The sequence below is a fragment of the Hafnia sp. HMSC23F03 genome (genome assembly GCF_001816025.1).
GTDB classification, from domain to species: domain Bacteria; phylum Pseudomonadota; class Gammaproteobacteria; order Enterobacterales; family Enterobacteriaceae; genus Hafnia; species Hafnia paralvei.
Window position 1 is genome coordinate 372733 of sequence record NZ_KV824214.1, and the last position, 57671, is coordinate 430403.

Below are 57671 nucleotides of genomic sequence, written 5' to 3' on the forward strand. Positions count from 1 at the left end.
TAAAAATTTTGCCTGTGGTGCTACATAATACCCAGACTGTGGACGTGAAACGATCCACCCCTGACTTTCAAGAATCTGATAGGCATGCATAACAGTCATCAGGCTGAGTCCGGAATGCACCACCTGCTCGCGCAAAGAAGGTAACTTATCACCGACCTGCCAGATTTCAGCGGTGATCTGTCCACGAATTCGTTTCACCAAATCTTCGTATTTTGCCACTTAGCCCCCTGATTAAGCCTCGTCATCCCACGATCTCCGCCCTTCAACGCTCATTTAAACTGCCTATGAAAGGTAAAACGCATGTTGGCTACGCCATGATCCAAATCAAACTGTTATACATTAAAACAACATTTCTGTTTCTGTCATATCTATTTTACAGCCCGTAAGATCCTCTCCATCGTTCCGGCCTTGATCGTCCGGCGCACCGTTTCTCTCACCTGCAATTTTCAGACAGAACTTTATGTCAGTACGAGGCTGTCCATGTTCGGATTAGATGCATTTCATCTTGCCAGGATCCAATTTGCCTTTACGGTATCCTTTCACATTATTTTTCCCGCCATCACTATCGGGTTAGCCAGCTTTTTGGCCGTGCTCGAGGGGCTATGGCTTAAAACACGTCATCCTGATTACCGCACGCTTTATCATTTTTGGGCGAAAGTTTTCGCTGTCAATTTTGGTATGGGCGTCGTATCCGGTTTGGTGATGGCCTATCAGTTTGGCACTAATTGGAGCGGTTTTTCACAGTTTGCCGGCAGTATTACCGGCCCACTGTTAACCTATGAAGTGCTCACCGCATTCTTCTTGGAAGCCGGTTTTCTGGGCGTAATGCTGTTCGGATGGAACAAGGTTGGTAAAGAACTCCACTTTTTTGCCACCTGCATGGTGGCACTTGGCACACTGATGTCGACGTTCTGGATCCTTGCCTCCAACAGTTGGATGCATACTCCTCAGGGCTACGAAATCGTTAATAACCAAGTGGTTCCGGTTGACTGGCTGGCGGTAATTTTCAATCCTTCATTCCCATATCGCCTGCTGCACATGACGACCGCGGCGTTCCTCAGCAGCGCCTTCTTTGTGGGAGCTTCTGCTGCTTGGCATTTGCTACGCGGCAACGACACGCCGGCAACCCGAAAAATGCTCTCGATGGCATTATGGATGGCGTTGATTGTCGCTCCGCTTCAGGCTTTTATCGGTGATATGCACGGTCTTAATACGCTGAAATACCAGCCCGCCAAGATAGCGGCTATCGAAGGCCATTGGGATAACAAACCGGGAGAGGCAACGCCGCTCATTCTATTTGGTTTACCCGATATGGAGCGTGAAGAAACCCGCTTTAAGCTGGAGGTTCCTTACCTTGGCAGCCTCATCCTGACTCATAGTTTAGATAAACAGGTTCCGGCGTTAACCGAATTCGCCAAAGAAGATCGCCCTAACTCTCCGTTGGTGTTCTGGTCGTTCCGCATTATGGCGGGTTTGGGGATGCTGATGATTTTGCTCGGTGCGATCGGTCTGTGGCTGCGCTACAAACAGCGGCTGTATACCTCGCGTCCGTTCCTACACTTCGTTTTTTGGATGGGGCCTTCTGGGCTAATCGCCATTCTAGCGGGCTGGATAACCACTGAAGTCGGGCGCCAGCCATGGATTGTGCATGGTTTGATGCGAACGAAAGATGCCGTTTCCGCCCATGGCGATCTGCATATGAGTATCAGTTTACTGACCTTCTTTGTGGTCTATGGCGCGGTATTTGGCGTGGGCTACGCCTACATGATGCGTCTGATCCGCAAAGGACCAGAGCCGAGTCATTCGTCATCGGATGGCAATGGGGTATTACCCACCGCCGCCGGACGTATTTCCGCTACGCCATCTCATCAGCAGGAGACACACTAATGGGCATCGATCTGCCACTGATTTGGTTCGCCATCATTATCTTTGCCACTCTTATGTATATCGTGATGGACGGCTTTGATTTAGGTATCGGAATGCTGTTGCCAGTGACGCGAGATATGCAAGAGCGCGACATGATGGTGAACACGGTCGCTCCAGTTTGGGACGGCAATGAAACTTGGCTAGTGCTCGGTGGCGCAGCGCTGTTTGGAGCATTTCCACTGGCCTATGCGGTGATTGTTGATGCACTATCGATACCGCTGACGCTAATGCTAATCGCGCTGATTTTCCGCGGCGTCGCCTTTGAGTTCCGTTTCAAGGCGCTGCCAGCCCACCGTAATTTCTGGGATAAAGCATTCATCGTCGGCTCCGGCTGTGCCACCTTTATGCAAGGTCTCGTCGTGGGTGCAGTCATCAATGGTTTCCCCGTGATGGAACGCACCTTTGTCGGCGGCGCGTTTGACTGGTTCACACCGTTTAATCTGTTCTGCGGCGTTGGGCTTATGTTGGCCTATGCACTTCTAGGCAGCACTTGGCTCATTATGAAAACCAGCCATCAGCTACAACATAAGATGTATCGCATCACACGCCCACTACTGCTGGCTCTGCTTACCGTCATTGGCATCATCAGTCTCTGGACACCGCTGGCGCACAGCGCCATCGCTGAACGCTGGTTTAGCATGCCAAATATTTTATTCCTGCTACCGGTTCCTGTTTTGACACTGGTTTGCGCGGGGATTATCTGGCGTGGCACTCACAATGACAGCCACTACCTTCCTTTTATCATGACGTTGTTGCTGGTTTTTCTCGGTTTTAGCGGATTAGGGATCAGCATTTGGCCCAATATTATTCCACCGTCAATCAACATTTGGCAGGCCGCAGCACCACCGCAAAGCCTCGGTTTTATGCTAGTAGGTGCCCTGTTTATCATCCCGATTATTTTGGTTTATACCTTCTGGAGCTACTACGTATTCCGCGGAAAAATCAGCGCAGATGAGGGGTATCACTGATGGCTATAGTCCAAAATCAGGAGAAAATTATGTCGATTTCTGAGGCAAAAACCGTGACTAATCCATTGTGGAAACGTTTGTTATGGCTGGTCGCAATTTGGGGAGGAAGCGTGTTAGCGCTGGGCTGCGTGTCGATGCTGTTTCGTCTGCTCATGACAGCCGCGGGGCTCAAATCACATTGAGCGCCCAAAACCACACAAAAATGATAGAATTATGTTATCAAGCTGTAACATCACTACAGGTGACTTACCATGAGCGAAATTGAACGCATCCTCAAAGAGGAAATCGAGAAGGTAAATAAAGCCGAGCGTCGCGATAATCGTCCCCGCTTCAGCATCAGCTTCATTAAAAAGCATCCTGGTTTATTCGTAGGCATGTATCTGGCCTACGCGGCTACGCTGGCGGTGATGTTGCAATCGGAAACACTAGCGGATGTTACTTGGGTAATGACGCTACTGTTTTTTGGGCTGAATCTGTTCTTCTTCTTTGACGTTAACCCGCGCTACCACTACGAAGATATCGACGTGCTGGATCTACGCGTTTGTTTCAACGGCGAATGGTATAACACCCGCATGGTGCCAGATGCTCTGGTCGACAGCATTTTGCAGTCGCCTCAGGTCGATGACTCCCGAAAACAAAAGCTACGTGCCATTATGCAGAAAAAATCAGAACTCTCGTTCTATGATATTTTTGCCGTGGGACAAAATCGTTCACCGGTTTGATCTAACGTTAAGTCAGCGAACTCCCCATCAAGGGGAGTTCATCTAGCGCAAGCAAGACTAAAACTTAGCTCAGCAAACAATGATGATCCGGTTTCATCGGCGTTGGCTTCTCATCATCCTCAATCATTTCCCGCAGATTAATTTCAATCGTTGCTGAAATGGCATTAAGCGGCAGATCGTTTGGCGCTAAGCCGAACGGGTCTTCCAACTCCTCAGCCAATGAATCCAGAGAAATAAAGGTGTAAGAGATAAATACCGATACCAACGGTGTGAGGTAATGAAGATCCGACACCAAAGCAAACGGCAGCAGAGCGCAAAACAGATAAACCGTGCGGTGCACAATCAGGCTGTACGCAAAAGGGATCGGGGTGTTTGAAATACGCTCACAGCCACCCAAAATAGAGGAAAGGTGGTTCAGATTATTATCTATCGAATGAAAGTTAATATCGCTAATGCGCCCCAGCCTTCTCTGCTCCCCCAGCCACATCCCCATTTTCAACAATAGCGTATTGCACGGCGAATGGCTGTTGAGCACGGAATTGCGTTCAGACGCAGGCAGCAGGCGATCGAGATCCCCATGCATATCCGTTTTACGCAGTTGATGCTTCAGACAATAAGTAAAGGCAATCAGCAGAGCCGTAAAATAGCGCGCCTGTTCAGCGGGATCCGGCATCAGGCTTTTGACTTCTCTCAGTAACGATCGCTCGGTGATTAACAAATTTCCCCATAGCAGCCGCGCTTCCGTAAAGCGCGCATAGCTGGCGTTATTGCGAAACCCCAAGAAGATCGCAATCGCCACGCCCAGCAAGCTGAACGGAGCCAGTGTCAGATTAATATCCAACAATTCGTGCCATAGGTAACAAACGACAGCTATGCAGGCAAAAGCAAAATTTAAACTTAGGCGAAAGAGTATTTTAGGTAGCACAGAGCCATGCCACACAAATAGGCGGCGAAACCAATGTTGCTGAGGTCTAACAATCATAATTAAGGTGTTTTGTGACGGACGGAGAAAAACCTGCGGCAGAACTTTTAGAAACAGTACGCGTTAAAAACAATATTTGTTAAACATATACGTTAAGAACGGTTTTCGTCAAAAGCTGACAGGGGCTGACGATCTCAAAATCAATCGACGCGCTAGTGTATGCCTGCATTTTAGGGGCTTCAAGTGGTGAACAGCCCTGCGAGAATTATCTGATTAAAATCGAAACAAATTAATCTTATTCCGACGAAATCCCCCTCGTTTGATGCTTGTTCGCAGCCAGAGTGGTAGTCTGTGCCCTGCTTTTTTAGCAACTCACATAGAAACAAAAAACCGCAACAATAAGGATAGGTTTCATGGAGACATTCAAAGCACAAACTCCGATCGAAGAGTTTGCTGTAGGTGTTACCCGCCGCAACGGAATTCTCGGCAACGGCAAGCCTGCCACAGAGATGACGTTTGAATCTGGTGCTTTCAGCCAGTTACGCAAGCAGCCACAGGCCATCACCACTCGCATTGTCACTGGAGAGTTTGAATTCACCGTTGGCGCAGACACGCATCTGCTGGTTTCTGGTGAATCATTGAATATTCCCATTGGCACAATCAGCGGATGCTTCTGCCTTTCCAGCGGAGTTTTAGTCGAAACGCCGCTCTAAAACGCCCTCACCAGTGAATTAATATCAGATAAATGTGATCCACATCAATTGTGGATCACCGTAAAATCCCCCTTTTTACCCCGTTTTTCGTTCATTCATTCCCGCTTTAATGCATTTCATTCCTGCACTCAGGCTATTCATTCCCTGAATGGATCGCTGCCCTATAGATAGCCTTAACATACTCACAGTTAATAAATATTTATCTGGAGCAGCATCATGAATATGACTGGCATGCAAAATTACAATCGCACCCGCTGGCTAACTCTGGTTGGCACCATCATTACTCAGTTCGCTCTGGGTTCCGTTTATACGTGGAGCCTGTTTAACGGCCCTCTGTCTGAAAAATTAGATGAGCCGATCAGTCGCGTCGCCTTTTCCTTTGGTCTACTGAGCCTCGCATTAGCGCTGGCCTCTTCCGTAGCGGGTAAATTGCAGGATCGCTTCGGCGTACGCAAAGTCACCATCGCCGCTGGCGCAGTATTAGCACTTGGCTTTGTATTGACCTCTCACGCGAACAATTTAGTTATGCTTTATTTGAGCGCGGGTGTTTTAGTGGGTCTGGCCGACGGCGCAGGCTATCTAATGACGCTTTCCAACTGCGTAAAATGGTTCCCTGAGCGCAAAGGTATGATTTCAGCCTGTGCTATTGGTGCTTACGGTTTGGGTAGCCTGGGGTTCAAATATATCGATACTCATCTGCTAGCCACCTACGGCTTAGAACAAACCTTTATCATCTGGGGGGGTTTGGCGATGGTGATGGTCATGGCTGGTGCTATGCTAATGAAAGATGCGCCAAAACAAGAAACCAGTACACAAAACACCCAAGGCATCAGCACCGCTCAGGACTACACGCTAGCTGAAGCCGTGCGCCAACCACAGTATTGGATGCTGGCGCTGATGTTCCTGACGGCCTGCATGAGCGGTTTGTACGTTATCGGTGTAGCTAAAGACATTGGTGAAGGCATGGTACATCTGCCAGCTATCACCGCCGCCAGCGCCGTCACTGTAATTGCTATCGCTAACCTAACGGGTCGTTTAGTTCTGGGCATTCTGTCTGACAAAATGGCGCGCATCCGAGTTATCTCTTTAGCTCAGGTGATCTCGCTTATCGGTATGGGTACCCTGTTGTTTATTCCTCTGAATGAGTCACTGTTCTTTGCGTCAGTAGCCTGCATCGCGTTCAGCTTCGGTGGCACCATTACCGTATATCCATCGCTGGTCAGTGACTTCTTTGGCCTAAACAATTTGACCAAAAACTACGGCCTGCTCTATCTGGGCTTCGGTATCGGCAGCATCATCGGTTCAATTATTGCGTCTATGTTTGGTGGTTTCATCGTGACCTTCTCCGTCATTATGACACTGCTCGTCATCTCACTGGTGCTGTCTGCGACCATTCGCATGCCAGGCCAACGTGAAGAGCACAACCGCTTAGCACACATCTAACGTTTTCTCATATTGCTGTTTTTAGCCACCGTTTACGGTGGCTTTTTTTATCCCTGATTATCCCCGCCCTGCTGCAACCGCCCCCATGACTGGCAGCTTTGCTTTCCATTTATCAATAGGATCGATTAACGACATTCTTTGCGCCCATTTCATTCATAACGTATGACTATAATAAGCCAGTGATTTAACTACCGAACGCAACCGAAGAAAATGGAGTCTCATCATGTTAAATATTGATCGTAAAAGTTTGCTCGGTCTGGACGGAAACTTTCTAAAAAAACAGCGTACTCTGCTGCTGGTTATTTCATTCCTATTGTTACTAGGCGGTATTTTCTGCCTGATCAATCCCTTTGCCTCCGGCGCGGCCTTGAGCGCAATTGTGGGCACACTATTCGTCCTTAGCGGTATTGGTTTGATTATCGGGATGATCGCCAACCGTACTCGTAACTTCTGGCCGATGGTGGCAGGAATTCTGATGGGTGCAGCCTATATCATTATGGGCTACGTATTTATTACTAATCCGGCCGTTGGGATTTTCACTATGTCGGTGATTCTGGCGACGCTGTTTGCAGTGGGTGGGATTATTCGTCTAACCGCTGGATTTAAACTGCGCGGTGTCAACGGTGCTTGGCTGCAAATCGTGATTGGTATTCTCGATTTGATCATCGCAGCCATGTTCATTACCGCAGGCCCAGTGATGTCCGTAACATTGGTCACCACGATTGTGGGTATTGAAATGCTGTTCAGCTCTTTCAGCTGCTTCCAAATCGCAGGATTATTCAAACGTCAGGCTTAATGCGATATGCATTTGGAAGAACCGGTGAGTATTTCGTCCGCTGATTAACTGTATTACTTCTATAGAATATCTGGTGTAAGCGTACGATAAGAGCTCGCCACAAACGCCACGCAGACACCCTGTCTGCGTGGCTCGTCTTACTAACACTTAGCCAAGTTTGAGCTAAAAGATAGATGCCTCACATGGCCTGCCGATACAGCGCTTTGATCTCTTCTAGTTTTGCCTCACGCGGATTCCCACCGGTGCAAACATCGTCAAAAGCGGCCTGTGCCAGATCAGAGATATCCTCTTCTCGTGCTCCCACCTCTTTCAACGAAGCAGGAATACCCACGTCGCGGTTCAGTGCTTCAACCGCTTGAATCGCCGCTTCTCGCGCTTGTTCCAAAGTAGCATGAGCCACATCAGCGCCCATAGCCTGCGCAATCTGGCGATACTTTTCACCAGTATAGGCTGCGTTATAACGCATCACATGTGGCAACAAAATCGCGTTAGCAACGCCGTGCGGCGTGTTGTAAAACGCGCCCAACGGATGAGCCATCCCATGGACTAGGCCCAAACCTACGTTAGAAAATCCCATCCCCGCAACATACTGTCCCAGCGCCATATCCTCTACGGCCTCTGGCTGACCAGCTACCGAGTTACGCAGCGAACGGGCAATGATCTCAATCGCCTTGAGATGCAGCGTATCGGTGAGTTCCCATGCACCGCGTGTAATGTACCCTTCAATCGCATGAGTGAGCGCATCTACTCCGGTCGCCGCTTTTAAACTGGCTGGCATACCGTCCATCATATCGGCATCAATAAAAGCCACCAGCGGGATATCATGAGGATCAACGCAGACAAATTTACGGCGATTTTCTTCGTCAGTGATCACATAGTTAATAGTCACCTCTGCCGCTGTTCCTGCCGTGGTCGGAATGGCAAGAATAGGTACGCTTGGGCTATGAGTTGGGGAGACGCCCTCTAAGCTACGCACATCTTCAAACTCTGGATTGGCGCTGATAATACCAATAGCCTTACAGGTATCCTGCGGCGAACCACCGCCAATGGCGATGAGATAGTCAGCTCCGCTCGCATCAAAAGCCGCCAGCCCGCGCTGAACGACGGCAATAGTCGGATTTGGCATGACTTCATCAAAGATTTGATATTCCAACTCTGCCGCGTCCAATTTAGACGTCACCTTCTCCACGATACCGCAGGCAACCAACTGCGCATCTGTCACGATCAATGCTTTGCCATAGCCACGGCGCAGCACCTCAGGCACGAGCTCATTCACCGCGCCACGCCCAAACCACGATGTTTCATTCAAAATCATTCGATTTGCCATAATGAATACTCCTTAGTGAGAAATGTTTTACGGCAGCCCTACTCTTCAACGCGCAGGCCGTAGGTTTTAAATTTCTCCAACACTATGGCGATTTCTTCATCAGACAATACCGGTACCGGATCAACGATTGGCAATGTTGAGAGATAAAGTTCAGCTAAAACTTCAACTTCGTGAGCTAGCCACAATGCTTTTTGCAAATTCACTTCACAAGCGATCATTCCATGATGTTGTAGCAGCGTGGCCTTACGATTTTTCAGCGCCACGGCAACATGCTCAGACAGCTTTTTCGTGCCAAAAGTGGCGTAAGGGGCGCAAGGTATAGTGCTGCCACCAGCGGCAGCAATCATATAATGGATGGCCGGGATCGGACGGTTCAAAATAGAAACGGCGGTGCAGTGAACGGCATGATTATGCACGACTGCATTAGCCTCTGGTCGCGTCTGATAGGCGATTTGATGGAAGCGCCATTCGCTGGAAGGCACTTTCCCCTCTTCATGCTTACCGTCTGCATCAATGTAGACAATATGAGATTCAGTCAGATTCTCATACGGGATCCCCGTAGGAGTAATCAGCATGCCGTCGTGATAACGCACACTGACATTACCGGCTGTGCCCTGATTCAACCCCAGACGAGTCATTTCTAAACAAGTATGAATAATTTCACGAGCCAATGAATCTCTTTCCATTTGTTGCCTCTTTGATCATTGATGGAACCACTAATATGGCCAAGTACGTAGCATCTATACCCTAATAATTCGAGTTGCATTGAAGTGGCAAGTAAACGCTGCCAACAAAAAGGCAACTTGAAGTATGATGGGGATATATTCCCCCTCCCCGTAACAACAATAAACGCTCAAATAAAAATATGTGACACAGTTCAATACAATAAGTGAATCAATACTCAACAAGTGGATAAAATCAGAAATAAAAATGTCCGTTTAAACATAACAATATAAAAACGGTCAATTATTCACTCTATAAACAAAGAACTGACCGTTTAAATGAAAAATTAAATAATCGGTCACGCGAACTGTGTTTTTTTTATGGTCATTGATTAAAACGGGCATGTTTTTTGTTTTGTTAAAGTGACCACGTTCACACTTCCCCTGCCAATAATATCGAATGTGACTGAACTCATACTTTTAGTGATTTTTTATTTTAAGAATAGCTTCACTTACCGCATAAACGGCATGATTGCACCCCGCCTCCCATTGAACGGAGAGTGCCTGTGAACGTGACTGCGGAATAAGAACGGATTTACTCAATATCTCTGTATGACCTAACGAGGGCGCTATGGGAAACGTTTCGATCCAGTCAGAAAACTACCGCGTTGCTAGCCATGAACGCAAAGGGAACTATTTAATCCCTTTCGCATTATTATGTTCGTTATTCTTTTTATGGGCAGTGGCTAACAACCTCAACGATATTTTACTGCCACAGTTTCAACAGGCGTTCACCTTAACTAATTTTCAGGCTGGATTGATTCAGTCGGCATTTTACTTTGGTTACTTCCTAATCCCGATCCCTGCTGGGATATTAATGAAAAAGCTAAGTTATAAAGCAGGGATTATTACCGGTCTTTTATTTTACGCCATAGGCGCAGCACTTTTCTGGCCTGCCGCCGAGGGGATGAACTATACCTTATTTCTTATCGGATTATTTATTATTGCCGCGGGACTTGGTTGTTTAGAAACTGCCGCAAATCCTTTCGTTACCGTATTAGGGCCAGAAGAAACCGGGCACTTCAGAATTAATCTGGCTCAAACCTTTAATTCCTTTGGCGCTATTATCGCTGTGGTCTTTGGTCAGGGGCTTATTTTATCCCATGTTCCTCATCAGTCAGCCGATGTACTGGCTCAGATGTCGCCAGAGCAGCTAACCGCATACAACCACAGTTTAGTATTAGCCGTGCAGTCACCCTACATGATGATTGTCGCCATTGTGCTATTTGTCGCGCTGCTGATTGCCTTTACCAAGTTCCCTGTTATCCAGAGTGATGCACATAGTGGTGATAAAGGCGGCTCTCTGCTGAAATCAGTGGCTCGTCTATTACGGATTCGTCACTGGCGCTGGGCGGTATTAGCACAGTTCTGCTATGTCGGTGCTCAGACCGCCTGCTGGAGCTATTTGATTCGTTACGCCATCGAAGAACTACCAGGCACAACACCAGGTTTTGCAGCAAACTACCTAACTGCAACCATGGTTTGTTTCTTCATTGGTCGTTTCAGCGGCACATGGCTTATCCGCCACTACGCCCCACATAAAGTACTTGCCGTATATGCCTTCATCTCTATGGTGCTGTGCGTTATCTCCGCAGCCGCCGGTGGCCACGTCGGCCTCATTGCGCTAACGCTGTGCAGCATGTTTATGTCAATCCAGTACCCGACTATTTTCTCCCTAGGCATCAAAGGGTTAGATCAAGATACCAAATACGGTTCATCCATCATCGTGATGACCATCATCGGCGGCGGCATTGTGACTCCGATTATGGGATTCGTCAGCGACGCTGCCGGCAATATTCCAACGGCTGAACTGATCCCTGCACTGTGCTTCGCCATTATTTTCATCTTTGCCAAATTCAGATCAAACGTCCTGCCGCGCGTAACGGCTTAAGCAATTCAACCTTAACGACAATAAATTACTGATTAATGTGAGGAATAAGAATGAATAGCCAACACTTACCTATTAAAAACCTGCCCAAAATTGGTATCCGCCCCGTCATTGATGGCCGCCGCATGGGGGTTCGTGAGTCGCTTGAAGAACAAACCATGAATATGGCGAAAGCCACCGCACAACTCCTGAGTGAAAATCTGCGCCATGCCTGTGGCGCTACGGTGGAGTGCGTGATTGCCGACGGTTGCATTGCCGGAATGGCTGAGTCCGCTGCCTGTGAAGATAAATTCAGCAGCCAAAACGTTGGACTCACCATTACTGTAACGCCTTGCTGGTGCTATGGCAGTGAAACCATTGATATGGACCCAATGCGTCCGAAGGCCATCTGGGGTTTTAACGGTACCGAACGTCCTGGCGCCGTTTACCTAGCCGCCGCACTAGCGGCACATAGTCAAAAAGGTATTCCTGCCTTCTCTATTTATGGTCACGATGTGCAAGACGGCGGCGACGACAGTATTCCTGCCGACGTCAAAGAGAAGCTGCTGCGTTTCGCTCGCGCAGGTCTTGCCGTTGCAGGTATTAAAGGCAAAAGCTATATGTCTTTGGGTGGCGTATCGATGGGCATCGCCGGTTCTATCGTCGACCACAACTTCTTCGAATCCTGGCTGGGAATGAAAGTGCAGTCGGTCGATATGACTGAGCTACGTCGTCGCATCGACCAGAAAATTTATGATGAGGAAGAGCTTGAGCTAGCGCTGGCATGGGCTGATGAAAACTTCCGTTTCGGCCCAGACCTGAACGCCGAACAGTATCGCCGCTCTCCTGAAAGCAGCCGTGCGGTACTGCGTGAAAGTTTACTCATGGCGATGTGCATTCGCGACATGATGCAGGGCAACGCCAAACTGGCAGAGCAAGGCTTTGTGGAGGAGTCGCTTGGATATAACGCGATCGCCGCTGGTTTCCAAGGGCAGCGTCACTGGACAGATCAATATCCAAACGGAGATACCGCCGAAGCACTGCTAAACAGTTCATTTGACTGGAACGGTGTACGCAAACCTTTCGTGGTTGCCACAGAAAACGATAGCCTCAACGGCGTCGCCATGTTGCTAGGCCATATGCTGACGGGCACCGCTCAAGTATTTGCTGACGTGCGTACCTATTGGTCACCTGAAGCGGTCAAACGCGTTACGGGCAGCGAACTTACTGGTCACGCTCAGCACGGGATCATTCACCTGATTAACTCTGGCTCTGCGGCACTGGACGGTTCTTGCCGTCAGCTTGACGCGCAGGGTAAACCAACGATGAAACCCCATTGGGAAATCAGCCAGAAAGAAGCTGATGCTTGCTTGCAAGCAACGGAATGGTGCCCTGCGATCCACGAATATTTCCGTGGCGGTGGCTACTCATCTCGATTCCTCACCCGCGGCGGCGTCGCGTTCACCATGTCGCGCGTCAACATCATTAAGGGCATTGGTCCGGTACTGCAAATTGCCGAGGGGTGGAGCGTTGAGCTTCCGCAAGATGTGCATGACATTCTCGACAAGCGTACCAACGAAACCTGGCCAACCACATGGTTCGCTCCGCGTTTGACCGGCAAAGGGCCGTTTACCGATGTTTATTCGGTCATGGCGAACTGGGGCGCAAACCACGGCGTGCTCACCATCGGTCACGTAGGTGCAGACCTCATTACGCTAGCCTCTATGCTGCGTATTCCTGTCTGTATGCATAACGTGGCTGACGGTGATATCTACCGTCCATCCTCATGGGGCGCACACGGCATGGATATTGAAGGCCAAGACTACCGTGCCTGCCAAAACTATGGACCTTTGTATAAAAAATAAAGGCTGATGGCTTACCCCACCCAACCGCGCCTTCTATGGGTGATGGTCGGGTGGGGATCTGCGCATTTATACCTTCAATAATTCGAGCTTCATTGAGGCTGCAAGTCAGCACATTGTGATGAGCTTACTCTAGTCAGAACGAGTACTCGGGTAAGTGAATGCAGACAACAAAATGCAAGCTTGAAGTATGACGGATCAATACTAACGAGGAGCCACCATGAACAATGATGTGGTGATCATTTTGGACTGCGGAGCCACTAATGTCCGCGCCATTGCGGTTGATGCTCAAGGCATCGTTGTTGCCAAAGCGACCACACCAAACGCCAGCCAGCCCGCCACAGAAAATGACCAATGGCACGTTTGGTCACTCGATGACATCCTGCAACGCTTTGCCGATTGCTGCCAGAGAATCATGCCTAAACTTGGTGGCGCTAAAATTCATGCCATCAGCGTAACAACGTTTGGCGTTGATGGTGCTCTGGTTGATGCCAATGGTGAACTACTTTACCCCGTCATTAGCTGGAAATGTCCACGTACGGCGGCGATTATGGAAAAGATTGACCGCTACATTACTCCCGGCGAACTACAAACTATTTCGGGGATCGGTCAATTCAGTTTCAACACGTTATATAAACTCATATGGCTGAAAGAAAACCGCCCAGAACTGCTAGAAAAAGCCCATGCATGGCTGTTTATCTCATCGCTGATTAACCAACGTCTCACCGGTGAGTTCACCACCGATCGCACAATGGCTGGCACAAGCCAACTGCTCGATGTACGTCAGGAAACGTTTAGCGACACGATTTTACAGCGAACTGGGCTCCCTATCGGACTCTTTCCCCGTATCGTTGCGGCAGGGGAACATATTGGGCATTTATTACCGCACATGGCGGAACGCCTTGGTATTCCTGCGGGTACACCGGTCATTGCTACCGGACACGATACCCAATTTGCCCTATTTGGTTCAGGAGCGGGGCTCGATCAACCGGTGCTGTCATCCGGCACATGGGAAATATTGATGGTGCGAACTCCGCAGGTCAATACATCACTGTTGCCACGTTTTATTGGCTCTACCTGCGAGTTGGACAGCTGTGAAGGTTTGTTCAATCCTGGTCTACAGTGGCTTGCTTCAGGTGTGCTGGAAAAAGTGCGTCAGCTTTACTGGCCTAACGGCGAGCTACCGGACGTCTATTCCCAGATGATTGCAGAAGCGGCCAATATTAGCCCCGGTAGCGAAGGATTGCGGATGAACTGCCAACTGCTTGATAACCGTTCATCGGCTGGCTGGAGTGGAATGCGTTTGCATACTGAGCGCGGCCACTTCTATCGCTCTGCATTGGAAGGACTTTCTTGGCAGCTACAGCAAAATCTCGCGTTACTGGAAAATATCGGCGGATTCACCTCAAAAGAACTTTTATTGGTCGGCGGTGGCAGTCGCAATGCGCTGTGGAATCAAATTAAAGCAGACGTATTAAATCTGCCGATCAAAGTTCTGCACGATGCTGAGACTACCGTACTCGGTGCCGCTATGTTTGCATGGAGCGGCGTTGGCTATTACGACTCTCCCGAGCAGGCTCGCCAACAGGTTAACTATCGCTATCAGTCTTATTATCCCAGCGAGCAAAGTGCTGAATACCGTGAGCTGACGACCAGTCATAACCCCATTTTAGAAGGAGTTTGAAATGCTAAAAAATATCTCCCCGCTCATTTCACCGCAGCTACTCAAGACCTTGGCTGAAATGGGGCACGGCGACGAAATCATTTTCTCCGACGCGCATTTCCCCGCGCATAGCATGGGACCAAAAGTCATTAGAGCCGATGGCTTAAAGGTCAGCGATCTGCTGGCAGCCATTATCCCGCTATTCGAGCTCGATAGTTATGCCCCACCGCTGGTTATGATGGCCGCTGTCGCTGGGGACACACTCGATCCCAGCGTCGAACAGCGCTATTTACAGGCTCTTACGCACCATGAGCAGAACGAGCTTACAATTGAACGTATCGATCGTTTCGCATTTTATGAACGCGCTCAAAAGGCCTTTGCGATCGTTATCACAGGCGAGACGGCTAAATACGGGAATATACTGTTAAAAAAAGGAGTGACGCCTTAATCTCTTGCTCTGCTGCATTCAGCCATGCGTCGGCCATTAAGCGAGAGCCGCACGCATGGTTTTTCGTGAGAGGAGAGCCACCGTGAAAACAGATCGCCATCAGGCAATCGTACAACTCATCCGACAGCATGAAACGCTAACCACAGAAGATCTTGCCGATCTACTGCATGTCAGTAAAGAAACGATCCGACGCGATCTCAATGCGCTTCAGGCTCAGGGAAAGATCATCCGTCAGCATGGCCGTGCCAAAAGTATCAAGCGCGATACTCAAGACAGCGGTGATCCTTTCAGCGCCCGCCTAAAAAGCCACTTCACCAGTAAAGCCGATATTGCCCGCCAAACGCTGCCGTGGATCGATGAGGGTATGACTATCGCGCTTGATGCCAGCTCAACCTGCTGGTATCTAGCCAAACAGCTACCAGATATTGATATCACCGTATTTACTAACAGCGTACGGATCTGTCAGGAGCTATCCAAACGAGAACATATTCAACTGATAAGTTCCGGTGGCCTATTGCAGCGAAAATATGCCTGCTATGTGAATCCTGCGATTATTTCTCAGCTAAAAGAGCTTGAAATCGACCTGTTTATCTTCTCCTGTGAAGGTATTGATAAAGAAGGCATTCTCTGGGACTCCAACAGCTATAACGCCGAATTCAAGTCCCTGCTGCTCAAACGTGCGCTGCAATCCCTCCTGCTGATCGATAAAAGCAAAATGAACCGCACCAGTGAAATAAAAATTGGCAGCGTTAACGATGTCGAACAGGTGATATCAAATTTGGAGGTTGGGGAAGGTGAATAACGCCCTCCCTACGGGGAGAGCGTTATGTCATTGATCAGAATGAATACCGTAAACCTAAACGAATGCGGTATTGTTCGCGATTATAATAGTCCCACCGGTCTAGCCATTGCAGCTCTAAATAAGGCATCCAGTTATCATCTATTTTATAGCTAAACTTGTTAGTAATTTCCCAGTGATGGCTTTCATCATTTTTACTTTTGAAGTCATTAACGCGGATGAAATAGTGTGGTTCAAAGGTATATAAAAACTGATCGCTAACCTTGAAATTCCAGTACATTGCCATTTCATGCGTATCATTTTTATCATATTCGCCATTGGTATCGATTGTGTCATAGTTATTATGATTGTAGCGATATCGAGTTGTTAAATTAAACCATGATAGAAATTTATAATTTACATCTAAATAAGCAGCGCCGCCAGAACCCGCACTACTTGAATTAATTAACCCGCCAGGTGAAATCGTCCAATTTTCTGTGGGATGGAACAATGGATACCATCCCTCCAGTTCGTTATAGCTATGCTTTAACTGATCCATTTTCCCAACATTATAAGCATTGGTATACATTAACCCCGAACCATTATCAAAGTTATAGCCACCACGCAGGATAATCTCACTTTCTTCTGAAGCCGTATTATAAGCCTCTCGAGTCTCAAGATAAGCCCCGGCATAAGCAGTTCCAGATATAAAAGAGGCTAATATTATTGCTGCACTTATTTTATTCATGACAAATCCCTATTGAAATATTAAATCACTGACATCATGAAAATTGACAAATATCACCCTCAGGAAAAAGTCCTGAAGGTAATAACAGCATGTCGGTTTAAATACTAGAACTAATTTATTTAGCGAGTTTCCTTGCATTTAACTCATTAATAATTTGCACAAACCTTTTTTCGCTCAGCTTATAGAATAACCCCATAGTAATAGCCGCAATAATCGCTAATACACAAGGATAAATAAATATGAGCCTTCGTAACCCTTCCAATACCGACTCAGTTTGGATGACATTGGGAATATAGCCAATCTGAGTTAACATTATTCCAGGCAAGAAACCAGCGAGTGCCGCCGATATCTTTCGCGAAAACGTATATCCTGTATAGACAGATCCTTCAGCACGAATACCTGTTTTCCATTCTCCGTAGTCAACGGTGTCCGGTACCAGCGCCCAGTTCAGGCTATTGACGAATGCCGTGCCAAAGAATGCCATACAGGAAAATACGACAAAAACAACGGAGCTATTTCCCCACGAACTACCATAGAAATAGTTGAGCACATCGCCTAAGGCCCACAGCATTAGCCCACCCAAATAGACCTGTTTTTTCCCAAAACGTTTTACCGCTGTTGGCACTAACAAAACACCAATTAAGATACAGCCCATACTAAAGAATCCCATATAGGCTAATAGATTAATATCCTGTAAAACGTACTGGGTATAATAAACCTGAATCGCCAGTTTTATATTAAATGCAGCTAAAGTACATAAATTAGCAATGCACAGCACCAGCAGTGGCGGGTTTTAAAAATGGCACAAAACGATTTGAAAATGCTTGGTTTATGGTGGAGTGGAACAAGCTCAACATAGCGCTCTTTCACACCAGAATGGCACCACCACATGCAGAGTAAACCACAAGTAGCAAATACAGATGCGCCCACTAAATACCCTAATTCGGGTTGGGATAAAAATAAAGTCTGAATTGGCATGAAACCGACAGTACATAGCAATAGGCCTAAAGTAGACCCACCTTGACGCCATGCGGCAAGGGATGCTCGTTCATGAGGGTTTTTAGTTATCGCGGGTACCATCGCACCATAAGAGCAGTTCATCAGGCTGTAAAATAATCCAAACAGCATGAACAAGACCGTCGCTAGCACCGTTTTTAAATTAATAGAAACGTCAACGTGAATAAAATTAGCGACTTCCAGTAAAGCGACAGGCAAAGAAGCATAAAAAATAAACGGCTTAAACTTACCCTTTACACCTATATTCCGACGAGAATCGACTAGAACGCCAGTAAGAATATCGGTGAAAGCCGTAAAGAACTTAGCAATAAGGAAGATCACTCCTCCGTAAATTGCTGGAATACCTAAAATATCAGTATAGAACTTCAACAAATACAACGTGCCAATACACAGTAAAAGATTCGAACCAAAATCACCCATGCCATAAGCGATTTTTTCCCGTAGTGATAACTTTAGGGTAACGGGATCCTGATGTTCTAAATTTTCCATCTGACAGGTCCTTTCATTATTATATTGCCCACACTTATCCGCCACAAAACTTAATTAACTTCATGGCGGCCTGCCATAAGTGAGATTTTTTATTAGATAACTGGGCTTGTATCACGCTTGCGCGCTTCAATTTCACCCACAATTTTCACATACATCGTCTCGTTCAAATTGTAGAAACAGCCCATTGCCACAATCGTCGTCAGAGCCAACGCAGCCGGATAGATAAAGATCAGCTCACGAAGTCCCTCAATGGTATGTGCAGCCTGTGCAATATTAGGAACATAGCCAATCTGAGTTAGCATCCAACCTGGGAAAAAGCCGGCCAAGGCCTGTGATACTTTGCGGAAAAAGGTGAATCCGGTATAGACAGTGCCTTCAGATCGTATACCAGTACGCCATTCGCCATATTCTACCGTGTCAGACACCAGCGCCCAGTTTAGGCTATTGACGAATGCTGAACCAAAGAAGGCCAAACATGAATAAAGAACAAAAGTTACCGAGGTATCACCGTACATATAGTTGAGCACATCGCCAATAATCCAGATGGCGAGCCCCCCTAAATACACCGTTTTTTTACCGAATTTACGTACCGCCATCGGCATTAAGAATACGCCAATGAAAATACACCCCATGCTGAAGAATCCCATATATGACAATAAAATAGGATCATTAAGCACATATTGGGTGTAATAAACCTGAATGGCTAATTTGACGTTAAATGCCCCTAACGTACAGAGGTTGGCAATACATAAGATAAACAGTGGACGGTTACCCGCAATTGCTCGGAAGGATTGCAAAATACCCGGTTTTTTCTGCGCGCTTCCCTGCGCATTATGGGTTGCTGGTGCCTCTACATAACGCTCTTTTACTCCGGCATAGCAGCACCACATAAAGAACAGCCCGACCAGAGAAAAGAGTGTGGCCGCTACGATGTAGCCAAGCTGAGAGTTTCCTTCAACTAAATCCATGACGGGTACAAAACCCACGGTACATAACAGTAGCCCCAACGTCGCTCCGCCCTGACGCCATGCGGCAAGAGATGCTCTCTCATTAGGGTTTTTAGTGATAGCTGGTACCATCGCGCCATATGAGCAATTCATCATGCTGAAGAACAGGCCATAAAGCATGAATAGCGCCGTAGCGACTACGGTTTTTCCAGTAATTTCAAAGCCGGTACCAATAAAGTTGGCAATAGCTAACAAGGTAACCGGAAACGCTGCATAGAGTACGAATGGACGAAACTTACCTTTGGGCCCGATTTTGGTTCGGGAATCCAGCATAATGCCGGTGCCCATATCGGTAAATGCGGTAAAGAATTTAGCAATAAGAAAAATAATACCGCCATAGGTGCCGGGTATGCCTAATACATCGGTATAAAACTTTAATAAATAAAGCGTACCAATATCTAATAATATATTTGAGCCCAAATCGCCCATGCCATAAGCAATTTTTTCCCGCAGTGGCAATAATAATTTTGCCGGTTCATTATTGTTATTTAAAACCTGAGTCATGGTGGTTCTCCATGTATAAACCACGATAGCCTCCCTTCAGCCTCTCTCGAACGAGGGAGGCTAAGGGACTAGAGACTTTACTTATAGCGTCTTCAATGAGGCGAAGAGTTCTGCCCACTCACTGTCTGCGCGGTAGAACACCGGAGGTTGCCCCATTGGCGCAGCGACAGTCACTTCACAACCGCCTGCATGTGGTTCGCCTGTCCACAGGTTTATCCAGTTATCCTGTGGCAGATACAGTGACCAATCCGTGCGCCCTTCTTCATAAACCGGTGCCACCAGCAGATCGCGGCCAAACAAGTACTGATATTTCAGGCTATAGGTGTGAGCATCATCTTCGTAGTGCAAAAACAGTGGACGCATTACCGGTAAACCGGACTGCGAATTAAATTTAACCGCCTGTTTGATGTAGGGTTTTAGAGCGACAAAAATATGGCTCATTCGTGCAAACTGGCTAATGGTTTCTATATCATGATCGAACTGCCAATTATCGTCTGGACGATTCCCTTCATGGGTACGCATTAACGGAGTGAAAGCGCAGAATTCACACCAACGCATTAGCAATTCTTTATTACGTTTCATATCGAAAAGCGTGGTGTAACCACCGATATCGCTGTGATGCAGACCATGCCCAGTCATTGCCAGCGATAAAGCAGCCGGAATAACCGATGCAAGACCGTCGTCTAAGCTCCAATCAACGTTTTGGTCACCGGCCCACATCATCACGGAATATTTCTGGCTATCGGTATATCCTGCGCGCATAAAGAACAGGATTTCACCTAATTTGCCCGTTTCTACCAATGCGTCGTAGTTGCATTTTGCCCATAGCGCAGGCCACGCGTTATGCATAATTTCGGCATCAACGCCGTTATGTAATACGGTATCGGTAGGTAGATATTCACCAAAATCTGCCATCCAGCCATCAAGGCCAAATTCGATCAGATTCTTTTTAATCACATTCTTGTACCAGTCATAGGCTTCAGGCTTGGTGAGATCGACCACCCCCGCATAAAACTCACCGAACTCCACCTGATAATCTTCACCGCTGTAGTCTTTGGTGAGATAACCTTTTTCAGCCGCTTCCGCATAGAGCTCTTTCTCGATGGCAACATACGGATTGATGTACCCCAAGAAACGCACGCCCTCTTTTTTCCACTGTGGAATACGCTTATCAAGCTCGGGATAAAGTTCGCTGTCCCAACGCCAGTTCCACATCAAACGTTTACCGAAGGAAGTCACGCGGCGACCTTCCCAGTCTTGCGCCCAAATACCGCTGACTTTCACGCCATGTTCACGCATGACATCCAGCTTTTTCTGACAAACCTCGGTGCCGCCCTGAATGCCCAAAATTACGCCGTCATAAACCCAGTCTGGCAATTCTGGCTGGCGTCCAAGCAGCGCGGTGAGTTTCTCCAGCAGAGTGATGTAGCTATCCGCACAGTCAAAATGCAGCACAGCTTCATCCTGCCAAATAGCCAGTTCATGATATTCAGGTGCGGAAAAATCAAAGTTCATGTAGCAGCTGTTATCGAAATGGCAGAAGTACTTCTGGCTGCTCACAAAGGTTGGCTGCGGGAAAAAGGTCCAGTAATAATCCCCACCGGCATTTTCTTTGCAATCGGCTTGCCAAGTTACATAGCTTTGCTTGTTACGCCCAACGCCCTGCTCACTAGTCCATAAAGGGAATGGTTTACCACGTAAATCAAAATAGGAGAATTGCTCACCGCAACCGTAAATATGATCCTGCGGTTCTGCGGCTAAACGCAGCCACATGCGATTATTTTCACTGTCGGCATTACTGAGCTTCATTTCAAGACGATCGTGAGCATCAATAGCAACGTTTAACGTTGCCTGAGCAACATCACCACGGCTAAAACGAATGTTAAAACCCGATGCCGTAGATGAAATCTCAGCATCAATCAGAGCCAGTTTTTCACCTAACCGATCTTTGATACTGAAATTACCACGGAACATATCGATATCAGCTTTGCCATGCCCAATCCATAAGCAAGGGCTCTCTGACGAGTGTTTAAGTAATACGCGATTCTGAAAAATAAGAGTAAAACCGTCATGTTGCTGCTGTAACTCAAGACCACTTTGCTGCGAAACCATGGTAGATCTCCATAAAGGATTGAGAATTCTAGACAAGCTGACCTACCCTTCTCTTCTCAGAGAAGGGGCTTATGCCAATTGAGAAAGAGAGCGCTTACTCGCTCAGTTCAACAACCTCAAGATTGAGCAACTGCGCCACTTTACGTAGCAGAGGGCGGTGCTCGCCGTAGACCAGCGACGTGTGATGCTCCATTCCAGCGTCGATCAAACGCTTACGATAAACATCGGCATCAACATCCAAACGTGCGGTGCCAGCGGTACCAGAGAAGGCCAACGGTGCTTTGATCATTTCGCCACCGGCTAACATCAGGCGTAATTTCCCCTCGCCCTGCGTGATACGGCATAAGGTGATACGTCCAGGTTTGAGCGCAAACTCAGACAGCAGCGGTAACTTACGGTTGGAATGAATGGTGGCTTGAACGGGTCCATCACGGTCGGCCATTTCGATAGGTGCTTGTCCACAGTGCCAGAACACAACGCTGTTATTTTGCGGGTCGATGTCTACCAAATCCGTGTTAAACGCAGCATTCCCAGATGCCCACTGAGCCATCAGAGAGGACAGGACGCCGAACATATCAGCTTCACAGCCACACGGCACTTTGTCTTCATTCATCAGCGCTAGCGCACCACAGGCCGCACAGCCGTAATCGGTGAAAAAGTCTGGCCAGCAGCGCACTGCAATGCCGGAATAACCTTCACGCAAGGCTTTAGCCTGCAGTGCGGAATAGACTTTAAGGGTTTTACGCGTCGCATCCTGATCCATTTCCCCAAGATTAGGGAAATCTTTTGCACGGCGTGCATAAGGGGCATCCGCCACGCTATCAGGTAGCGCTTTAACTTCATCAATAAATGACAACACCGGCTGACGGGCAACCTGTACACCGAAGTGCTGTTCAAGCTGTTGCTGGTTGTAGTTACAAGCGTCAAAACCCAATGGGTGCTCGCCAATAACCATCACCTTGGTCTGCTTGAAGCGACGCACGATTGCCGCCGCCAGTGCTAGTTGTTGCAATTCATTTATCGCGCTCGCATCATCTGGCGCGCCGTGAATCGTTTGAACCTTGATTCCTTCACGGCTGAGGGCATGACAAGCCAGATTCACACCACAAAATGAATTCAGACGCAGACGCCCACCTGTACGCGCTTCCGGAAACGACCACATCGCAGTTGGAACCGGAAAGTCGCGGATCACTTCGGTGGTTAACGAAGCATCGGTGAACGTCACCTGTAAAATCAGCAGCAGATCAAGATCGGCCTGCTTCAGCGCGGGCAGTGCCTTCAGCGCTGACTCAGCATCGAACTGCAGCTCCGGCTCACCCACCAGCTCGAGATCCATCAATGAAAGTGAATGCCACGCCTGCTGTAACATTTCCTGGGCATAGGGCACATCAAAGGTATTACGTCCTAACGCTAAAACGCCGACTTTTGCTTTATTTGACATGATGTTGCTTCCAGTAATTAATTTATTTAAGCAATAACGCGAAAACGATGCTCGGTGCGGCTGGCATATGTTTGCCCTGGGCGCAAAACAACGTTGCTAAAATGAGGAAAATGAATGCTGTCTGGGAATGCTTGTGTCTCAAGGCAAATCCCGGAGAATGCCTGATAACGGTGCCCTTCTTTCCCATTCCAAACCTTGTTAGAAAGCTTGAATGCATTGTAGAACTGCACACCTGGTAGCGTGGTATGCACCTCCATGACACGCCCACTGTGTGGGCAAATCATCGTGGCTGCCGGATGTAAGTCAGTGTCGGTTGGCTTCAAGACATAATTCATATCGAAGTCCTGTGCCGCACGCTGTTGCATAGCATCCCCTAAGCGACGAGCGTTGCGAAAATCAAACGCCGTACCGGCAACTCGAACAATCTCGCCTGTCGGCAACATGGTGGATTCATCGACCGGCGTCATGAAATCGGCATCGATTTTGAGCTGTTGATCGTGGATAAGGTGAGTATGGCCGCGTAGGTTGTAGTGGCTATGGTTCACCAGATTCACCAGCGTCGGTTTATCCGTTTGCGCTTCAAACTCGAATGTCACCACGTTGTCATCAGTAAGACCGATGCGATGACACACCGTGAGATTTCCCGGATAGCCTTCTTCTCCATCCACGGAGGTACGGCTAAAAATCACACCGTCGCCATCTTCCTGCGCTTGCCAGACATACTTATCAAAACCACGGATACCACCGTGCAAATGCTGTCCAGTCGGCGCTTCATTGGTAGCAAGCAGATACTCTTGCCCGTCAATTTTGAAACGTCCCCCAGCAATGCGGTTGGCGCATCGTCCGGCAATAGCACCAAAAAATGGATGACCCGCCTGATAAGAAGCCAAATCATCAAACCCCATCACCACATCTTCTGATTTTCCATCTCGGTTGGGAGCCCAGAGCTGGGTCACAATACATCCGTAATCCGTGACACACAGGCGCATACCTTGGCTATTGCTTAATGTGAAAAGAGAAACGGTTTGCCCTAGGTGTTCGCCAAAATGCTGGCGTTGAATGGTCGTCATGTTCTTAATCCTTTAATGAATATTCAGAATTGCAACGCTTTGCCATTGCTGCCAAATAAGCGGATTTTTTCGATTACTTTTTCTTTCATCACGTCACGTCCATGACCCAGAGAGACAGCCAGCGCATACTCTTCAGGATCGTTGGTTAATACTTCGCAAAGCCCTTGGGTAAAGGCCTGACGCAGCTCAGTATCGACGTTTACTTTGGCAACACCTAATGCAATAGCTTGGCGAATTTGATCGTCAGGAACGCCTGAGCCGCCATGTAACACAATCGGTTTTTTCACGATTTCACGGATTTCTTGCAGGCGTCCAAATGCGAGTTTAGGTTCCTGTTTGTAGACGCCATGCGCGGTGCCGATAGAGACCGCCAAATAATCCACATCAGTTCCTTCGGAGAAACGTAGTGCCTCATCGCAGCTCGTGATTAGCGCATCTTTTTCATCCACGGAAATATCATCTTCGGTGCCACCAATTTTGCCAATTTCACCTTCCATGCCGATATTTAGCGCATGGGCAACCTCGGATGCCGCACGGGTAATACGGACGTTCTCCTCAAAGGACAAATGAGAACCATCGAACATGACCGACTGGAAACCACACTGGATTGCCTGCATGGTCTGCTCAAAACTGCGGCTATGATCCAAATGGATACAAACGGGCACCGTGATATCGTGCATAAAAGCATCGATGATCTCTTTCATCGGCTTTAGCCCCATCACGCTAATCACTTTTTGTCCGACCTGAATCATGACCGGTGATTGTTCTTCCTGTGCCGCCAGTAAAATGGCACGCACCGTTTCTGCGTTGTGAGCGCTAAATGCGCCAATGGCATAGCCGTGTCTCCACGCCTGTTGGATCATGGTATTACCGGATATATAAGGCATTTTATTCTCCCTTTTGAGCTGAGCATCAGCCCCTTAATTATTTGAAAATAAACAAACTACGATTATTTTTTCAGGCCTGATGCTGCTCGCACCTGTTCCAAAATAGCGGTCCAATCCTGACGCCCTCTACCGCTGGCTCGCGCTTGGCTATAAACCTCGCGTGAAGCTGCTCCCATTGGCATCGAGACATGCAGTTGATTCGCGACATCAAGCGCAATCCCCAAATCTTTGTGAGCCAAATCGATCATGAAAGCAGGTGTGAGATCTCCCTTAAGTACCTTATTTGGCCATGACGTGGTGAAGTGGCCTTTGCCTGCCGGAGTGCCATTCATTACCTTCAGCGCAACATCAAACGATAGCCCTAGCGCCTCACACAGCACCGCGGCCTCGGCCGAAAGCGCGTTCAAAGCGATGCTCATATAGTTGTTAATTAGCTTGACGCGAATCCCCATCCCCGGCCCACCAGCGTTGATCAGCTCAGAACCCATCCCCATCAATACTGGCGTTGCATACTCCACCTGCTCTGAAGTACCACCGGCCAAAATCAGCAAGGTACCTGCGATTGCGTGATCTGAGGTGCGTCCAACGGGGGCATCCATCATGCTGAAACCGCGATCCTTCATCTCAGCAATCAATTTGTCCGTTTGCAGCGGATGAATGGTGGACATATCAATCACCAACGCCGACGGTAAAAGCGTGGCGCAGATACCTTCAGCACCGAATAACACCTCTCGCACCAAATCACCGTTTGGCAGCATGGTGATAACGAACTCCACGTTCTGCGCTGCATCCGCTGGGCTATGACATGCCTGTGCACCTTTTCCCACTAACTGCGCCATCGCTTGAGTGCTGATATCAAACACACTTAGCTGATGACCCTGCTTAAGCAGGTTACTGGCCATGGGTAACCCCATTTGCCCTAGCCCGATAAAAGCGATCTTTGCCATTTCACTCTCCTGTCATTCAATGTCACTTTGGGTTCATTGATGGAATATTTTGTCTGTTTTTGATCGTATTTGTAATTTATGGTCAAAAAATTGACAGCCATCACTCTTTTAACATTTGGGAGAATTAAAATAGCGGCATCGTGATCGAAGGCTGGTTTTACTGATAATCAGTGATGGATCGTGCAACCTCCCTATCCAACGCTTCTCGTCAGAGAGCCGTGTAAAAATGAATAAGCGCGGTATGCATCTGGGTGCGGAAAGGGCATTAACACTTTAGAGGAACAAGTCATGACTCGAATTGCATGCGTAGGAATTGCAGTACAGGACAGGTTGTATTACGTCGACAAATTACCTACAGGTGGTGGGAAATACGTAGCTCATGACTATCGGGAAATAGGAGGCGGCCCTGCAGCAACGGCGGCTGTTGCAGCGGCACGACTGGGCGCTAACGTTGATTTTATAGGCCGTGTCGGTGACGACGCGACGGGAAATACGCTACTCAATGAACTTGAGTCTTACGGCGTAAATACGGCATTCACCCAGCGTTACTCGCAGGCCAGATCGTCTCAGTCAGCCATCTTAGTTGATGCCTGTGGAGAGCGTATCATCATCAATCACCCAAGCCCTGATTTGCCTGATGATGCCCAATGGCTAACAGCAATAGACTTCAGCCAATACGACGTGGTCCTTGCCGATGTGCGCTGGCATCAGGGCACGCTGACGGCGTTTACGCTGGCAAAACAAGCGGGAGTCACCACCTTACTTGATGCAGATGTCACACCGCAGAATATCCGCCCACTGGTCGCGTTAGCAGACCACGCAGCATTTTCTGAGCCCGGATTACAACGCATGACAGGCGAAAATGACATTCACCGCGCGCTGCAGATGGCAGAAAATGACACAAATGCTCAAGTTTATGTCACCCAAGGTAAGAAAGGATGTTTTTGGCTGCAGCACGGACAGTTGCAGCATCAGGCGGGATTTCACGTTGAAGTCGTCGATACCACCGGCGCTGGCGATGTTTTCCACGGAGCACTCGCCGTGGCGCTCGGTCGCCAACCTGATATTGCTGCCTCAGTACGCTATGCTAACGCCGTGGCGGCACTCAAATGTACCCGACCGGGTGGGCGCGCTGGCATCCCTGATTGTGATCAAACTGACTCTTTCCTCACTCGTTTTGTATAAAATGATCAATAACATGACCCATTGAAGAGAAATAAACATGAGTCTGACCGAATTAACGGGTAATCCACGTCACGATCAGTTGATCCAATTGATCGCTCAGCGTGGGTATATGAACATTGATGAACTGGCACAACTTTTAGATGTTTCAACGCAAACCGTACGTAGAGACATTCGCAAGCTCAGCGATCAGGGACTGATCTCACGCCATCATGGTGGCGCGGGACGTGCTTCAAGCGTGGTAAACACCGCCTTTGAGCAACGAGAGATCTCTTATACCAATGAAAAAATGGCGATAGCCGAAGCCATCGCCGACTATATTCCCGATCGCTCCACGGTATTTATCACCATTGGAACGACCGTAGAACATATCGCTCGTGCCCTGATGAACCACAGTCATTTACGCATTATCACTAACAGCCTGCGAGTCGCGCATATTCTGTATAAAAATACGGAGTTCGAGGTGATGGTTCCCGGCGGCACTCTGCGACCTCATAACGGCGGCATTATTGGCCCCAGTGCAGTCTCCTTTGTGGAAGGATTTCGCGCCGACTATCTGATTACCAGCATGGGTGCCATAGAAGCGGATGGTAGCCTGTTAGATTTTGATGTGAACGAAACCACCGTAGTCAAAGCAATGATGGCGCATTCACGGCATATTTTACTTGCAGCCGACCATACCAAGTTCCATGCATCTGCGGCGGTGGAAATCGGCAATGTGGGGAAAGCGACCGCATTATTTACAGACGATGAACCTCCTGCTGCGCTCAGTGCTTTGCTGCAACAACAGCAAGTAGAATTAGTCGTTACCTCCTCAGCTCAGCAGGAGCCAACGCTTTAAATCTGCTAGTAATTCTTATTTAAGCTACGCTTATGTGCAGATTAATCCAAAAATGTGCGTCGGCACTTGCCCGACGTTCATTATCTCCCTAGAGTTACGCCACTTTAATGCTTATCTGACAGGATTTTTGGGTACAACGCATTGGCTAAAACTATCCAACGAGAACACTATCTAGATTATATCCGCGCCACGCTCATGCTGCTGGGGATACCTTTTCACGTTTCACTGGTCTATTCGGCTCACCATTGGGTGGTCAACAGCACGCCAGAAAGCCTGCCGCTAAGTTTGTTTAATGACTTCATTCATGCATTTCGCATGCAGGTGTTTTTTGTTATTTCCGGCTATTTTTCTTGCATGCTGTACCAGCGCTATCCGTTGAAGAAGTGGCTGAATGTTCGCCTAACCCGACTGCTCATTCCGATGGCCACGGCAATGGTGCTTATCACGCTGCCACAGTTTTGGTTCATCTTGCACCACACCACCGGGATCAGCGATTGGGCGCAATCCGACCCGTGGCAAAAAGCTAACATCTGCGTCTGGTATTTAGTTTCGCATCTGTGGTTTTTACTTACGCTGAGCCTGCTGACGGTGATAAGCGCCCCGCTGCTCAACGCTATCGTCAATCGTGGTCTATGGAGCAAAGTGTCCACCGGTGCCCTGTTACCGATTTTTATTGCTCTCGGTGTCGGTTTCGCCCTTCTTCATAAGCTTTCTACACTGTTGATGCCCGCGGTGACAGGCTCTGCGCTATTTAACTTTTTAGTGGTTAATACGCTGATGTACTTACCGTTTTATCTGCTCGGCGCAGTGGCGTTTGTCCATATCAAACATAAAGAAAATATCACTCGAGTGTCATTCATTGACGGTCTGATTGCTGCGGCATCGGTCGGGTTGTATTTGCTCAATGAAAATACTCAGGTATTTGCGCCGCTACAGCTCAGCGTGCAGTTTTGCCTGATATTCATCATTGGTCTCACCATGACAAAGGTCGTGTTAACTCTGGGACATCGACTGCTGAATAGGGAATCGCGCGGGGTGACGTACTTCGTGGGAGCATCGCTGTTTATCTATCTGGTACACCATCCACTCACGATTATCTACGGAAGCCTGATGGAGAATGTACATCCCCAACCTCTGCTTGGCTTCGCTGTTGGCGTCACGCTGGTGGTGTTGGGCTCGCTGATGCTATATGAAATCCACCGACGCGTACCGCTGCTGCGCTACCTGTTTTCAGGTAAGTCACAGAAACCCGTCGTGAATTCAGTGAAATGATTAATTTGCCAGCCAAGGGGCTGGCAAATTATTTTTGTCGATTACGCCTTTGGTAGCTCTTTCAACAGAGCCTGACGCTGAGTATCCAGCGTGGTAATACGACTGCATACGTCTTTGCCGAAAGATTTGAAATCATCTTCCTGCTTGCTCCACTCGGAGCGAATCGCCTGCTGTAAGCCCCCTAGATTGCCCATGATGGCCTGCAGAGGGTTATCAGACTTAGTCGCATTTGCCGCCTGTTTCAGCCCCATCTCATTGATGCTGTCTTGTAAGACGCCACCCATGGTCTGGTTAACAAGATTCTGGCCTTCCTGCTCAACTTTAGAAATCGCCTGATGATGGAAGGTATACCCATCGCTGCGTTTTTCTAGAATACGCTGCATCTGTTCTTTTAGCTGAGAATCCAGTTTGGTCAATCGATTACGAATGTTGCTATCGCTGCCAACCTGCTCAACGATAACTTTATCCAGAGAAACGCGCGCTTTTTCCAAACGAGTCTGCGCCCCCTCATCGATCCATGGGAAATCTTTGCGGATCCCCGATTGCAGATTCACCGCCTGCTGTTGCGCTTTGGCGCTCAGCGTAACGGCTTTGCCATCGCGGGTCATATTACCGTTTTTATCGATAGTAAGGTTGCCACTCGCACCTACGATTTGTACCTGCTGAGGATTAACAATGATGTCATCCTGTGGCTTCACATTACATTCCCATGCCGCCTGAGCCTGCCACGCGGTCAACATCAGTAGAGATAATCCTAATTTACGAATCATGCGTTCTTTGTCTCCTAAAAAATCGAGCGGCCAATACGCTGCGCAAGAATTTCAAGCGCAGCGGTTCCCGCCAGTGAGTTGCCAGAGGCATCCAGTTCAGGACACCAAACTGCAATACTCATTTCATGGGGGACAACGGCAATAATTCCGCCGCCCACGCCTGACTTGCCGGGCATCCCGACACGATAGGCAAATTCGCCAGCACCATCATACATGCCACTGGTAACCATCATGGCATTAATCTGGCGGTTCTGCCGCTCATTGATGAGTGGCTCTTCCAACGCAGGTGAATGCCCGTTGTTGGCAAGATAGACAAAAGTACGCGCTAATTCCATACAACTCATTCTTAAAGCACAGTAATGGAAATAAGTTTGCAGCACCGTTATCACGTCATTATCAAAGTTGCCGAACGATTTCATCAGATAGGCGATGGCCGCATTACGGTCTGAATGTTCGAACTCGGAGCGCGCCACACGAGCGTCGTACACAATATCCGGCTCGCCAGACAGGGCGCGCACCACCTCTAGCATTCTCTGCTTAGGCGCGCTCAGACGCGACTGCAACATATCGCACACTACCAATGCGCCAGCATTGATAAATGGGTTGCGTGGCTTCCCCTGCTCCAACTCTAGCTGTAGTAGGGAGTTAAAGGGTTGCCCTGATGGCTCTTTCCCAACTCGAGCCCAGATATCCGACTCAGCATAACGGCTAAGCGCCACGGTTAGACTCAATACCTTTGAGATCGACTGGATTGAAAAACGCTCATCGGCGTCGCCCGCCTGATAGGTTTCACCGTCTACGGTGCAAACCGCAATCCCCAGTTTATCGGCCGGTACTTCAGCCAATGCTGGAATGTAATCCGCAACTTTGCCCTGCCCAATTAAAGGGCGTACCTGAGCCAGAATATCTTCCAGCAATTGATTACTCAGCTTAGTTGCCACACAGTGCTCCAAAACAAATCAGAAATACGGTTATTACGGGGCGGGAGGATAAAACAATTGCGACAAGACGGAAAGGCGTTGAGGAGGGATAAGGGGCGTTTAGGACGCGTCTCCCCGAAAAAAAACCCGCCGAAGCGGGTTTTTTATTAAACATACTTTTAGAGGTTTTCTAGGCGAAAATCCTAGAGGAAACACTCTTAGAAGTAGTAGTTAACACCAGCGGTGAAATCGTGGGTAGCCACTTTAACTTTGGAAGCTTGTGCAGTTGCATCGCCAGCGTCCAGGTATTTGTAGCCCAGATCCAGATCCAGGTGGTTGTTGATAGCGTAAGAAACACCAGTACCAACGCTCCACGCGAAGTTGTCACCGTTACCAGAACGGCTTACGCCATCCTGAGTGTTTTTCAGGTTTACGTTAGCGTAACCGATACCAGCACTGATGTATGGAGTGAAAGCAGTGTCGGTATTGATGTCGTAGTAACCGTTCAGCATAGCGGTCTGCAGACGTACACGGTTGTGAGTACGAGTGTTGTCAGCTTTGATGAAGTGATCGGTATCAGTAGTATCACGGAATGAATAATCTAATTCTGCACGGATTGGCAGGTTAAATTCATTCTGGAAGTTATAACCGAATACCAGACCAGCGGTGCCTGCTTGTTTGGTGTCGCGTGGAACGCTGCTACCAGCTGCAGATTTCTGACCGTGAATTTGCTCCAGGCTGGTACCCATTTTAGCACCGGCATAATAACCAGTGTTGTCTGAGTTTGCAGCGAAAGCAGAAGCTGAAGTTGCTAAGCCGATAATAACGGCCAGGCTAGTTAATTTTTTCATGATAGATTCCAACTTAATAAGTATTTTACTTGTGAAACTATATCATCATGTGACATTAATCACAAAAATGAAGACGCTAGATAATAATAGCGATCCCTGTACGAAAATTGAATTATTTTTTTGTCAATGAAATCAATGGATAGTGTTTTTTATACTAGTTTGTTTAGTTTGTGTTTAAAAAAAACTCACTTTCGGTAGGAATATTCCGATTTATTGCGTTTACAAGCGACTGATATTTATACGCTGTAATTTCAATGCGGACTTAAAATAAATATCTTTTATTCTTTAACGTAATGAGTAAATTTTTGTATAGAAATGACGTCGAATGATTTACTTATTTTTAAATTTAGGAAGATGACTATAGAGAATAAACTTTTTTATTATTAGAGAATAAAAATACAGAAAATAAGATTTTATATAAATATATATGCGGCTAAGCAATCGCTTTCATAGAAAATAAATCATAGTAAATAGTGATATAATTCATGCAGATATAAACTGTGATGATGGTCACATTGCTCTGGAGGTTAACGCACAACCTATGCACTAAAACAGCAGAATCCCCCTGCTCCAAAAACGATTCACATGGGTGAGAATATGAGACACTAAGGCCTCTAAGCATCGGTAGATGACACGCCGTGTTTGCGATTTAAGAGCGTTGGACAGAGTAGATCTTGCCTAGGATGGATAAAGTAAAGCAGTTATACGCGAGGTGATTGACCAAGTATTTGCCATTTTAGCCACTTTTTTGACCGTTTGATTTGCAACATAAGCCTTAAAGTAGCCGCTGTAGTCAGGCGTCTATCAAAAGGTTCTTTTCGTGGCAAAACAATTATTACGCAGCGGCAGCTTGGATGATTTTCTCGCACTGGGTGAAAACGGTCAGCCCGTTTACGCTTCAGCTTTGCAGCTCAGAGAAACTCTGCGACTGCGCCATCAACAGACTATCGCTGATAGCCTCGCGATCCCTCAGCCAAATGAACGAGGCGATCGGATAGATTGGTATGCGCCAATCGCGGGGAAAGTCACATCTTGGATAGCCGCCAGCAATGAAGAACGCGCCTCAGCGTTGCGCCAGCTAGAGCATTGCCAGCAAACGGCCAACGTCCTCAGCCTTAAAGCCCAAAACTCGGATAAACCTGCGCTGCGCTTGTTTGGTATTTTGCTTGCTAAGGCGATGCAGTTTCCTGGCTCCAATCATGTTTTCTTAGTTGATGGTAAACCGGTATTAACATTCTGGGGATTCGTTAATCTCGATAAAAAATCTCGAACCGATGCCTTTGATTGCTTACGCGCAGCCATCGCTGACACCGTGCCAGAAAAACTGGCTATCACCGAATTACCAACAAAACCCCCTATTACCGTTCCTTCTGTTGCGCTTGCAAACACGGTTTCCCAACAAGCATCTACCGTTGACGATTCTTCGGACACTAGCCCGACTCCCGTTGATGCTCAAACAGCGCGTCCTCGCCGTGACTGGCGTCAGCTTTGGTGGCTACCTCTAGCGCTGATCGCTTTAGGGATCTTGTTTGTCCAGATACGAGCTAAAGGAGATGCACCAGCGGCCAAACCTTCTGAGCCAGAGGTTAAAACAGCCGCCGTGACTAAAAAACCTGCTCTCGCGGCCAAAACCTTAGTGACGACCACGCATTTACCCGTCGCTCACGTGGCCTCGCCAGAGCCAGCGCCACCAGCTCCGATAGAGAAAAAGCCAGAGATAAAGGTGGAGGAAACACCGGTGACAGCCGCTGCGCCTAATGCATTAGTGATGCCCGCAGAGGCGGTAAAAATGGGCTCAACGCGTTTCATGAATGGAAAGTGGCGCGCCAGTTTAGACATCAAAACGCCGCGAACCGGCAAACCACCAAGTTTGGTGTATCAAATAAAAAACAGCAAAGGCACGGTGAAAATTACCCACGGTGATGGGATTAGCTGTAGTGCGAATGTCACAACCGGCCTCATGAGCTCAGGAAGTTTAGTGGTTGATAGCCGAATTAAAGCGAAATGCAGCGATGGTTCACGTTACAAGATTCCACAGCTTATCTGCAAAGCAGGTGAGAACGACGTAGCCGAATGCAAAGGGCGCTATGACGCCGACACTCTTTTGCCAATGAATATGACACGCATTGGCAAATCGTCTCAGTAAATAATGGGTGAATAAACCATGTTAGCCACAATTTCCGATTATAAACATCAGGTTGCACTCATTCAGAACAGCGGTGTCCAGTTTTTAGACTTTGCCTTAAAGCCCAATTTTTCCTCCGAGCTACCGGGAAAGTTTGTTCGCCAAACCGCGAATGGCCCACTGCTACGTTTGCTGCACAATGCTGAAAGTGACACCTATTGGCTGCCGGCTCCAGCAGGGACTCAGCCGGAGCGAGTAAAACCCGAGTCGAGTATTCCTCTAGAGCATTCTCTGCGGCTACTCAATAAAATCTGGTTGCCGCTGCCATTTTTCCGTTTCAATCCGCCGCGTACTTTCTTAGGGGGACCAGACAATTGGGCGCGGATGCAGATTTTGGCGTTAGATGAACCCGATCGCGATGGCAATACCTATCGCCTGTGCATGGCGTTTGATACGGCGGTTTATGCCGATATTCACAATGCGGAATCGCTCGCGCCAAGTGAAAATGATGTGAAAACCGGCGCTGGATTTGCATTGGCATATCGCAGTGAAGAGTTGGGCGAATTTCTGGATCTTACTTGGGTGGATGGTTGGCTGCGTGAAGTCTTCATTCAGCAGGTTACGCTACAGGAAGATCGTCATTCGGTCGGTATTCAAACCGCGCTACGCGAGTTTGAGTATCAGGCGCACTACCTGAATTTACTGCATTTATTGGGTAATCAGTTGAATGTGCCAACGATTAAAATGAATACACATACGCTGCAAGAACCGACTGTGCATGTCGATCTGATTATGGACGTTGGTAACTCCCACACCTGCGGAATTTTGGTTGAAGATCATCTCGATGAGCATAACGGGCTAAAGCAGACCTACGAGCTGCAGTTACGTGACATGAGCCAGCCGCATTATGTGTATAACGAACTGTTCGACAGCCGAGTTGAGTTTGCACAGGCTGAATTTGGCAAACGTAATTTCTCTGTTGAAAGTGGACGCGAACAGGCATTTATTTGGCCATCAATCGTGCGTGTCGGCCGAGAGGCCAGCCGTATGGCGCTTCAGAGAGTGGGAACGGAAGGATCGACTGGGCTTTCCAGTCCGCGTCGCTACCTGTGGGATGAAGAGCCGTACATGCATGGTTGGCGTTTTAATTCGCTGGAGCAAACGCAGCAAGAGACGTTGGCAACCGCGCTGCCGCTGACTTTTCTGCTCAATGACGAAGGCCAGCCGCTATACGAACTGCCTTTAGAGGAGCGTCTCCCTGTCTTTTCCGCGCACTACAGCCGTAGTTCGCTGATGACGTTCATGCTTTCTGAGTTATTGGCACAGGCGTTGATGCAGATAAACAGCGTCGCCCAGCGTTTGAAAATGACGCACTCAGCGGCTCCGCGCCAGCTACGCAGTATTATCCTGACTCTGCCTTCTGCAATGCCAAAACCAGAGCGCGAAATCTTCCGTCGGCGTATGTATCAGGCTATTGGTCTGGTATGGAAAAGCATGGGCTGGCATCCCGCTGACGATGACTTTACCCATGAAAGCGATCGCGCAAAAAGCACGGTTCCCGTTCCTGATGTGCAGATGGAGTGGGATGAAGCCACCTGTGGACAGATGGTTTATCTCTATAACGAAACGCAGGTTAACTTTGGCGGACGCACTGAAGAATTCTTTGCCAGTCAGGCTCGTGCCGATCGTGAGCTAGCGGAAGGGGAAACCGTGGGCAAAACGTTACGTATCGCGTCAATCGATATTGGTGGCGGCACAACAGATTTGGCGATCACACAGTATCGTTTGGATGATGGGGCTGGAAGCAATGTCAAAATAACGCCACGGCTGTTATTCCGTGAAGGTTTTAAACTGGCAGGAGATGACATTTTGTTAGATGTCATTCGCCTATATGTCTTGCCAGCGTTGCAGACTGCATGCAGGAAAGCTGGCGTGATAGATGCAGATGAGCGGATGGCGAAACTGTTTGGCGGTGAAGGTATATCCGTGCTGCGACAGCAAGCCACCTTGCAGCTCTTTAGCCCTATCGGGCGCGCTATTCTGGAGCGTTATGAAGGCTACGATCCTCTCGATAGCGGCGCTGAGATGGATACTACCTTCGGCGAACTATTAAGCCAGCAACCAACGGATAGCGTACTGAACTATATCAATAATGATGTGCAACGGGCCCAGCCTGCCGACGCCGTTCCATTCGATGTTTTACAGGTGCCGCTCATCCTAAAACTAAGTAAGTTACATGCTGAGTTTCTTTCTCCGCGCATGCGTATTACGCAAAACCTGCGTTCGTTATGCGAAGTGGTCGCTCTGTATTCCTGCGATGTATTACTACTGACCGGTAGACCCTCGCGCTTTCCTGGTATTCAGGCGTTGTTCCGTCATCTTCAACCGCTGCCAATCAACCGAATTTTGCCGCTTGAAGGTTATCACACCAGCGAGTGGTATCCGTTTAACAAACGTGGACGCATAGATAATCCAAAATCAACGGCGGCCGTTGGCGCCATGATTTGCCTGTTAGCGGTGAATTTACGCTTAGCGAGCTTTAACTGTAAGGCCGGTGATTTTCAGCCATATTCAACGGTGCGTTACTTAGGCATGCTTGATAGCCATCAAGCATTAATGAGCAACGATGTGTGCTATAGCGATATCGATCTTGATGACCCCGAATTTATGCTGCCAAGCGACAACGTATTTCAGATGCGCGGGCCGTTATGCCTTGGGTTTCGTCAATTAGAGAACGACCGTTGGCCTGCTTCACCGCTGTATCGGTTATCCATTACTGATCAGCAACTGGCGCGCAAAGTCGCCGGGGAAAGTGTGCTGTATGTGAAGCTAGCCGTGGTAGCGATGAACGATGAGCAAGGCCCTGAGTGCTTTACCCTTTCCGATGTAAAACTTGATGATGGTAGTTCGGTACCTTTGCACCATTTAAAACTGAAATTAAATACTTTATCGGATAGCGCCCATTATTGGATCGACAGTGGGAGCGTATTTATCTCATGAAATCATTGAATGCAAAGCAGATAAATAGCCAGTTACAGACGATTGCACATAGCGTGACTCAGGCAATTGATTGGGTGGATAACGCGCGCGAGCACTCCCATCGGTTGAATATCGAAGCAGATAGCCTGCGAATAAAACTTTATCGCTGTCATCATCAGCTCACGGCTTTACAGTGTTCGCCACAAAGCCCGCCGAGTATTGGTTTTTGGGGGCTATCTCAGGCGGGAAAATCACATTTGATCCACGTGCTAGCTGCAAATGAAAATGAGCGGTTAGAAGTCCATTTGGCGGGGCGCACGCTGGATTTTCTCACTCATATCAACCCCAGAAATCAGGATTGCGGTATCGTCACTCGATTCTCTCGCCGCAAGGGGATAGATAACCATGACTACCCTATTGAGCTGGCGTTGTTGAGAGAATATGAGATCGCCAAAATGCTGGTTGATGCGTTTCTCAATGATTTTTCATCAGAGTTTGACTATCAGGAACTGGATGAAGGCGTTATCGACGAGCATTTAGCGGCTCTATCAACGTTGCGTCAGCCGGACATTGTGACGGGATTGAGCGAAGATGATGTTGTCGCGCTGTGGGATGCGGTGAATCGCCGCATTGGCTCACGCGGCAAACGGCTGAACCGTGTTTTTTGGCCGTCGGCGGTAAGGCTTGCGCCGTATTTGAGCGTAGATCATCGCGCCCGATTGTTCTCACTGCTGTGGAATGGGGTAGACGAACTGACATCGGCCTATGCCTGTTTTAGCCATATTTTACAGCGTTTATCCTGTGCGGAGAAAGTCGCGGTTCCGTTAAGCGTTCTGGTCGATGATATGCAGCTGCCAGCCGAAGGGATATTGAGCCCTAAAGTGCTGGAAAATGCTAACTCGCCGCTTGATTTTAGCGTACAGGTTTGTCCACTCATCAACCGCAAAACCGCGAAACCAGTAGAGCTTTCCATTGCTGAACTGGCGTTGCTGACATTTGAAATCACGCTGCCTTTAGCTGGCGCAGCTCGGGAACCGCTATTTCAGCAGACTGACGTACTGGATTTTCCCGGCATGGGTCGCTCTCTGGAAAGCGAATATGAGCCTTCATCATCACTGAACGGCATTTTGCAACGGGCCAAAGCACAGAGTTTATTAGAACGCTATGCCGATAACCAACAGCTTGGTGCATTGATGGTATGTACCGCAGTCAGTGAAAAAACCACGACGCAGTCAGTGGGTAAAATTCTGGCTCATTGGGCAAAAAGTACGTTAGGAGATACAGAGCAGCGTAAACCTGCGTTGATTTGGGCGCTTACACCGTTTGACCTGCGCGTAACCCAAAATAAGAGCTACGATGACGCGGTTCAGCGATATGTGGGATTGCCGGGTGAAAGCTGGGGGTCGATGCTGGTGATCGATAAAAGCGGTGTTCGTCGCATGGTGGATTATTTAGCGACGGAGGTGAACAGCGAAACCAACCTGAGGCGTCTGAATCTGAGGTTAGAATCGCTGCGGCGTGAGCTGGCTGATCATCTGTTAGGCAACTGGTTAGCGCTGGATGAGGAAGAAGAGGAAAAAGAGAAGCTTCGAATTTCTCAAACGTTGCTTAAGGCGCTACAAACCCGAACCGGAGTGCATGGTGAGCTGCTCGAACGGTTATTACCCACTCGGGATGAGCTGCGTGGTTTGTATCTACAGCTAAATAATCAGGCTAATTCAACGGTTGTTTCGGGGAACCACAGTGATAACGAACTACCAATTATGCATGGCGATCCGTTTGGCATTGAGATGAATATCGACTTGGTCGCAAACATTGTTCCTGAGGAAGACTTCGTAAAATCAGAAGAGCAAACCGAGACCAATTTTGCCAATCACGCATATCAATATTGGATTAACCATCTACACAACTTGGCGGAGAATCGTGCGTTATTAGCATTATTGGGTTTGGGCAAGCCTGAGTTAGAACTACTGTTACAAGAATTGATAACGGCCAGTGTGCGTATGCATATTGCATCGGCTTTATCACATGCGTTGTCAGGGACTGAGAATGAAGGCGCAAGGATAGATATGCTGGTGGATCGTCAGGTTTCACGCGTATTAAGCGTGCTGGGCGATTTTGTCGCATGGTTAGGATTCCAGCAAATACCCGAATCATTGCGGCCTGATAGCCGTGTAAACCGTGGACAAAAGATCTTTGCTAAACCACCGGCGATGAAAACAGCGAGCTGGGGAAACTCTTTGCGTTTAACTAAGCTTTCAGTCACGCCATCTAATAATACCGGATTCTATATTTACGATTGGCTGGTGGGCTTAAGTGAAGTGATTATCCAGAATAAAGGTTATTCTGCGGCGCATGAGCTTAGCCAGCAGCAGCAACAGCAGCTAAAAAATATTGTCACTTCTATTGCTGATTAAGACGTGGCCTCTTATGAGGCCGCTCTATCTTAGCTAGGATGACCAAAACAGGATATGTCTTGCATTGATGAGTGGAATATGTTGCTCAGCAAGCACAAGCTGTTGTTATCAAGAGGTATTCGGTCACATCGTTAAACACACTCATCGAGATATTGTGTCGCTGTTTTTACTTGCGGGATAGAATAATACCGCTATATTCTCTTGGAATTACACTTCAACTTCTATAATCCACCTTTTGTTTATGTTTGGTTGAGTTCGTATAGCTCAAACTTAGGGTTAATTCGATCTCAGCTTCTCCCGTCCATCAGATCTGCCACAGGGAGCCATCTGCAGCTGGGTTATATAACTATTATTAATTTGTTGGGGCCAATATGAGCTTTTTCAAAAAATGGCGGCACCAGAGCAGCTTATGGCGTTCTCTGAACAGCGGATATGATGCCGTTAAACTTGGTTGTCGTATTGCTGTATTACCGACGTTTAAATATATTAAATATAAAAAGATGTGCCGTGATTATTATAGTTCGCAGTTATTGAACCCTGTGACTAATACGATCGCACATCCTTTTATCAAACGTCCGGTCAATAAATATCTCAACCGTAATTGGTCTGGTAAACAGAAACTGAGAACGGCGATGGCCACGCTCGATATGATTGAGAACAGCTTCTCGCATCAAGCTCTTGAGAAAATGTATTCTCCGATGAACCAAGGTATTGTGTTAGCTGATATTGAGCTTAAAAGTGGAGACTTCGCTCAACTTAAGCTCATGCGTTCTAAATTCACTCGTGAAGGTGATTTAGGGCTATACCTGTTTAATGAGCATCAGCAGGAAGTATACGGCTTAACGTTTTCATTTGGCGATAAAGGCGAGCTATTTGTAAGCGGTTTACAAGGCCCGGCCTCGGAAAATGCGGCTGACCTGGTTAAAAGCATGACCAAGCTGATGCATGGTATGCGACCAAAGAATTTGCTGATCTCTGCACTGTATGCGATCGCTCAATCACTGGGAGTTTCATCAATTGTTGGCATATCTAATAAAGCGCATATCAAAAGCCAGCGTTTAAAATCCAGTTACGATAGTTTCTGGGAAGAGTGCGGCGGCGAGATAGATAGGGAAGGATGGTTCTACTTACCCAAAAGTGAACCGGAGCGCGATATTGAAACGGTGAAGAGCCAGCACCGCTCCGCTTTCCGCAAACGTGAAGCTCTGCGTGGGCAAACCACGGACTCAGTGGCTCGCTGTTTAGCTCGTCATGCCGCAGAACAATCGGCGGTTACAGCGCATCCAGAAGCGGTATTGAGTGAGCAGTCTTAGTGCTCAGGTTTCCCCCCATAATGAATTCATACCAAACCCGCCAATGGCGGGTTTTTCTTTATGTAGCCTTAGCAAGATATTAAATAATTATCTATGTTGCCTGCGCCAGCTAAGAGAGGTCCCCAAAATCCTATGCGTTTAGCCAAATTAGAGACTGCACTGCGAGTGCTGATATTTAAATGACTTATTACTTATTACTTATTACACAACAATTAGAAAGACAAACAATAGCGCAAGGACCATGAAATTTATCAGGTTAACTACACCTAATAAAAGGTTTTTTCTTAGTATTGCTATGCAGCAACACAAAATAAAAAGCACCACAGAAACTACGGGTAAAGTTAATGCATACAATAAGTAAAGAGCATTTTGCATAGGATCTTTAAGAACATGCCCCGTCACAAAAAGTACTGACGCTAAAGCAATGTACATTTGAGAAAGCACAAAGAAAATTTTTGAGAAAGTTGCCATAATTATTAAAGCATCCTTAATGCAGATAGCTAAAATCATATTTTTATATGACATTGACCAGATGGTGCTTAGCGTCATAACGGTATTCAGTGGCGACCCTGAGCTGTTCATAACCATCACAATAGTGCAAGATTACGCCCCCCCTCAGCCTGCAAGGACTGTAGTCAGATAGTTGTTGTCCATCGCCGCTTTTCTCATCTTGCAACTCAATCCCGCCTTGAATACATTCTCCTGTCGAAGAATATTCACCGCTATATGTCTTATGCCTGAAAATAATTCAGCGGCGTTCCCTATTCTTATTCGACAATCATCTTCGTTCATCACCGCATCCAGGCACCAGTGCAAACGGTTTTCAATGTGCCAGTGCCCCTTATTGATCTTGCAAACTTCTCTGCATTTAAATCCGCTGAACTTATATAATAACGAACGTATATTTCGGGTCCTTTCATCTGTATCGTAAAAAGAGGAATATCTGATAATTTATGTTCGATTTTTCATGGTTGTCTGTAATCAGGAATAATGGATATGTGCATCATTAATTTTTCCAGGTTCATCGGTTATCTCCTTTATTTATCAGGAGATAGTTGATCATAATTGATAGTAGAAAAGTAGCTTTTATGAGCAGTAAATAGTGTAATTTTCAAACAAAAAATGCTGTTTTATTTGTACGAAAAACATACTTTTGATGATCTTTTCCTGAATGAATTCCATTGCCCGATTCATCTTTTCTTATATCCCGCACAGCTCTTTCTGCCCGTTCAGACTCTCTGCATAGTGGCTGTAGTACCACAGCCCCCTTACGCGTATGAGATGGATGTTCCAGTCTGGCATGCGGCATCAACGGGTCGGGTGGCAGGCAGGTCGTCAATAAATGCGGTTGGCGAACCTGCAATAATCACGGTTTCGTAATTAACCGTCGTGCTGGATACCTTTATCACTGAGCCGGGCTACTGTGGGCACATTTGATTCTCCAAAATAAGTATATGTACCTTTAACGGCTTTAACTCGAACTTACTAAAAAATTAATAAACTGGATTGCCACGCCCCATATATGGCATTATAAACATGGAGCCGCACTCTTCTTTTGTGCATCCCAAATATATAATATCCTTACCATCAGACCATTCAGCTGTGGCAGCCGCATTAATAGAAAAAACCATTCTTTATTATTATAAATCAATCGTTCTGATATTTCACACGGAACCCAGAGCCAGTAATACCCCATAGTTCACCTTTCTTAAATCGTTCACTCAATGTAAATATTTTTTTATTTTCTTGATATTCAAACGCCATTTGCTACATACAATAGAATCATCTTCATCGTTATGAGTTGCCTCTATATAATGTGATTTATTTATTTTTAATAATCTGCATATCAGCAAAACAAAACCTCACAAATGCAATAAACAATATAAGATTAAATTATTTTTTCTCATACTAGCTCTAAAATTACACTCAATTGTCAAATGAACAATAAGTTGAACATACTGTCACTAGTATTTATATATAAATATAATTAACTCAACAAAAAAAATACTTAATAAGATTACTTCAAAACATTAAATCAATATACACTTATGACTTTCTTGCTATTCTCCCTTTAATATCAACCACATTTCAAAATATCCGGCGACGCCCCCCCCTTAAAATTGACTGATGGAAAAAAAAATTTTTGAAGTAAATTATTATTCATTAAACTAAACAAGGTGTTTTTTCTGTCAGGAAAGCATTTTTCCGTGTTTTCTTTTTGGATTTAGGACAAGGTTAATCCTGAATGACCTTCGATAATGACGCCACCATGCTCAGTATTGTCGCCCATTCTGGCAACGGCTATACCATTGATTTTTACGATGGCCGACCCAGAAGAGATAATATCTTTGCTTCCGCTTCCTTTGCAGATAAGTTTATCGCCTACCAGCGCCAGCGGTATTCCATTGTAAGTGACGAAACTCTGCTGACATTCACTTACCGGGCCGCCGATATGGGGGGTCGGCCCAGGGTCAACTTGCGGGCAGGTATGGTTGTGTCCTTGAAGTGCTACGGGTTTGCTCATTATATTTATCCTTGTCTTCGTGGAGTAAATAGTTCCTGGAGCCGGCAGGGCAGGTGCTGTTGATTTTCAGACGCCGTCAATCCATACCACCGGGGCTGAAGCGGATCATCAAAGCAACGGTAGCCATCGTAATACTGTGCAATAGCCAGCAATAGTTGAAGTTGTTCACCACTTCCGACAGTAACGGTGGCTACTGAGGAACTCTTCATTAACTGCTGAAAGACAGCCTGCCGAGTATCCTCCGACAAAAGTTGTGAGGAGTGTTTTTCAACATCAAACAACTGACGAAAGATACTGCCTGCGGATGGCCATTCAGATGCTGCATTGGGGATAATGTTTCGGGAAATACACAGCCTCCAGATGAGAGGAAGGTGTTTAGTAAACCAGTCGGTTTGCCAACTTGCGCGGTGTGTAATTATAAAGTCATGGATACGATCTTCATCGTTAATTTCATACGTTCTGATATGCTCCTCTATAATATTCCCCAATACTTTATATCGGGTATCTTCCATAAAAAATGAACCAAAACATAGCTTGGCGCAGGCAATGCGCATTGCTAGAAGAGGACTGGGAAATCCCTTTCCTGTCAACCAAGTAAAACTTTGTTTTATCACTAGCCGGAGCACATCTGGCGTAAGACCTCTTTCCTTAACTATCTGCGCATAATTTGATATTAATAAATCGGCTCCTCGCATAAAGAAACGCTCATGTCTGAACTCGTCAATTGCCTGATATGTCTCCGCCGTCAGTCTCATAGCATCAGCTCTTCTATTTATCAGCTTTTTTTCATGAAAAATATATCCCTGACAAAACTAATATCGGGGTTAACTTCAAACAAGTTCGCACAGAAATCCTCAAACCAGTCAGGCTTCTGCCACTGGCTGAAATCAGGTTCCGGCATACGGGCAAACACCGTGTTTATCAGCGGGTGTTCAATCTCCGGCGTATCCAGCCCATGCTTAGCCCTGAAATTCCTCACTGCCTGATATTCAAACGGCCATAATCCCATCCATATTGGAATATCGTAACCAAATGCTTCGGCAGGTACAGCAGGAAATCGGGAACACCACTTCAAATGCTGGTCACAGAGCGCAGTCAGCCATTTATTCAGCACTTCATCATCACGGCTGTAGAGTGCTTCGCGAACAAAATCCAGATAAAAACGTTCCACAGGGATCCCTGCTGCAGCCCAGTCAACGGTCTGCTTTCTTTCACTGGCTAACATTTCTACAGCCAGTACAAATAATTTCTGTACTTCAGGTGAGCTCTCACCATGTGTAATTGACTTCTTCGCAGTGCCATTAGTAATCGAGTTGATAAGTTCCTCATAAAGCCGTTCCACTACATCAAATTGCTTACAGGCCAAAAGGGTCAGTAAAGACAATCCTATTTTATCTGCACCTTCAAGATAAGGCCTAGGCTCGCCAGTATGTATATAAACAATTAATATTTCCATGATTTTCATTGCTAGAAAATCACAAAGATATTGGTTATCACATCGCTGATTCTTATGTGAGGCATCAATAAATCCATCTAAATATTCTTGACTTAAGTTTTCGAACATCAAATTAGCATATAAATCTTTTTTTTCCAGAGAAGCATTTTCAAAATCACGCTTCCCTTTAACAGGTATTCTGATTAATTGATTTTTATAAAAATCGTAATTTATAATACTAACTGACTTTAAATAAAAGCTATAGATCTCATCATAACGTTTTATTACATCTTGATTCGTCTTTGTCATTTTAATATTTTCCCGCCATTAAACCACTCTTTAACAATTCTCATTCCTTTGGTATATTTAGCATTTTTCACATATTCAAACTTATCGTCAAGTCCTTGTGTAATAAATAACCCTGCAATGTTGGTATTTTCTCCAGTTTTATCAACTAAACGTAAAGCATCCTTTAGGTCTGCAACATTCTCCGCATCTTCAACAGAGAGATTGTATGGATTACCAGTCTTATACGCACGCAACGCATCATTAACGTGTTTATCAACTTGTATCAACCCCTTCTTTTGAACTTCTGACATTGCCCGACTGACTGATTTAAAACCTTCAGCGTCCAGATTATGCACTGCAGACGTTTTCAGTTCAATAATCAACCACATCCATTCAGGCGGTGGATTGGCAGGAATCACCTTTGTCACAATATCTACCCCATTTCCACCCCCCTGATACTCAAGCCGCATCAGGCGGGCGTCTTTATGCAGTGTAAGCTCTACCGTCTCCGCCACATTTTTTCCAACTGTAGGATATGAAAGCGTAATCTTTCTGTCTTTTTCCAATAGTTGCCAGAATTTATTCTCTCCAATTTTCCCTATGAGATTACTGTTCTTTATTGCATAAAGTCCGTTTGTTGCATCCGACATAATTTTCCATCGAGTTCCATTTCTGGCACTCGTGGAAAACTCATAAAATGTTTCAACATTCTGACCCGCTTTTGTAGTAGCAACAATTCTTATACCAAAGCCACGTTCAACATTTTCTCCAACATAAGCTTCGGTATAATAAACTCTATACTCACTAAAATTATGGTTTAGCGATTTAATAAAATCTTTATATTTAATATATCCTGGTAAAACGTCCTTGGGGTCAGGCGGCATTTCTTTCCATTTATTGACAACATCATCAAAGATATGACGGTCAGGCTGTCGAGCTGTTAATATTTTAGAAGAAGCAGGCACAATAAAATCTCCTTGAGTTTGCCGAAATCACTCATCAGATGAGCTATTCCCACCTCTGCTGTATATTGAAATACCTGCTCCTAATGACGCCGTGGTTGCTCCAGTAAATACCTGCATTGCCGGAGTTTTACCCATCACGGCGATAAAATTTAACGCATCGAAACAATTTTCGATGGTATGTCCCGTCTGGGCAGACTTATCGAGATATTTTGCTGCCTCTTTTATAGGATTATATCCAGGCTTAGGTGAACCCAACATCCTGTTTGCCAACGTCTCATAGGACTCAATCATATTTCCCGTTGATAAAACCATATAGCCCGCGCCTATAGCCCTGACTGCTGCAGTGGCAGCCCCTTTGAGTATAATAGCCCCAGTAACAACACCAACTGCCGTAAGTACTACATTTACAATTTCAATAATTATGTCTCGAACAATATCTCCGGCACGATTATCCTGAACCTGCTTAAGGGTAGTATCAATGATTTGTTGAGCCAACTCTTTTGCTGTTATGGTTCTTTTGCCAATGACTTTCCATCCCAAAGACGATGCAATTGTATAAATTGATTCTTTATCTGCTCCACTTTGGTTAATCGGTATAGTACTTTTTTCCATTCCATAATCAGAGAATATATACATTTCTTTAAATACCTTTAATATGAAATTGTCTGTACATATGGCACTACCAGATGAATAAACATGACTTATATTTAATCCATCAAAATTATCCTCCGACGTCATAACTCCGCCACGTTCTTGCAAATCCATCGAAAACTTAGCGTCTTCAAATTCTATTTTTTGGCCATTGTAATTAATAGTAAACTCACCACCATTAGGGTTTTCTGTTGCCTGAGATGAAAACAGTAAAGAAAACACTAAGTAACGTTCAGTATTCAGAATGTTTTCTATTTCCTCAAAAAGCTCCTGCATAAAAATAATATCACTAGCCTCTTTCGCTAAAGCTCTTTCTATTGCATTCCCACCGATAATATTGGCATATTTATTAATTTGCACCTGTAATGAATCCAGAGATATACCCGTAGGTAATGGATTTTTTTCATCCCCGTCTTCAAACAACGGAGGCAGAGGGCTATCAACCATTTTATGAAAATTGTCGATATCTTTTTCATTATCAAACTGTAGTAACATTACCCCCCCACTTTTCAGAGGGCAATGCATTGGCTCTTTCTCATCTGCGTTGTCTACCGCATCACACTGATTTGTGGTTACTGCACTAGGATCTATTGTTGGCATAACTGGCTCTTGGTAAATACAAGTATTAAATTATTAACAACTTCCCACCTGAACCATCAGAGATAATCTGATTTATACCAGTGAAGAATTGTGAAAAATCTTTTGGTGGAAGTGCTGGAATAACACTCTCAATGGAAACGAATGAGTAATACCTGAAAAGCACCCACTTATTATTCACTTCATCATATATTTGATTAAACTTTCTCAAATGATGAGCAACCTCACTAATCGAATAATAACTTCTGATGAAAACGCCCCATTCGCTCGCCAGACCAACTTTTTCAGCAAGGAACCAGCGGGTAAATGCAGAGCTTTCTTCTAGTCTGACAATATATGGGGCGTAAAAGGCGAACTGACCATCACTAGCACCTTTCCACAAGCAATCCCATTCGGTTTCATAGGCATCAAGAAGAATAGAAATATCAGAAAAAAACATGGCGTCAATAATCGCGTATGTATTACATCCTGCGTCATATTTCGGCTTTATTAGTTCAAAACCATCAGGTGAAAATGTTTTTACTGAACCAAATATATAATTTCTAATTGCCGATAAAGCTTCCGCTCTGTTTTCAGATAAAACAACCTCATGAAGTCTAGTCATTTCCCTCTTCCTGTGTTTCTTTTGCTTTAGCACATACTTCACAGAAAGGTTTCCCTTCATTCACCATCGCTGTCAGCGCTTTAACCTGATCCACTCCACCGCCCCTGATATCCATGGAAGGAGTTAGTATCTGTAATTTTTTGGCCTTGATAGTCACGCCGCCAGCATCGATGGTAATACTTCCACCCGGTCCGCCAATCACCATGCTCTCACCAGCGTGCAAAATATATTTATTAGTGCGGGTAAATATTTTGGTGTTTACCTGCTCATCCTTGATGCCCTGAATCACAATATTCTTATGACCACCTATGTCATCAATAGAATCCGCAAAAATCTTTTTCCTTTCCGAACTGTTCACCACCAGCGTCCGGTTTCGGTCAATTTCGATTTCCTGATCCTGAACCACGCGCACAACCGAATTCCTGCCGATAGTTTCATAGTGATCCCGCCCCACCAGTGTCTGCTTGTCCTGACCAATTGCCTCTTTCTGGTCAACGCCAACTTTCTTCTCGCGGTTATTGCCTATCGTATGCCTTTCATCATGCAGAATTTCCGTTACATGATCTTTCTGAGCGTGCAGGTAAACCTGCTCGTTCGAAGTCGCATCCTCAAAGCGCAGTTCATTAAACCCGCTGCCTTTATAGGTCTTCGAGCGGATGGTCATCTGGGTCTTCGTCCCCGGTAGGCTGCCCGGCGAGCGGTTTTCTTGGTGGTAGGTTCGACCCATAATGATGGGCTGGTCCGGGTCGCCGTTGAGGAAGTCCACTATCACCTCCTGCCCTACGCGCGGTATCGCTAGGTTACCAAAGCCCGGCCCCGCCCACGCCTGCGCCACTCGTATCCAGCACGAGCTGTCTTGGTTCGCCGGGTTATACCGGTCCCAGTTGAACTTCACCCGCACCCGACCGTGCTCGTCGCAGAAAATTTCCTCGCCCGCCGGCCCGGTGACCACCGCCGACTGCGGACCGTCCACCGACGGCTTCTCCTGCGGCACTGGTCGCCATGTCCGGTCTGCCGGCACCACCACAAAGTGATTATCCAACGTGGTTCCCGCGCCTCCACGCCCCGCCACCGCCTGTGGCTGACTGCCCGACAGCGCACTCTCTACCACCTGCCATTCCCGGTTCAGACTCGCCTGCGGATGGTCCGTCAGCGTGATGCGCCGCCCCGGCCATATCGCCGGTGAGCGGCTTTCGCCGTGCGCCATTTCCGCGTTATTACGCCAGCCTTCCGTCTGCCACCGGGCAAAGTTCTGCCCGTGCTCGTCCTTGAAACGCCCCGGATAGTCAAACACCTCATATTGTGCGTGCTGGTAATCCATGCTTTCTCCCTCATGCTCAAAGCGCCCCGCCCAGCCGGGGCGTTTAAAGGTGTAGTCTTTAGCAATCACGGAAGAAGGACGTATCTGCGCGCTGTGGCGGAATTTACTGATGCACGGCGTGCTCACTTCCGTGCGCGTGTTCGGGTTCCAGGGAAGGTCAAACGCTTCCGGCAGAAACCGCACCGTGTCGCACAGCACCAGGCTCTGGTCGTCGCTCTTCTGCGCGTGCTCCTCATAGAAGAAAATGCCCTCTTCCGCCGCCATCCGCGCCAGGAAGTCATAATCCGTTTCACCGTACTGCACGCAGAACTCCCGTACCGGATGCGGCTCGCTAAACAGCGGACTCCACTCCGTCACGCCGTTTTCCTGCAGTATCGTTCCTAAGATGCTCTGTATGTCTTCATTCTGAAAAATGCGCGAGTTCTGACGCAGGGCGGCGCGCCACAATGGTGGACGTATTCGCAGGTTGTACAGCGTCTGGTGGTTATCGTTTTCACCCAGTTCAAACCAGGTGACGACGCCTTTAACCCGGCGCTGTATCTCGTCGTCCTGCCAGATTTTCAGGTGCGCGTTTTTTTCCAGCACCTGAGAAAATTCAATGTTGAAAAGCTGCTGGCTGACCAGCGAGACATCGAGGGAAAACAGTTCAGAAAGGGACTGGCTCAGGCTAAAGGACACCACCGCCAGCGCATCCGGCGCCAAACCGTCCACCTCCAGTGTGAAACGTAATCCTGTTGACATGAATGACCTCGCGGATTAACAGGAAAAAGAAACTGCCTGACGAGCAACTTTAGTGACAGTACAGTGTTACGCTGGTGCTCAGGCACGCTACCGCCGAAGAGTCCGGCCTTCGCCAGCTCCCCGTAATAAAACGTAACCCCTTACTGACACTGATAGTTGACTTCCGGCATACGATAAAAAAACAGCACCCTGCCCGCGAAGGCAGCGTGCTGTGGACGGTCTTAGGCTTCCAGTGGCGCACGCCAGTCATCCGCACCCGAGGTGCCGGATTTAATGTGCTCCCACTCGACTTTACGGTACGCCAGTGAAACAGCGAGCAACTGGGTGAATTCACGCTGTGCCGGGTCCTGGCAGTGCGGCATATGCAGATTCATATCCACAATGGTCGCATCCGTCAGACGGGTGGTGAAGTAGTGCTCTTGCTTACCCTCAACGGACGTACGCCACCAGTGCATTTCCACTTTCGGCAGCATTTCGCCTGAAGCTAATGCGTTGTAAAGCAGCGGTACAGCCTTGTTCAGCGCCACGGTGAAGATGAACGGTTTGTGGGCGCGCTGACCAGCGGGTTGGCCGGACTGTGGATCGGTAGGGACAGTCACATTATGCAAAAACTCCTGTACCAGCATTTCATCTTCGTGTCCTTGCACGTAGATGTTGCCGACGGAATCCGCTGTGAATGCGCCTGCGGTGATGTTCCCCTGGGTTTTGCCTGTGATTGAGATATAACACGGTGTAGGCATTGGTACGCTCCTTGTTGATTGTCAATGACAACTTACGTTCACCTACCGGTTATCTCCGGCAGGTACAAACCTATAAATCACGGCTGAAACGACGCGACTCATTAACTCATTAACTCATTAACTCATTAATATAAATAAAGCTAATTCATTTCTATTACTGAATAAACATTCCTAGGATTAACCAATCATAGCCACACATAAGCAATGCTTAAATATCAGTGTATTTCCCCATGCGTAAAATTTAAATAAAAGCAGGTTAGCTGCTCGCAAAAAAGCAATATCCAATCAAGTTAAAAACATCATTAATCACAAAGCATTGCGCTGTTTTTCTTTGATTTAATAATGATTTTAGAAATAAATAAATCACATCAAAGACATTCATGAAAACAATCACAAAAACTAAAAAAAACCAATAAAATCAACACAATGAATTGCATTAAAATATTTTAACTTATTTGTTTAATAATTTTTACGCGTTTCTAGATTCTGCATAATAATAGCTTCACGCAGAGAATACTCCTCTCTTTCATTCAAAAAAAGGCTTTTAAATAAATTTCACTTGAGTAAAATGCGCCCAAGTAAGACGTTATTATGCGAAGCACTTTCGTTGTCTCATGGTCAGTGCGGAGATACAGGATACGTAACATAACCTGATGGATGATTTCTATGAGCAAAGATTACGGCAGCAGCGTTGCCCCAAAGAACGAATAAATATTTCTTATGTAAAAAACCTTCTGAAATGCAGAGCATAGAGTATTGTGTAAGGTCGGATGAAAGCGGATCGATGATTGACCAAAGAGTGTAGACTGAGCAACGCACCAGCAGTTCCTAAGTCTGAAGAACGAATGGAAACCCCATACGGGATATCGTGAGAAGAGAGATACAACGGTGGATATTACCTACTGGAAAAATAATTATTACCACGAGCCTGTTCTATTTATAAAATCAATTATGTTTTATTAACGGATAGATATAATAAATAATATCATATTCTGCCAATGATCTACTTCCGTTAAATTAACGTTATAGATAAAGCATTATATTTCCCATTAGACGTTAGAATAAATAAGAAAAAAACATCACACTATTATCTTACCTTTTTAAAAACCCATAAAATAAGCGGCATACAAATTAAAAAACCAACAAGTGAGGCTAGCGTCGCATTATCGTGTTCGGCTACCAGCCCATCGATAAACGCAACGCACTGCGGATGAGTAAACTGCCCTCCTGCACTCATTGTCTCCGTTAAATCAAGTGAAAATATAAAATTAAAAAAGAAAATCACAGCAAAGTAAACAATACAGATAAATACAATGCATCCCCAACGGATCCAGAATTTATTTGTCATTATATGAATCTCCTAATGGCCATCGAACGTACTTCTAGAATATGAGATCCCAGTCCCCCAGTCACAACAGTTCTACGTCTCCCCTTCGCAGCTCTGCTGCCAAAAGTAACCTTGTATCTACATTTTCCCTGTAAGCACTCAGCACTTTCATCACCGATACTTCATCTGGTTATCAGGCCAGTATTTTAGTGTATTGCTGCCATCAACTGTTTTATTGCCTATATATCTCAACGTATTTCAAAGAGTTTCCAATATTTTGGGGGAGTGAAATACACAGATTTTGTGTCATAACCAATGTAAACACCGTTTGATTCCCACTTTAGCATCCTCTATAGCTCTATAACATCAGAGAAATTAACATCACCGCCATTTATTCGCATTGTTTTCATTATTAGTTAATCAGTAAATTGGGATTTGCATAATATTGAGCAAGAAGGCACCAGATTTTTTAGCTTTGAAACCTTGCCTGCAGTGTCACCGCTTTGTTAGTTCTTGTACCTGCTTCATTGTGCCGAAGTGTAGATCCGCCATTTTATGGGGCTCGATCCTCTTTTCCCTGCCTCCTTACGATGTGTTCATCTGTATTTGTGATCTGAGTTGTGAAATGCAGATCAATATCTGTGTTTTAAACATTTTACGTTGACCTTAAAGATTTTGTGGTTAAGTATTGCTTTCACTAATGCAAAACCAAAAAACAAAGGAAGGCACAATGAAAGCACTGGCGAGGTTTGGGAAGGCTTTTGGCGGTTATAAGATGATTGACGTGCCGGAACCAACGTGCGGCCCGGATGACGTAGTGATTGAAATCAAAGCGGCAGCTATCTGCGGCGCAGACATGAAACACTACAACGTTGACAGCGGATCTGATCAATTCAACTCCATTCGTGGTCACGAATTTGCAGGCAAAATTGTCCAGGTTGGCGATAGAGTCAAAGATTGGAAAGTTGGCCAGCGAGTGGTTTCTGACAACAGCGGACATGTATGCGGCGTTTGCCCTGCCTGCGAACAAGGCGATTTTCTGTGTTGTACAGAAAAAGTAAACTTAGGTCTGGATAACAACACATGGGGCGGCGGATTCTCGAAATACTGTCTAGTACCGGGAGAAATCCTCAAAATTCACCGACATGCGCTATGGGAAATCCCACAGGGCATTGATTATGAAGACGCAGCGGTACTGGATCCTATCTGTAACGCCTACAAATCTATCGCCCAGCAATCCAAGTTTCTCCCCGGCCAAGACGTGGTGGTTTTCGGTACCGGCCCATTAGGACTCTTTTGCGTGCAGATGGCGCGCATTATGGGGGCCGTTAATATCGTAATGGTCGGGCTGGAAGAGGATGTCGCGGTGCGTTTCCCGATAGCCAAAGAACTAGGAGCAACGGCGGTCGTTAACGGTTCGACCGAAGATGTGGTCACTCGCTGTCAGGAAATCTGCGGTAAAGACAATCTGGGGCTAGTGATTGAATGCTCTGGTGCCAATATCGCCCTCAAACAATCTATCGAAATGCTGCGCCCTAACGGTGAAGTGGTTCGCGTGGGCATGGGCTTCAAACCTCTAGATTTCTCTATCAACGACATCACCGCATGGAACAAAAGCATCATTGGCCATATGGCCTACGACTCCACTTCATGGCGCAACGCCATTCGCCTGCTCGCTAGCGGCGCGCTCAAAGTCAAACCGATGATTACTCACCGCATAGGCTTGTCACAATGGCGCGAAGGTTTTGACGCAATGGTCGATAAGACCGCGATTAAGGTCATCATGACTTATGACTTTGATGAATAACCTGGCTATTAAAGGAACGTTATCGGATGGAACAGATAGCAAAACCGCATTGCGGCGCCAGGCTGGATCGCCTACCTGACTGCCGCTGGCACTCGTCGATGTTTGCCATAGTCGCCTTCGGGTTACTCGTCTGCTGGAGTAATGCCGTCGGCGGATTAATCCTCGCACAATTAAAGGAACTTGGTTGGACCGATAATTCCACCACCGCCACGTTTTCCGCCATTACTACAGCGGGAATGTTTCTCGGGGCGCTCGGCGGAGGAATTATCGGAGATAAAATCGGGCGTAAAAACGCGTTTGTTCTGTATGAAGCAATCCATATTGTTGCCATGGTTGTAGGGGCATTTTCGCCCAATATGACCTTCCTGATAGCCTGTCGTTTTGTCATGGGGGCGGGGTTAGGTGCGTTACTGGTGACCTTATTTGCTGGCTTCACCGAATATATGCCCAGCAGAAACCGCGGTACATGGTCTAGTCGAGTCTCATTTATCGGCAACTGGTCTTATCCACTCTGTTCGTTAATTGCGATGGGATTGACACCGTTAATTAGCGCGGAATGGAACTGGCGCGTGCAACTGCTGATCCCAGCGGTGCTGTCACTGATTGCTACCGTTATTGCTTGGCGCAGTTTCCCAGAATCACCTCGTTGGCTGGAATCTCGCGGGCGCTACGCCGAGGCAGAAAAGGTGATGTATGCCATTGAGAAAAAGGCTATTCAGCAGACCGGTAAGCCATTGCCGTTGGTAGTCATCGAAGATGACAATAAACCACCGCGTGCCGTGCCCTATTCGGCTTTATTAACGGGCGTATTATTGAAGCGGGTTATTTTAGGCTCCTTCGTACTAATAGCCATGAACGTAGTGCAGTACACCTTAATTAACTGGCTACCGACAATATTTATGAGTCAGGGTATTAATCTGAAAGACTCCATTGTCTTAAATACCATGAGTATGTTCGGCGCACCGTTTGGGATTTTTATCGCCATGCTGGTGATGGACAAAATACCCAGAAAGACCATGGGCGTGGGTCTATTAGTACTCATTGCCGTGCTGGGATATGTCTATTCTCTGCAAACCAGCATGTTATTGATTACGTTAATTGGTTTCTTCCTGATTACTTTTGTCTATATGTACGTTTGCTACGCCTCTGCGGTATATGTCCCAGAGATATGGCCGACCGAAGCGAAGCTTCGCGGGTCGGGTTTGGCAAACGCGGTTGGACGAATCAGCGGTATCGCGGCGCCTTATGCGGTTGCGGTATTGCTTAATAGTTACGGTGTGACCGGGGTGTTTGTGCTACTGGGGGCGGTCTCCATTATTGTCGCAGTCGCTATCGCTACCATCGGAATTGAAACAAAAGGCGTCTCTGTCGAAAGTCTCGGTATTGATGCCGTTACCAGCAAATAATATTGACGGGAAATAGAATGAAAAATTCAAAAGCAATATTAAAAACTCCGGGGTTGATGAAAATTATCTCCTCCAATATCCCGGTACCTAAAGAAAATGAAGTCCTGATCAAAATTGAATACGTCGGTATTTGCGGCTCAGATGTTCACGGTTTTGAATCGGGTCCTTTTATTCCGCCGAAAGATCCAAATCAAGAAATTGGTCTGGGGCACGAATGCGCCGGTACAGTGGTAGCAGTGGGAAGCCGTGTTACAAAATTTAAACCGGGTGACCGAGTGAATATCGAACCCGGTGTACCCTGTGGGCACTGCCGCTACTGTCTGGAGGGGAAATACAATATCTGTCCCGACGTCGATTTTATGGCCACGCAGCCTAATTATCGCGGCGCACTAACTCACTATCTTTGTCACCCGGAAAGCTTCACCTGGAAGCTGCCCGATAATATGGACACCATGGAAGGCGCGCTGGTAGAACCTGCGGCAGTAGGCATGCATGCGGCGATGCTGGCAGACGTTAAGCCGGGCAAGAAAATTGTCATTCTGGGCGCAGGCTGTATTGGTTTAATGACTCTACAAGCATGTAAATGTCTGGGAGCAACCGACATCGCAGTCGTTGACGTGCTGGAAAAACGCCTTGCCATGGCTAAGAAGCTCGGGGCAAAAACCGTGATTAACGGAGCAAAAGAGGACACCGTTGCGCGTTGCCAGCAGTTCTCTGGCGATATGGGGGCCGACATCGTTTTTGAAACTGCCGGTTCGGCCATCACCGTTAAACAAGCACCATACCTGGTAATGCGCGGAGGGAAAATCATGATCGTCGGGACGGTTCCCGGTGATTCCGCGATCAATTTCCTTAAAATTAATCGTGAAGTTTCTATTCAGACCGTCTTTCGCTATGCCAACCGCTATCCGGTCACTATTGAAGCCATTTCCTCTGGACGTTTCGATGTTAAATCGATGGTGACGCATATTTACGATTATGAAGATGTTCAGCGCGCGTTTGATGAATCGGTGAATAACAAAAGCGAGATTATTAAAGGCGTTATTAAAGTTAACCATTAATCTATTAGAAGGGAGAAATAAGCATGCTTGCAGATATTAAATATTGGGAAAACGATGCCCAGAATAAACATTATGCGATTGCCCACTTTAACGTGTGGAATGCGGAAATGTTAATGGGCGTCATTGATGCTGCAGAAGAGTCTAAATCGCCGGTGATTATTTCTTTCGGCACCGGTTTTGTCGGTAATACCTCGTTTGAAGATTTTTCGCACATGATGGTTTCTATGGCGAAAAAGGCCTCAGTACCGGTCATTACTCACTGGGATCACGGCCGCAGCATGGAGATTATCCATAATGCCTGGACCCACGGCATGAATTCGCTGATGCGTGATGCCTCTGCCTCTGATTTTGAAGAGAATATTCGTCTGACCAAAGAGGCGGTGGATTTCTTCCATCCACTGGGGATTCCGGTCGAAGCGGAGTTGGGGCACGTAGGGAATGAAACGGTCTACGAAGAAGCGCTGGCAGGTTATCACTACACTGACCCGGAGCAGGCTGCGGAATTTGTCGAGCGTACGGGATGCGATTCTCTGGCAGTGGCAATTGGTAACCAGCACGGTGTTTATACTTCCGAACCGAAACTTAATTTCGACGTTGTAGAGCGTGTGCGCCGTGCGGTGTCCGTTCCATTAGTGCTACACGGCGCGTCTGGTATTAGCGATGCGGATATCAAGAAAGCTATCTCCTTAGGTATCTCTAAAATTAACATTCACACCGAACTATGTCAGGCGGCGATGGTTGCGATACAAGAGAATCAGCATCAACCGTTCCTGCACGTTGAGCGTGAAGTTCGCAAAGCAGTAAAAGAGCGTGCGCTGGAGAAAATAAGACTGTTCGGCTCTGACGGTAAAGCGAAATAATAATATGGATAATATCGAGGTTATTTGTATAGGGGCGGCAATAGTTGATATTCCCTTGCAGCCGGTGAGTAAAAATATCTTTGATGTAGACTCTTATCCATTAGAACGAATTGCTATGACCACGGGGGGAGATGCAATTAATGAAGCGACAATTATTTCTCGCCTTGGTCATCGTACAGCGTTAATTAGTCGGGTAGGTGATGATGCAGCAGGACATTTTATTCTCGACCACTGCCGACGGGAGAATATTGACATTCAGAGCCTTAAGCAGGATGCCAATATTGATACCTCTATC

At 46.8% G+C, this 57671-nt stretch carries 48 protein-coding genes and 2 pseudogenes (1 of these 50 running past the window's edge); 24 read left to right on the plus strand and 26 right to left on the minus strand.

The genetic code is table 11. The features are described 5' to 3' along the window. The coding region (locus HMPREF3091_RS22860) for a GntR family transcriptional regulator (RefSeq protein WP_246839962.1) at window positions 1–219 on the minus strand (219 nt) is incomplete at its 3' end. Window positions 220–480: 261 nt separating this feature from the next. Here HMPREF3091_RS22860 and HMPREF3091_RS07455 point away from each other — a divergent pair. The 4 genes from HMPREF3091_RS07455 (at window position 481) to HMPREF3091_RS07470 (ending at window position 3616) form a co-directional block, all read left to right on the plus strand. Continuing rightward, window positions 481–1887, plus strand: a complete 1407-nt coding sequence (locus HMPREF3091_RS07455; RefSeq protein WP_070715077.1) for a cytochrome ubiquinol oxidase subunit I — start codon at window positions 481–483, stop codon at window positions 1885–1887. Continuing rightward, on the plus strand, window positions 1887–2894 hold the full coding sequence (cydB, locus tag HMPREF3091_RS07460; RefSeq protein WP_070715079.1) for a cytochrome d ubiquinol oxidase subunit II: 1008 nt from the start codon (window positions 1887–1889) through the stop codon (window positions 2892–2894). Before HMPREF3091_RS07455 ends, cydB begins: the two co-directional genes overlap by 1 nt. 53 nt (window positions 2895–2947) lie before the next feature. After that, entirely contained in the window at window positions 2948–3076 is a 129-nt protein-coding gene (locus tag HMPREF3091_RS07465; protein ID WP_172635540.1) for a DUF2474 domain-containing protein, read from the plus strand. A gap of 69 nt (window positions 3077–3145) precedes the next feature. Further along, complete coding sequence (locus HMPREF3091_RS07470) at window positions 3146–3616, plus strand: YlaC family protein (RefSeq protein WP_070715080.1); 471 nt, start codon at window positions 3146–3148, stop codon at window positions 3614–3616. A gap of 64 nt (window positions 3617–3680) precedes the next feature. Here the strand turns inward: HMPREF3091_RS07470 and HMPREF3091_RS07475 are convergent, their stop codons facing one another. Continuing rightward, window positions 3681–4598, minus strand: a complete 918-nt coding sequence (locus HMPREF3091_RS07475) for a bestrophin family protein (protein WP_004093355.1) — start codon at window positions 4596–4598, stop codon at window positions 3681–3683. A 353-nt stretch (window positions 4599–4951) separates the two neighbouring features. On the opposite strand from HMPREF3091_RS07475, the gene HMPREF3091_RS07480 reads away from it, so the two are divergent. The 3 genes from HMPREF3091_RS07480 (at window position 4952) to HMPREF3091_RS07490 (ending at window position 7490) form a co-directional block, all read left to right on the plus strand. Next, window positions 4952–5251, plus strand: coding sequence for a cupin domain-containing protein (locus HMPREF3091_RS07480; RefSeq protein ID WP_039187780.1), 300 nt, complete (start codon window positions 4952–4954; stop codon window positions 5249–5251). A 216-nt stretch (window positions 5252–5467) separates the two neighbouring features. Then, window positions 5468–6694 carry an L-lactate MFS transporter gene (locus tag HMPREF3091_RS07485; protein ID WP_004093361.1) on the plus strand — a complete coding sequence of 409 codons (1227 nt, stop codon included), beginning with the start codon at window positions 5468–5470 and terminating at the stop codon, window positions 6692–6694. A gap of 223 nt (window positions 6695–6917) precedes the next feature. Next, on the plus strand, window positions 6918–7490 hold the full coding sequence (locus HMPREF3091_RS07490; protein ID WP_008814776.1) for an HdeD family acid-resistance protein: 573 nt from the start codon (window positions 6918–6920) through the stop codon (window positions 7488–7490). Window positions 7491–7668: 178 nt separating this feature from the next. Here HMPREF3091_RS07490 and fucO read toward each other — a convergent pair whose 3' ends face one another. Beyond that, window positions 7669–8817, minus strand: a complete 1149-nt coding sequence (fucO, locus tag HMPREF3091_RS07495; protein ID WP_070715082.1) for a lactaldehyde reductase — start codon at window positions 8815–8817, stop codon at window positions 7669–7671. A 38-nt stretch (window positions 8818–8855) separates the two neighbouring features. Continuing rightward, the gene (gene fucA / locus HMPREF3091_RS07500) at window positions 8856–9503 is read right to left on the minus strand and encodes an L-fuculose-phosphate aldolase (protein ID WP_004093374.1); all 648 of its coding nucleotides are present in this window, start codon (window positions 9501–9503) and stop codon (window positions 8856–8858) included. 607 nt (window positions 9504–10110) lie between these two features. On the opposite strand from fucA, the gene fucP reads away from it, so the two are divergent. From fucP to fucR, 5 genes are all read left to right on the plus strand, one after another. After that, complete coding sequence (gene fucP, locus HMPREF3091_RS07505) at window positions 10111–11430, plus strand: L-fucose:H+ symporter permease (RefSeq protein ID WP_070715084.1); 1320 nt, start codon at window positions 10111–10113, stop codon at window positions 11428–11430. Window positions 11431–11480: 50 nt separating this feature from the next. Further along, window positions 11481–13271 (plus strand): L-fucose isomerase, encoded by a 1791-nt coding sequence (fucI, locus tag HMPREF3091_RS07510; RefSeq protein WP_070715085.1) that lies wholly within the window; start codon window positions 11481–11483, stop codon window positions 13269–13271. A gap of 217 nt (window positions 13272–13488) precedes the next feature. Beyond that, window positions 13489–14952, plus strand: a complete 1464-nt coding sequence (fucK, locus tag HMPREF3091_RS07515) for an L-fuculokinase (RefSeq protein WP_070715087.1) — start codon at window positions 13489–13491, stop codon at window positions 14950–14952. Between the two features lies 1 nt (window position 14953). Further along, the gene (gene fucU, locus HMPREF3091_RS07520; RefSeq protein WP_070715089.1) at window positions 14954–15379 is read left to right on the plus strand and encodes an L-fucose mutarotase; all 426 of its coding nucleotides are present in this window, start codon (window positions 14954–14956) and stop codon (window positions 15377–15379) included. A gap of 82 nt (window positions 15380–15461) precedes the next feature. Beyond that, a complete protein-coding gene (gene fucR / locus HMPREF3091_RS07525; protein ID WP_070715091.1) occupies window positions 15462–16181 on the plus strand; it encodes an L-fucose operon activator in 720 nt (239 codons plus the stop codon). A 34-nt stretch (window positions 16182–16215) separates the two neighbouring features. Here fucR and ompL read toward each other — a convergent pair whose 3' ends face one another. From ompL to yihU, 8 genes and pseudogenes are all read right to left on the minus strand, one after another. Continuing rightward, window positions 16216–16905, minus strand: a complete 690-nt coding sequence (gene ompL, locus HMPREF3091_RS07530) for a porin OmpL (protein ID WP_004093383.1) — start codon at window positions 16903–16905, stop codon at window positions 16216–16218. Window positions 16906–17095: 190 nt separating this feature from the next. Then, a pseudogene (locus HMPREF3091_RS07535) lies at window positions 17096–18411 on the minus strand (glycoside-pentoside-hexuronide (GPH):cation symporter); the annotation flags it as partial. Window positions 18412–18503: 92 nt separating this feature from the next. After that, a complete protein-coding gene (locus HMPREF3091_RS07540) occupies window positions 18504–19922 on the minus strand; it encodes an MFS transporter (RefSeq protein ID WP_070715094.1) in 1419 nt (472 codons plus the stop codon). A gap of 81 nt (window positions 19923–20003) precedes the next feature. Then, window positions 20004–22034, minus strand: a complete 2031-nt coding sequence (locus HMPREF3091_RS07545; RefSeq protein ID WP_070715095.1) for an alpha-glucosidase — start codon at window positions 22032–22034, stop codon at window positions 20004–20006. A gap of 94 nt (window positions 22035–22128) precedes the next feature. Next, window positions 22129–23475 (minus strand): L-fucose/L-arabinose isomerase family protein, encoded by a 1347-nt coding sequence (locus tag HMPREF3091_RS07550; RefSeq protein ID WP_070715097.1) that lies wholly within the window; start codon window positions 23473–23475, stop codon window positions 22129–22131. 26 nt (window positions 23476–23501) lie between these two features. After that, on the minus strand, window positions 23502–24545 hold the full coding sequence (locus HMPREF3091_RS07555) for an aldose epimerase family protein (protein ID WP_004093390.1): 1044 nt from the start codon (window positions 24543–24545) through the stop codon (window positions 23502–23504). A 23-nt stretch (window positions 24546–24568) separates the two neighbouring features. Beyond that, a complete protein-coding gene (locus tag HMPREF3091_RS07560; RefSeq protein WP_070715099.1) occupies window positions 24569–25432 on the minus strand; it encodes a class II fructose-bisphosphate aldolase in 864 nt (287 codons plus the stop codon). Between the two features lie 62 nt (window positions 25433–25494). Then, complete coding sequence (yihU, locus tag HMPREF3091_RS07565; RefSeq protein WP_070715102.1) at window positions 25495–26379, minus strand: sulfolactaldehyde 3-reductase; 885 nt, start codon at window positions 26377–26379, stop codon at window positions 25495–25497. 288 nt (window positions 26380–26667) lie between these two features. Here yihU and HMPREF3091_RS07570 point away from each other — a divergent pair, with 288 nt between their 5' ends. From HMPREF3091_RS07570 to mdoC, 3 genes are all read left to right on the plus strand, one after another. Continuing rightward, window positions 26668–27564: a sugar kinase gene (locus HMPREF3091_RS07570; protein WP_070715104.1), complete on the plus strand. Its 897-nt coding sequence runs from the start codon at window positions 26668–26670 to the stop codon at window positions 27562–27564. 37 nt (window positions 27565–27601) lie between these two features. After that, window positions 27602–28402 carry a DeoR/GlpR family DNA-binding transcription regulator gene (locus HMPREF3091_RS07575; protein ID WP_004093409.1) on the plus strand — a complete coding sequence of 267 codons (801 nt, stop codon included), beginning with the start codon at window positions 27602–27604 and terminating at the stop codon, window positions 28400–28402. Between the two features lie 141 nt (window positions 28403–28543). Beyond that, on the plus strand, window positions 28544–29674 hold the full coding sequence (mdoC, locus tag HMPREF3091_RS07580; RefSeq protein ID WP_083321385.1) for a glucans biosynthesis protein MdoC: 1131 nt from the start codon (window positions 28544–28546) through the stop codon (window positions 29672–29674). Between the two features lie 41 nt (window positions 29675–29715). Here the strand turns inward: mdoC and HMPREF3091_RS07585 are convergent, their stop codons facing one another. The 3 genes from HMPREF3091_RS07585 to HMPREF3091_RS07595 form a co-directional block, all read right to left on the minus strand. After that, complete coding sequence (locus HMPREF3091_RS07585; RefSeq protein ID WP_070715106.1) at window positions 29716–30444, minus strand: YggN family protein; 729 nt, start codon at window positions 30442–30444, stop codon at window positions 29716–29718. A gap of 14 nt (window positions 30445–30458) precedes the next feature. Beyond that, window positions 30459–31385, minus strand: a complete 927-nt coding sequence (glsB, locus tag HMPREF3091_RS07590; RefSeq protein WP_004093414.1) for a glutaminase B — start codon at window positions 31383–31385, stop codon at window positions 30459–30461. Window positions 31386–31582: 197 nt separating this feature from the next. Continuing rightward, complete coding sequence (locus HMPREF3091_RS07595) at window positions 31583–32215, minus strand: outer membrane protein (protein WP_004093418.1); 633 nt, start codon at window positions 32213–32215, stop codon at window positions 31583–31585. Between the two features lie 820 nt (window positions 32216–33035). On the opposite strand from HMPREF3091_RS07595, the gene HMPREF3091_RS07600 reads away from it, so the two are divergent. From HMPREF3091_RS07600 to HMPREF3091_RS07615, 4 genes are all read left to right on the plus strand, one after another. Then, window positions 33036–34361: an SrfA family protein gene (locus tag HMPREF3091_RS07600; protein WP_070715108.1), complete on the plus strand. Its 1326-nt coding sequence runs from the start codon at window positions 33036–33038 to the stop codon at window positions 34359–34361. Between the two features lie 18 nt (window positions 34362–34379). Continuing rightward, window positions 34380–37340: a virulence factor SrfB gene (locus HMPREF3091_RS07605; RefSeq protein WP_070715110.1), complete on the plus strand. Its 2961-nt coding sequence runs from the start codon at window positions 34380–34382 to the stop codon at window positions 37338–37340. Continuing rightward, window positions 37337–39736 (plus strand): virulence factor SrfC family protein, encoded by a 2400-nt coding sequence (locus tag HMPREF3091_RS07610; RefSeq protein WP_070715112.1) that lies wholly within the window; start codon window positions 37337–37339, stop codon window positions 39734–39736. Before HMPREF3091_RS07605 ends, HMPREF3091_RS07610 begins: the two co-directional genes overlap by 4 nt. Window positions 39737–40107: 371 nt before the next feature. Next, window positions 40108–41049, plus strand: a complete 942-nt coding sequence (locus tag HMPREF3091_RS07615) for a VirK/YbjX family protein (RefSeq protein WP_070715115.1) — start codon at window positions 40108–40110, stop codon at window positions 41047–41049. Window positions 41050–41250: 201 nt separating this feature from the next. Here the strand turns inward: HMPREF3091_RS07615 and HMPREF3091_RS07620 are convergent, their stop codons facing one another. The 11 genes and pseudogenes from HMPREF3091_RS07620 to HMPREF3091_RS07670 form a co-directional block, all read right to left on the minus strand. After that, window positions 41251–41598: a hypothetical protein gene (locus HMPREF3091_RS07620; protein ID WP_070715117.1), complete on the minus strand. Its 348-nt coding sequence runs from the start codon at window positions 41596–41598 to the stop codon at window positions 41251–41253. A 66-nt stretch (window positions 41599–41664) separates the two neighbouring features. Continuing rightward, window positions 41665–41960, minus strand: a pseudogene (locus tag HMPREF3091_RS22135) (ISAs1 family transposase); the annotation flags it as partial. A 1313-nt stretch (window positions 41961–43273) separates the two neighbouring features. Further along, window positions 43274–43573: a PAAR domain-containing protein gene (locus HMPREF3091_RS07630; RefSeq protein ID WP_070715121.1), complete on the minus strand. Its 300-nt coding sequence runs from the start codon at window positions 43571–43573 to the stop codon at window positions 43274–43276. 5 nt (window positions 43574–43578) lie between these two features. After that, window positions 43579–44328 (minus strand): hypothetical protein, encoded by a 750-nt coding sequence (locus HMPREF3091_RS07635; protein WP_070715123.1) that lies wholly within the window; start codon window positions 44326–44328, stop codon window positions 43579–43581. 20 nt (window positions 44329–44348) lie between these two features. Further along, window positions 44349–45317 (minus strand): hypothetical protein, encoded by a 969-nt coding sequence (locus HMPREF3091_RS07640; protein WP_083321386.1) that lies wholly within the window; start codon window positions 45315–45317, stop codon window positions 44349–44351. Beyond that, window positions 45314–46261 (minus strand): hypothetical protein, encoded by a 948-nt coding sequence (locus tag HMPREF3091_RS07645; RefSeq protein ID WP_070715125.1) that lies wholly within the window; start codon window positions 46259–46261, stop codon window positions 45314–45316. Before HMPREF3091_RS07645 ends, HMPREF3091_RS07640 begins: the two co-directional genes overlap by 4 nt. A gap of 27 nt (window positions 46262–46288) precedes the next feature. Continuing rightward, window positions 46289–47512 (minus strand): hypothetical protein, encoded by a 1224-nt coding sequence (locus HMPREF3091_RS07650; protein ID WP_070715127.1) that lies wholly within the window; start codon window positions 47510–47512, stop codon window positions 46289–46291. Window positions 47513–47537: 25 nt separating this feature from the next. After that, window positions 47538–48113, minus strand: a complete 576-nt coding sequence (locus HMPREF3091_RS07655) for a DUF4123 domain-containing protein (protein ID WP_070715129.1) — start codon at window positions 48111–48113, stop codon at window positions 47538–47540. Next, the gene (locus HMPREF3091_RS07660) at window positions 48106–50175 is read right to left on the minus strand and encodes a type VI secretion system Vgr family protein (RefSeq protein WP_070715130.1); all 2070 of its coding nucleotides are present in this window, start codon (window positions 50173–50175) and stop codon (window positions 48106–48108) included. Before HMPREF3091_RS07660 ends, HMPREF3091_RS07655 begins: the two co-directional genes overlap by 8 nt. 221 nt (window positions 50176–50396) lie before the next feature. Further along, complete coding sequence (locus HMPREF3091_RS07665; protein ID WP_070715132.1) at window positions 50397–50915, minus strand: Hcp family type VI secretion system effector; 519 nt, start codon at window positions 50913–50915, stop codon at window positions 50397–50399. A 1087-nt stretch (window positions 50916–52002) separates the two neighbouring features. Then, complete coding sequence (locus HMPREF3091_RS07670; RefSeq protein ID WP_083321388.1) at window positions 52003–52263, minus strand: hypothetical protein; 261 nt, start codon at window positions 52261–52263, stop codon at window positions 52003–52005. 709 nt (window positions 52264–52972) lie between these two features. Between HMPREF3091_RS07670 and HMPREF3091_RS07675 the strand changes: the two genes are divergently transcribed. The 5 genes in view from HMPREF3091_RS07675 to HMPREF3091_RS07695 are tightly spaced (at most 26 nt apart) and all read left to right on the plus strand, a layout consistent with a single transcriptional unit that may run on beyond the window. Next, complete coding sequence (locus HMPREF3091_RS07675) at window positions 52973–54049, plus strand: zinc-binding dehydrogenase (RefSeq protein ID WP_035503548.1); 1077 nt, start codon at window positions 52973–52975, stop codon at window positions 54047–54049. Between the two features lie 26 nt (window positions 54050–54075). Further along, complete coding sequence (locus HMPREF3091_RS07680) at window positions 54076–55455, plus strand: MFS transporter (protein WP_070715138.1); 1380 nt, start codon at window positions 54076–54078, stop codon at window positions 55453–55455. Between the two features lie 17 nt (window positions 55456–55472). Beyond that, the gene (locus tag HMPREF3091_RS07685; protein WP_070715140.1) at window positions 55473–56516 is read left to right on the plus strand and encodes an NAD(P)-dependent alcohol dehydrogenase; all 1044 of its coding nucleotides are present in this window, start codon (window positions 55473–55475) and stop codon (window positions 56514–56516) included. A gap of 23 nt (window positions 56517–56539) precedes the next feature. Continuing rightward, the gene (locus HMPREF3091_RS07690) at window positions 56540–57376 is read left to right on the plus strand and encodes a ketose-bisphosphate aldolase (protein WP_070715141.1); all 837 of its coding nucleotides are present in this window, start codon (window positions 56540–56542) and stop codon (window positions 57374–57376) included. A 4-nt stretch (window positions 57377–57380) separates the two neighbouring features. Then, a protein-coding gene (locus tag HMPREF3091_RS07695; protein ID WP_070715143.1) for a sugar kinase crosses the window boundary here: on the plus strand, window positions 57381–57671 show its beginning. 657 nt of this gene lie beyond the right edge of the window; only the first 291 of its 948 coding nucleotides appear in the window; its start codon is at window positions 57381–57383; its stop codon lies beyond the right edge, outside the window.

What these genes read in the sequence shown, in the direction of transcription:
- HMPREF3091_RS07455 (WP_070715077.1), top strand. Translation starts at nt 481, where the DNA reads ATGTTCGGATTAGATGCATTTCATCTTGCCAGGATCCAATTTGCCTTT.
- cydB (WP_070715079.1), top strand. Translation starts at nt 1,887, where the DNA reads ATGGGCATCGATCTGCCACTGATTTGGTTCGCCATCATTATCTTTGCC.
- HMPREF3091_RS07470 (WP_070715080.1), top strand. Translation starts at nt 3,146, where the DNA reads ATGAGCGAAATTGAACGCATCCTCAAAGAGGAAATCGAGAAGGTAAAT.
- HMPREF3091_RS07475 (WP_004093355.1), bottom strand. Translation starts at nt 4,598, where the DNA reads ATGATTGTTAGACCTCAGCAACATTGGTTTCGCCGCCTATTTGTGTGG.
- HMPREF3091_RS07480 (WP_039187780.1), top strand. Translation starts at nt 4,952, where the DNA reads ATGGAGACATTCAAAGCACAAACTCCGATCGAAGAGTTTGCTGTAGGT.
- HMPREF3091_RS07485 (WP_004093361.1), top strand. Translation starts at nt 5,468, where the DNA reads ATGAATATGACTGGCATGCAAAATTACAATCGCACCCGCTGGCTAACT.
- HMPREF3091_RS07490 (WP_008814776.1), top strand. Translation starts at nt 6,918, where the DNA reads ATGTTAAATATTGATCGTAAAAGTTTGCTCGGTCTGGACGGAAACTTT.
- fucO (WP_070715082.1), bottom strand. Translation starts at nt 8,817, where the DNA reads ATGGCAAATCGAATGATTTTGAATGAAACATCGTGGTTTGGGCGTGGC.
- fucA (WP_004093374.1), bottom strand. Translation starts at nt 9,503, where the DNA reads ATGGAAAGAGATTCATTGGCTCGTGAAATTATTCATACTTGTTTAGAA.
- fucP (WP_070715084.1), top strand. Translation starts at nt 10,111, where the DNA reads ATGGGAAACGTTTCGATCCAGTCAGAAAACTACCGCGTTGCTAGCCAT.
- fucI (WP_070715085.1), top strand. Translation starts at nt 11,481, where the DNA reads ATGAATAGCCAACACTTACCTATTAAAAACCTGCCCAAAATTGGTATC.
- fucK (WP_070715087.1), top strand. Translation starts at nt 13,489, where the DNA reads ATGAACAATGATGTGGTGATCATTTTGGACTGCGGAGCCACTAATGTC.
- fucU (WP_070715089.1), top strand. Translation starts at nt 14,954, where the DNA reads ATGCTAAAAAATATCTCCCCGCTCATTTCACCGCAGCTACTCAAGACC.
- ompL (WP_004093383.1), bottom strand. Translation starts at nt 16,905, where the DNA reads ATGAATAAAATAAGTGCAGCAATAATATTAGCCTCTTTTATATCTGGA.
- HMPREF3091_RS07540 (WP_070715094.1), bottom strand. Translation starts at nt 19,922, where the DNA reads ATGACTCAGGTTTTAAATAACAATAATGAACCGGCAAAATTATTATTG.
- HMPREF3091_RS07545 (WP_070715095.1), bottom strand. Translation starts at nt 22,034, where the DNA reads ATGGTTTCGCAGCAAAGTGGTCTTGAGTTACAGCAGCAACATGACGGT.
- HMPREF3091_RS07550 (WP_070715097.1), bottom strand. Translation starts at nt 23,475, where the DNA reads ATGTCAAATAAAGCAAAAGTCGGCGTTTTAGCGTTAGGACGTAATACC.
- HMPREF3091_RS07555 (WP_004093390.1), bottom strand. Translation starts at nt 24,545, where the DNA reads ATGACGACCATTCAACGCCAGCATTTTGGCGAACACCTAGGGCAAACC.
- HMPREF3091_RS07560 (WP_070715099.1), bottom strand. Translation starts at nt 25,432, where the DNA reads ATGCCTTATATATCCGGTAATACCATGATCCAACAGGCGTGGAGACAC.
- yihU (WP_070715102.1), bottom strand. Translation starts at nt 26,379, where the DNA reads ATGGCAAAGATCGCTTTTATCGGGCTAGGGCAAATGGGGTTACCCATG.
- HMPREF3091_RS07570 (WP_070715104.1), top strand. Translation starts at nt 26,668, where the DNA reads ATGACTCGAATTGCATGCGTAGGAATTGCAGTACAGGACAGGTTGTAT.
- HMPREF3091_RS07575 (WP_004093409.1), top strand. Translation starts at nt 27,602, where the DNA reads ATGAGTCTGACCGAATTAACGGGTAATCCACGTCACGATCAGTTGATC.
- HMPREF3091_RS07585 (WP_070715106.1), bottom strand. Translation starts at nt 30,444, where the DNA reads ATGATTCGTAAATTAGGATTATCTCTACTGATGTTGACCGCGTGGCAG.
- HMPREF3091_RS07595 (WP_004093418.1), bottom strand. Translation starts at nt 32,215, where the DNA reads ATGAAAAAATTAACTAGCCTGGCCGTTATTATCGGCTTAGCAACTTCA.
- HMPREF3091_RS07605 (WP_070715110.1), top strand. Translation starts at nt 34,380, where the DNA reads ATGTTAGCCACAATTTCCGATTATAAACATCAGGTTGCACTCATTCAG.
- HMPREF3091_RS07610 (WP_070715112.1), top strand. Translation starts at nt 37,337, where the DNA reads ATGAAATCATTGAATGCAAAGCAGATAAATAGCCAGTTACAGACGATT.
- HMPREF3091_RS07615 (WP_070715115.1), top strand. Translation starts at nt 40,108, where the DNA reads ATGAGCTTTTTCAAAAAATGGCGGCACCAGAGCAGCTTATGGCGTTCT.
- HMPREF3091_RS07620 (WP_070715117.1), bottom strand. Translation starts at nt 41,598, where the DNA reads ATGACGCTAAGCACCATCTGGTCAATGTCATATAAAAATATGATTTTA.
- HMPREF3091_RS07630 (WP_070715121.1), bottom strand. Translation starts at nt 43,573, where the DNA reads ATGAGCAAACCCGTAGCACTTCAAGGACACAACCATACCTGCCCGCAA.
- HMPREF3091_RS07635 (WP_070715123.1), bottom strand. Translation starts at nt 44,328, where the DNA reads ATGAGACTGACGGCGGAGACATATCAGGCAATTGACGAGTTCAGACAT.
- HMPREF3091_RS07640 (WP_083321386.1), bottom strand. Translation starts at nt 45,317, where the DNA reads ATGACAAAGACGAATCAAGATGTAATAAAACGTTATGATGAGATCTAT.
- HMPREF3091_RS07650 (WP_070715127.1), bottom strand. Translation starts at nt 47,512, where the DNA reads ATGCCAACAATAGATCCTAGTGCAGTAACCACAAATCAGTGTGATGCG.
- HMPREF3091_RS07655 (WP_070715129.1), bottom strand. Translation starts at nt 48,113, where the DNA reads ATGACTAGACTTCATGAGGTTGTTTTATCTGAAAACAGAGCGGAAGCT.
- HMPREF3091_RS07660 (WP_070715130.1), bottom strand. Translation starts at nt 50,175, where the DNA reads ATGTCAACAGGATTACGTTTCACACTGGAGGTGGACGGTTTGGCGCCG.
- HMPREF3091_RS07665 (WP_070715132.1), bottom strand. Translation starts at nt 50,915, where the DNA reads ATGCCTACACCGTGTTATATCTCAATCACAGGCAAAACCCAGGGGAAC.
- HMPREF3091_RS07670 (WP_083321388.1), bottom strand. Translation starts at nt 52,263, where the DNA reads ATGACAAATAAATTCTGGATCCGTTGGGGATGCATTGTATTTATCTGT.
- HMPREF3091_RS07675 (WP_035503548.1), top strand. Translation starts at nt 52,973, where the DNA reads ATGAAAGCACTGGCGAGGTTTGGGAAGGCTTTTGGCGGTTATAAGATG.
- HMPREF3091_RS07680 (WP_070715138.1), top strand. Translation starts at nt 54,076, where the DNA reads ATGGAACAGATAGCAAAACCGCATTGCGGCGCCAGGCTGGATCGCCTA.
- HMPREF3091_RS07685 (WP_070715140.1), top strand. Translation starts at nt 55,473, where the DNA reads ATGAAAAATTCAAAAGCAATATTAAAAACTCCGGGGTTGATGAAAATT.
- HMPREF3091_RS07690 (WP_070715141.1), top strand. Translation starts at nt 56,540, where the DNA reads ATGCTTGCAGATATTAAATATTGGGAAAACGATGCCCAGAATAAACAT.